The organism is Micromonospora noduli (assembly GCF_003264365.1).
Classification (GTDB): Bacteria; Actinomycetota; Actinomycetes; order Mycobacteriales; family Micromonosporaceae; genus Micromonospora; species Micromonospora noduli.
This window is the reverse complement of the sequence record NZ_PYAK01000004.1, coordinates 1-56,600: the sequence shown is the minus strand read 5'-3', so window position 1 is coordinate 56,600 and position 56,600 is coordinate 1. Positions and strand designations below refer to the sequence as shown.

Here is a 56,600-nt window from a genome sequence, read left to right as displayed (position 1 = left end):
GACGTCCGCGTGCGCCGCGTCCGCCGCCGTCCGCAGGCCGCCGGCGAGCGCCCGGCGGGCGTGGCTGAGGCGGCTGCGGACGGTGCCGACCGGCACGCCACACACGGCCGCGATCTGCTCGTACGAGGACGCGTCGCTGAAGTACCGCAGCAGGGTGACGAGCCGGTCAGGTTCGGACAGTTGCCCGAGGGAGTGCCACACCCAGTCGCGCATCGCGGCCCTCTCCAGTGCCTCCTCCGGGGTGGGTGTGTCGGTGGGGCGGGTGAACCACTCGGGTTCGGCGACCGGGACGGCTCTGGGCCCGCGCAACGCCATCCGGCTGTTGTTGCGGACGATGGCCCGCAACCAGGGGCCAACGGCGTTCGGGTCGCGGACCTCGCCGATGCGACGCAGGGCGACGACCATCGTGTCCTGCACCGCGTCCTCGGCGTCCGGTCCGTAACCGAGCACGCTCAGCGCGACGGCCCGCATCCCGGCCTCGTGCCGGGCCAGCAGCGCCCCCAGCGCTGCCGCGTCTCCCGCCTGCGCGAGCACGACCAGCTCTCCGTCGCTCTGCGTCACGCCCAGTTCCTCCCCGAAACGCCTGTTCTGAACGCTTGTGCTCCATCAAGCGTACGGCGGGCCGGCGTGCCAATGCCCCAGGCCGTCGGCCGTCCTACGCTGCGGACGGGCTGGCGGCGCGGGTTGCCCGGGTGCCGATCTGGCGCAGGTGCGCGATCAACTCCGGAGGCTCGTGCACCTCCATGTCGCAACCGAGGGTCAGCAGGCGCCACGCCAGCCACTCCAGAGTGTCGGCGTTGCTGCGCAACCGGCAGGAGGTCGCGTCGATCGGCTCCAGATCGACGCCGGCACCACCGAGCGGGCCCGCCATCCGCTCGATCGGCGCGTGCAGCGTCACCACCGCCCGGTAGACGGGCGTCAACTCAAGCAGCTTCTCCGTCATGAAGGAGGCGGCGTCGGGCGCCGGTAGTTGCCGGGCGGCGACCCGGGTCCGGGTGGGCCGCAGGTCGGTGATCCGGTCGACCCGGAAGATCCGCCAGTCGTCGCGGTCGTTGTCGTAGCCCACCAGATACCAGCGCCGACCCGCCGACACCAGCTTGTACGGCTCGACGAGCCGTTCGGTGTCCACGCCGTCGCGACGGCGGTAGGTGAACCGCAGCTGCTCTCGATTGTTGACGGCGGCGGCCAGCGCGCTCAGGTGCTCCGGGTCGACCGTCGGTCGGTCCCAGGTGAGCAGCGGTTCGGTGGCCGCCCCCAGCGCGCTGACGCGGTGCCGCAGCCGGGACGGCAGCACCTGTTCGAGCTTCGCCAGCGCCCGTACCGAGGCCTCCTCGATGCCTGCCACCGCGTGACCGGCGGCGGTGCGCAGACCGACAGCGATCGCCACCGCCTCGTCGTCGTCGAGCAGCAGCGGCGGCATCGCCTTGCCGGCGACCAGGCGGTATCCACCGATCGCGCCCATCGTCGCCTGCACCGGGTAACCGAGGTCGCGCAATCGCTCCACGTCGCGGCGGATGGTGCGCAGGCTGACGCCGAGCCGGGTGGCCAACTCGCTGCCGGGCCACTCACGGGGCGTCTGCAACAGCGACAGCAGGCCCAGCAGTCGGGCGGGGGTGTCGGACATGGTCCCAGAATGCCAGCGATGTGTGCCAGAAGCTGTCCTATATGGGCCGTAGCGTTCCCGGCATGACGCCATTTCGCATCGACATCCCACAGGCGGACCTCGACGACCTGCGTGACCGGCTCTCCCGAACCCGGTGGCCCCGCTCGTTGCCCGGCACCGGCTGGAGCCGCGGGGTGCCGGTGACGTACCTGCGCGAGCTGACCGAGTACTGGGCGAATGGTTACGACTGGCGGGCCCACGAGGCGCGCATGAACGACTTCCCCCAACTCGTCACCGAGATCGACGGCTTGGATGTGCATGTGCTGCACGTCCGCTCGCCGGAGCCGGACGCGCTGCCGTTGTTGCTGACACACGGCTGGCCCAACTCAGTGGTCGAGTTCACCGAGCTGATTGGCCCGCTGTCCGACCCACGCGCTCATGGCGGGGATCCCGCGCAGGCGTTTCACGTGGTGGTGCCGTCGGTGCCCGGCTACGGTTTCTCGCAGGCGCCACCGGCCGGGTTCACGATCGACCGGCTCGCCCGGATGTGGGTCGAGCTGATGGCCCGCCTCGGCTACCACCGTTACGGCACCCAGGGCGGCGACCTCGGTGCGTACATCGCGCCACGGGTGGCGGCGGTGGCGCCGGAGCAGGTGGTGGGCGTGCACATCGACGGCGGGTTCGGCTTCCCGACCGCCGCCGACGTGCCGGACATGAGCGCGGCGGAACGCGCCGAGTGGGAGCAGATGCAGCAGTGGATGAGCGGTGGCGTCGACCATCACGCGCTGCTGCGGGCAGCGCCGCAAACCTTGTCGTACGCCTGGAACGACTCGCCGGTCGGGCTGCTGGCCTGGATGATGCAGAAGTTCAAGGAGTTCACCATGACGGTGCCGACGCCGGAGCAGGCCATCGACCGGGACCACCTGCTCACCAACGTGAGCCTCTACTGGTTCACCGGCACGTCGGGAACGTCGTCGTGGCCCATGTACGAGCGACTCACCGTCGCCGACGATGGCGGTTTCGCCTGGCCCACGGGCCAGCGGCGGGTGCCGTCCGGTGTGTATGGCGGCGGCTCCGCGCTGATGCGCCGCCTCGCCGAGCGGGACAACACGATCGTCCACTGGCCGCAGGGCAACCCGGGCAGCCACTTCGTGGCGATGGACGAGCCGCTGGCGCACGCGGCGGACATCCGCGCGTTCTTCGAGGGCCTGCGATGATCGAGCTGAGCTGGGCGCAGGTGTCCGCCCGACGGCTTGCGCGGCACCGGCTGCGCCCGCCGGCGGCGGACGCGGCACCGGACGCGGCACGCGTCGCTGACGTGGTGTCGACGATCTGCGGCGCGCACGCCCAGATCGCGTCGGCCGCCGAGCTGTCCATCGGGCTGCGGGTGCCGGGCACGACCCGCGCCCTGGTACGCCGGGCACTGTGGACCGACCGCACCCTGGTCAAGACCCGTGGGCCACGCGGAACCGTACACCTGCTCGCCGCAGCGGACCTGCCGATGTGGGTCGGCGCGCTGACCGCGTTGCCGGCGCCGTCCTGGGAGCGGAGCGTTGTCCTGCTGACGCCCCGGCAGACCGAGCAGGTCCTCGCGGCCATCGCCGACGCGGTCGCCGAGGCCGACCTGACCACCGCCGAGCTGACCGAGGAGATCGTCGCCCGTACCGGCCCATGGGCGGGTGACCTGGTCATGGAGGCGTTCCAGGACATGTGGCCCCGGTGGATCGCCGCGATGACCGCCGCCACCCGGGCCGGAGTGGTCTGCTTCGGCCCGAATCGCGGTCGGGCCAGCACGTACACCAGCCCGACCCGGTGGCTGCCCGACTTCGCGCCGATGCCCGGTCCCGCCGCCCTGGCCGCCCTCGCCCGCAGCTACCTGTACGCGTACGGGCCGGCCACCCCGGCACAGTTCGCCAGGTGGCTGGCGGTGGCGCCGGGGTGGGCGACGTTGCTGTTCGACTCGCTGGACTTGGCCGAGGTGACGGTGGAGGGCACCCGGGCCTGGGTGGCCGCCGACGACACCGAATTTCCCGACGACCGGCCGTCCGGGTTGCGGCTGCTGCCGTACTTCGACGCGTACGCGGTCGGCTGCCACCCCCGCGAACGGCTCTTCCCCGGTGCCGCCGCCGAGCGGGCGCTCGCCGGTGGCCAGGCCGGCAACTATCCGGTGCTGCTGGTCGACGGGGTGGTCGCCGGCGTGTGGCATCAACGCCGTTCCGGCCGCTCGATCCGGGTCACCGTCGAGCCGCTGCGGACGCTCGGTGCCGCCCAGCAGCGGGCGTTGGGGGAGGAGGTCGAGCGGGTCGGCGAGATCCTGGAGGGCAAGGCGTCGCTGACCATCGGCACTGTCAGTGTCGGTCCGCACGCCTGAGGCCACGCCGGCCCACCGCCTGGGCGACGATGGGAGCGTGCATCCCGAACCGGTCGACCACGCACCCCGGCAGGCGTTCCCCTGGGCGCTCCTGCGCCAGCGCTGGGAGGACCTCACCTTCCTGCACTGGGCCGTCGCTCCGGAGGTGGTCGCGCCGTTGCTGCCCGCCGGCACTCGTCCGGACACGCTGCAGGGGGTCAGCTACGTGGGCCTGATCGGTTTCCGGATGGTCGGGCTGGGCTTCGGCCGCGGCCCGGGGGTGCCGTACTTCGGCACCTTCTGGGAGACCAACGTACGGCTCTACTCCGTCGACGACGCCGGCCGGCGAGCGGTCGTGTTCCGGTCGCTCGACGCGTCCCGCCTGCTGCCGGTGCTGGTGGCGCGGGCGACGCTGCGCCTGCCGTACCTCTGGTCGTCGATGCGGTTGGATCGCGACGGTGACCGTCGCACCTACCGCTGCCGGCGGCGCTGGCCGGGGCCGGCGGGCGCGACGAGCCGGATGGTGGTGCGGGTGGGGGAGCGGATCGTCGAGCCGTCCCCGCTCGAACACTTCGTCACCGCCCGCTGGGGGCTGCACACCCGGGCGTACGGGCGCACGCTGCACCTGCCGAACTGGCATCCGAGTTGGCCGCTGCACCGGGCCGAGGTGCTGCACCTGGATGACGAGTTGGTCGCCGCCGCCGGGCTGCCGGCACCGGTCGGGCCACCGGTGAGCGTGCTCTACTCGCCAGGTGTCGGGGTCAGGTTCGGCCCGCCGGTGGCGGCCCGGCCACACGGTGCCGGGCCGCCGGAGCCTCAGTAGCGGCCACCCTCGGGCGCGGGCAGCGCGTCCAGGTCGGCCAGGTCCTCGGCGCTGAGCCGCACATCAGCGGCCGAGCAGTTGTCCACCAGGTACTTCGGGGTCTTGGTACCGGGGATCGGGATGACCTGGTCACCCTGGGCGACGACCCACGCGAGGGCGACCTGTGCGGGGCTGAAGCCGGCCCGTTCGGCGATCTCCCGGACCCGGGCGACGATGGCGAGGTTGGCGCGCAGCGCGTCCTGCTGGAAGCGCGGCAGGCCACGCCGGAAGTCGTCGGCGGGCAGGTCGTCGAACGAGGTGAACCGGCCGGCGAGGAAACCGCGACCCAGCGGGGAGAACGGCAGGAAGGCGATGCCCTGCTCGGCGCAGTACGGCAACACCTCGGCCAACGGGTCGCGCGTCCACAGTGACAACTCGGACTGCACCGACGCCACCGGGTGCACCGCCTGGGCCCGCGCGATCTGCGCGACCGTCACCTCGGACAACCCGAGCTGCCGGGCCTTGCCCGCCGCCACGACCTCGGCCATCGCGCCCCAGGACTCCTCGATGGGCACCTCCGGGTCGACCCGGTGCAGCTGGTAGAGGTCGACGTGGTCGGTGCCGAGCCGGCGCAGGCTCTCGTCGATCGCCGTACGGATGTGCTCCGGGCGGCCGTTGTTGCCGATCTTCGGTGAGTTGCCGGGACCACCGGTGGGGGAGGTGGCCACCAGGCCGACCTTCGTGGCCAGTACGGCCCGCTCCCGGTGCCCGCCGGCCAGCGCCCGCCCGACCAGCTCCTCGTTGGTGTACGGCCCGTACACGTCCGACGTGTCGATCAGCGTCGCGCCCAGGTCCAGTGCCTGTCGGACAACGGAGATCGACGTGTCGTCGTCGCGGGGGCCGGTGATGTCGTAGCCGTGGCTCATGCCCATGCAGCCGAGGCCGATGACGCCGACCTCGGGTCCGGTGCTGCCCAGCGTGGTGGTTCGCATGCGCCCACGCTACGACCGGACCGACCGACCCGCACCCGCCGTGGCGGGCCCAGCCGCCCAGCGGGTACGTGACGACTCTCACCGGAAGTGGACTCGGGAGTCCGGTACGGTGGGCGCTAAGCGGACCTGCGAGTCCGGATGTGCTCGACAGTGACTTACGAGGAGCCCCATGAACCCGGTACGGATCAGCGACGCCCTGCGCGCGGTGGTCTTCGAGCCGACGCGCGACCTGACCGACGCGCTCGATGAGTTCTACGCCCCCGACTACACCCACCGCAGCGACGGCGAGACCCTCGACCGGGCCGCGTTCGTCGAGATGGTGACCCGGGTGCGTGGTCAGATCGTCGGTGGCACCGTGCGAGTCCTCGACGAGCTGCGCGATGGCCTCCACTACGCCGAACGACACGTCTTTGAGATCACCATGGCCGACGGGTCGACCGCCAAGCGGGAGATCGCCATCTTCGGGTCGTACGCCGAGGACGGTCGCTTCCGCCACCTCAGCGAGACGGGCTTCGACCTGCCCGCCTGACCTCACCTCGACGACCAGAAACAGGAGAGAGCCATGCCCCGCCTTACCGACCCCGACCCGAACGCGATTCCCACCGACGTCCGCGACTTCCTGTCCGCCCTGCCGCCCGACCCGATGGTCAAGATGCTGACCCACTCGGTCGGCACTGTGAACCTCTTCATCCAGCTCGCGAGGGCGCAGTTCACCGCGCTGGAGCTGCCCGCCCGCTCGCGGGAACTGGTCATCCTCACCGTGGCGGAGTACACCGGGTGCGAGTTCGTGGCGGCCCAGCACGCTCCGATGTCCGCGGCGGCCGGCGTCGACGAGCGCACCCGCGAGATCATCAGCAGCCGGGACATCGACAACCCGTACCTCTCCGCGTACGACCGCACGCTCATCCGGTTCGCCGCCGAGGTGGTGCGGTCGCCGCGCGTTCCCGACGACCTCTTCGACCAGGTGCGGCACATCCTCAGTGAGCGCGAGATCGTCGAGGCGCTCCACGTAATCGGCTACTACTGGTCGTTCGGCCGGGTGGCCACGGTGCTCGACGTCGAACTCACCACCGTGTACGGCGACGAGCCGCTGCTGACCGACGAGACCGAGCGGGCAGACTGAGGCCATGGCCCCACCGACGCCGAGCGACAGGGATGCTCCCCATCGCCGTCTCGACGCCCGTCGCAACCAGGAGCGGGTCATCGCCGCCGCCCGGGAGCTCTTCAGTGAGCAGGGTCTGCAGGTGACGGTGCCGCAGGTGGCGGAGCGGGCCGGGGTGGGCCGCGCGACGGTGTACCGCAGCTACCCCAGCAAGGAAGACCTGATCGTCGCGGTCGTCCAGCGGCAGTTCCAGGAGCTGGAGCAGCGCACCCGCGCGGCGCTCGACGGCGCGGACGCGTACCGGGAGTGGTGTTCCTACGTGCCCGACCTGTTCGGACGCCTCGCCCGCGACCGGGTCCTCGCCGACGCGTTCTTCGAGGGCAGGCTGGTGCCCGCCGCGCGCATCCTGGGCCTGATCGGGCAGCTGGTCGCGGCGGCCCGAGCGTCCGGCAAGATCCGCCCGGACGCCGGGGAGCTGGACATCCGGGTGATCCTCTGCGGGGCGGTCCGGCAGCTCATCGTGCTCGACGAGCGCGACCCGGCGGTGTGGCGCCGGTACGCCGACCTCGTGCTCAACGCGCTGCGCTCCTGACGGCCACGGCTGACACTGGGAGAAAGTTCGGCGGACGTGTCGAGGACGGTCGGCCGGCTTCGACCATTGGTTGAGGGCCGGAGACAGCCGGCCTCGCCGACGAGCCGACACGGCACGGACCGAGGAGTGGATCGATGACGAAGGTGACGACCGGGGCGACGATGTCGTTGGACGGCTACATCGCGGACGCGTCCCACGGCGGCTTCGAGTACCTCTTCCAGTGGTACGAGAACGGTGACGTCGAGACGCCGACGGCCGACCCCGAGCTGACCTTTCGCACGTCCGCCACGAGCGCCCGGCATCTGCGGGCTCTCACCGAGCGGACCGGCGCGCTCGTCGTCGGCCGGAGGCTCTTCGACATCACCAGCGGGTGGGGTGGCCGGCATCCGTTGGACGTGCCCGTCGTGGTGGTCACTCACAGCGTGCCGGAGGGCTGGGCACCCGAGAACGACTCCTTCGTCTTCGTCACCGACGGCATCGAGAGCGCCATCGCCCGGGCGAAGGCGATCGCCGGCGACAAGGAGGTCGGTGTCAACGGCGGCACCATCGCCGCCCAGGTCATCGAGGCCGGCCTGCTCGACGAGGTGCACGTCGACCTTGTCCCCGTCCTGCTCGGCGCCGGCATCCCGCTCTTCGCCGACCTGAAGATCGCGCCACTTCAGCTGGACGGCCCGTTCAGCGTAGTCGAGGGCGACGGCGTCACGCACCTGGCCTACCGGGTACGCCCAGCGGCCTGAGCGCCTTGCCCCCATAGGCATGGATCGATATTGTGCGCGCAGGCGCCGCCCCGCCTCAGACCACCACCGTCGATCCGAAGCGGGTTCCGCATGCGCACACTGAGACTTGTCACGACCCTGGCCGTCGCCGGCCTGCTCGCCGGTGGGGTGGCAGTGGTCGCCGCCACACCGGCCAGCGCGGCCACCGCCGTGTTCTCCGTGACGAACAACTGGGGCAACGGCTACCAGGGGCAGGTGACCGTCACCAACGACACCTCCGCACCGATCACCAGCTGGCGGGTGGAGTTCGACCTGCCGTCCTCCTCGACCGTCAGCCAGTCGTGGAACGCGCAACAGACGACCTCGGGCAGCCACTACACCTTCGCCAACGTGTCCTGGAACGGCACCCTCGCCGCCGGTGCCTCCACCTCGTTCGGCTTCCTCGTCAACGGCACCGGCACCCCGGTGAACTGCACAGTGAACGGCGCGTCCTGTGCCGGCGGTCCGCCCCCGACCACGCCGCCGCCCACGACGCCGCCGCCGACGACCCCGCCGCCGACCACCGGCACGCCGGTCGAGCGGCACGGGCAACTGCGGGTCTGCGGCACCACGATGTGCGACAAGTCCGGCGCGCGGGTGCAGCTGCGCGGCATCAGCAGCATGTGGCTCAACTGGGAGACGGCCCCGTACGCCGAGAACCTCTCCGCGCTGACCTGGATGCGCGACAACTGGAACCTCCAGGTGATCCGCGCGGCCATGGGCGTGGAACCGGCGGGGGCGTACCTCAGTGACCCGGCCAAGGCGCGCGCGCAGGTGGAGACCATCATCAACAACGCGGTCACCGCCGGGGTGTACGTGATCGTCGACTGGCACGCGCACGAGGCGCAGAACAACCAGTCCCAGGCGGTGGCGTTCTTCGGCGACCTGGCCCGCCGGTACGGTCACCTGCCCAACGTCATCTGGGAGCCCTACAACGAGCCGCTCCAGGTCAGCTGGACCAACGTCATCAAGCCGTACCACCAGGCGGTGGTGTCCGCGATCCGCGCCGTTGACCCGGACAACATCGTCGTGCTCGGCACCCCGACCTGGTCACAGGACGTGGACGTCGCGTCGGCCAGCCCGGTCACCGGCACCAACCTGATGTACACCCTGCACTTCTACTCCTGTACCCACGGGGCGTCGCTGCGCGCCAAGGGCGACGCGGCGATCCGCGCGGGTCTGGCGCTGTTCGTCACGGAGTGGGGCGCCAGCAACGCCGATGGCGGCCTCGACGGCCGGGCCTGCCTGCCGGAGGCGCAGTCCTGGATCGACTGGATGAAGGCGAACGGCATCTCCTGGACGGCCTGGAAGCTCGACGTCGGCACCGACACCACCAACCTGCTCAGCCCGGGGGCGCCGGTGACCGGTGGGTGGACCAACTACCTGCACGGCCACGCGCCGTTCGTGGTGGCGAACATGAGGTGATCCCGGCCGCTCCTTGACCGCGATTGATCGAATCGAGACTGCTGATGTCGGGGTGTCCAGGCCGGCGGGACACCCCGACATCGCCGACCGCCACCACGACCGCGCCACGGCCACCGTCGCGGGAGTCACTGTGTGAAGGCCCGGCGGTACGCGGTAGGGGTGGTGGCGAAGGCCCGCTGGAAATGCGCACGGAGGTTGGTCGCCGTACCCAGGCCGGCGCGCCGTGCGACCTCGTCGACTGTTGTCCCGCCGTTCTCGAGCAGGGTGCAGGCGGCGCGCAGCCGTTGCTGGATCAACCACGCTCGTGGGCTCATCCGGAACCGGCTCTGGAAAGTGCGGTGCAGCGTACGGCTGGACATCACACCCTGCCGGGCGAGGTCCGCGACAGTGATCGGGCGGTGCAGGTTGCTGCTCGCCCAGGTGATGACCCCGGCCAACTCGTCGTCCTCATCCGGAACGCCGACCGGGATGAACTGGGCCTGACCGCCGGCGCGGTGCAGCGGTGTGACCATGTGGCGGGCCCGTTGGATGGCGGCAGCCTGCCCGTGGTCGCGGCCGACGAGGTAGAGGCACATGTCCAGACCGGCGGCGAGTCCGGCGCTGGTGATCACCTCGCCTTCGTCGACGTACAGCGCATTCGCGTCCACGAGCACCAGTGGGTGCTCGTCGGCGAGCGCGTCGGCGTGCGCCCAGTGGGTCGTCGCGCGGCGACCGTCGAGCAGGCCGGCCTGGGCCAGCGCGAAGGCGCCGGTGCAGATCGACGCGATGCGGGCGCCACGACTGTGTGCCTGCCGCAGCGCATCGAGAGCACGCGGCGGCGCCGGGCCCCGGCGGAATCCGGGCACGATCACCGTGTCGGCATCGTCGAGCGCGTCAAGCGTCGCGGCGACGCTCAGCTCCAGACCGTCCGTGGTGGTGGTGACCGAACCACCGTCCAGTGTGCACACCGTCATCGCGTACCGGCCGTGACCCTCGTGGCCGAACACCTGCGTCGCGATGGTCAGATCGAAGGCGACGACAGTGGGTAGGGCGAGGACGGCGACCCGATGCGTGGCGGGTTTCTTACGCATGGTGGCAAGGATGCCACTCGCCGCCGCCCGGTCGGCAGGAGATCCTGGGCCGTATGCGGATCGAGATGGTGGTGTTCGACGGCTTCGACGAACTGGACGTCTTCGGGCCATTCGAAGTCTTGTCGATGGCCGGCTTCGACGTGGCGCTGGTCGCCGTCGAACGGCCGGGGCTGGTCACCAGCATGCGTGGTGTCCAACTTCAGGTTCCCGAGGTGCTGCATCAGGCCGACGGCGTGGTTGTCCCGGGTGGCGGATGGCTGAACCGGGCCGCCGAGGGTTCCTGGGCGCAGGCGCAACGTGGTGTGCTGCCGGCGAAGCTGGCCGCACTGGCGCCATCGGCACGATGGATGGCTTCGGTGTGCACCGGTGCGCTGGTGCTCGCCGCCGCCGGCCTGCTGACGGGTCGGCGGGCGACCACCAACCGCAACGCGTACGACGAGTTGCGCGCCCTCGACGTCACAGTCCTCGACGAGCGGGTGGTCGACGACGGTGACCGAGTCACCGCTGGCGCGCTCTCAGCGGGGCTCGATCTGGGGCTGTGGCTCACGGAACGGGAACTCGGCGCCGCCACCGCCGACCGGGTCGCCGCGACCATCGAGTACCGGGCTGCGCAGCGCTGAGCAGCGCGGACAGAACGGGGGCGTCACCTTAACGCGCCGGAAACACCCCCGGTACCAACCCTGGGAACGCTCGTCGGACAGCCAGACCACCGACACGCGAACCGGGGTGACCATGGCCGACAACACCACGAACGCGCCGACGTACGACGGGCCGGTGGGCCGGTCCGGCAACGGCCGGATGCTGCCCACCCCCCGTACGAATCCGGTCCTGTCACTGGACGACGGCGACCCGGCGGACCTGGCCACGATCGGGGTGGAGGAGGAGTTCCACGTCATCGACCTGCACACCCGGGAGTTGGTGCCCCGCGCCGGGGAGTTGCTCGACCGGTTGCCGGCGGCCTCGTTCACCGCCGAGCTGCACCGCAGCGTGGTGGAGACCAACACCGCGGTCTGCCGCACCCTGGACGAGATCCGCGCCGAGCTGACCCGACTGCGTCAGGCGGCCGTCCAGGTCGCCGACCGGGCCGGTCTGGGCATCGTGGCGGCCGGTACGGTGCCGCTGCGCGCCGACGGCGACCCCAGCGTCACCCCCACATCCCGCTACCGGCGGATGCTCGACGAGTATCAGCTGCTCGCCCGGGAGCAGTTGATCTGCGGCGCGCAGGTGCACGTCGGCGTCTCCGACCGGGACCTGGCGGTGGCGGTCACCCGCCGGGTCCAGCCGTGGCTGCCGGCGCTGCTCGCCCTCTCCACGAGTTCGCCGTACTGGATGGGCCAGGACAGCGGCTACGCCAGCGTCCGGTCCCTGGTCTGGCAGCGCTGGCCCACCGCCGGCGACCCGGGCGAGGTGACCAGCGCCGCGGACCACGAGGCGCTGGTCGCCGAGCTGATCTCCTCCGAGACCATCACCGACCCCGCCATGATCTATTTCGACGTCCGGCCGTCGGCGCACGTGCCCACAGTGGAGCTGCGGATCACCGACGCCAACGCCGACGTGGAGACCATCGTCCTGCTCACCGGCCTGTTCCGGGCGCTCGTCCGACGGGAGGTCGCCGCCCTGCGCGCCGGGGTGGAGCGCACTGCCGTACGACCACCGGTGCTGCGCGCCGCCGTGTGGCGGGCCGCCCGCTCCGGGTTGGAGGGTGACCTGCTCGACCTGCCCCGGTCGGCCCGACCGGTGCCGGCCGCCCAGGCGGTCCGCCGCCTGGTGACCGACCTGCGCCCACAGTTGGAGGCGACCGGGGACTGGGAGCAGGTCAGCGAGCTGACCCGGTACGCGCTGGAACGTGGCAGCTCCGCCGCCCGGCAGCGGCGGGCGTACGAGCGACGGGGCCGGTTGGCCGACGTGGTCGACCTGCTGCTCGACGAGACCCGGGGCCGGGTCCGCGGGCCGCTGCCGGGTGCGCCGACACCGCCGGCGCTGCCCACGTACGCCGACGCCGGCGACGAGGTCTTCGGACCGGACGGACCGCAACCGGCGTACGCCCCGATGCTCGCGGCCCTGCGCCAACTCGGCGCCGGGGTCCTGCGTCAACGCGAACACGACCGGGACGAGGAGCAGCGGGCCCGGGGCGTGACGTTCAGCGTGGCCGGCGAGGCGAGCACCCGGCTCTTCCCGGTCGACCTGATGCCCCGGGTGGTGCCCGCCGCCGACTGGCGGACCCTGCGTACCGGCCTGGTGCAGCGCGCCCGCGCCCTCGACGCGTTCCTGCGCGACGTCTACGCCGACCGGGCCGTGGTGGCCGACGGCGTGGTGCCGGCGTGGGTGGTGGAGTCCTCACCGGGGCTGCGCCCGACCGGGGCGCTGATGGGCCGACGGAGCACCCGCGCCCAGGTGTCCGGCACCGACCTCGTCCGGGACCCGGACGGCGGCTGGTACGTGCTGGAGGACAACCTGCGGGTGCCCTCCGGGATCGGCTATGCGGTGCAGAACCGGCGGCTGACCCGGGCGGTGCTGCCGGAGCTGCCGGTGCCAGAGGATCTGCTGCCCGCCGACGAGACGCCGGCGATGCTGTACCGGGCGCTGGTCGCCGCCGCGCCCGCCGCAGCCGACGACCCCGCCGTGGTGGTGCTCAGCAGCGGCCCCGGTGATCCGGCCTGGTTCGAGCATCGGCTGCTCGCCGACGAGATGGGTGTGCCGCTGACCGAGACCAGCGACCTGCTGGTGGAGGAGGGCCGGGTCCGCCTGGTCCGCGAGGGCTGCCGCCGCGAGGTCGACGTGATCTACCTGCGGATGGACGAGGAGGCGCTGCTGCACGCGCCCGGCGCGGACGGGGTGCCGCTGGGGTGGCCGCTGCTCGCCGCCGTGCACGCCGGGCGGCTCACGCTGGCCAACGCGCTGGGCAACGGTGTCGGTGACGACAAGGCGCTGTACGCGTACGTGCCCCGACTGATCGAGTACTACCTGGGCGAGAAGCCGCTGCTCGGGGACGTGCCGACGTACCTGTGTGGACTGCCCGAGCAGCGGGCCGAGGTGCTGGGCCGGCTCGACGAGTTGGTGCTCAAGCCGGTCGACGGGTACGGCGGTGACCGGGTGGTTATCGGCCCCCGCGCCGAGGCGGAGGAGTTGGACGCCGTCCGGGAGCAGATCCTCGCGGCCCCGCACCGGTGGATCGCCCAGGAGATGATCGCGCTGACCACCCACCCGGTCTTCGACGGCGCGGCGCTGGCTCCCCGCCACGTCGACCTGCGGGCGTTCGTGTTCCTCGGTGACACCGCCGAGGTCGCGCCGGTGGCGCTGACCAGGGTGGCTCCGGCCGGCAGCATGATCGTCAACTCGTCGCGCGGCGGCGGGTCGAAGGACACCTGGCTGCTCGGTGGAGCCGACGAACCGTCGGCGTAACCGACGCTTGACCCACCCGTCATCGGGACGCAACCCGGTCCGCCAAGCCTGGACCGGTCAGCGGCCCCAGCGGATCCAGCCGACGAAAGGTGTGTGCCATGTGCGGTATCGGAGGCGAGTTCCGCCTCGACGGGGCGCCACCGGACCTGGCCGCCGTCGAGCGGATGCTCCCCGCCCTGGCCTCCCGGGGCCCGGACGGCGAGGGTCGGTGGCAGCAGGGGCCGGTGGCCCTGGTGCACCGCCGGCTGCGCATCATCGACCTGTCCGACGCGGGCGCCCAGCCGATGGTCGACACCGAGCTGGGTCTGGCCGTGGTCTTCAACGGCTGCATCTACAACTACCGGGAGCTGCGCGACGAGCTGACCGCCGCCGGCTACTCCTTCCGCTCCACCTCGGACACGGAGGTGATCCTCAAGGCGTACCACCGGTGGGGGACGGCCTGCGTCGAGCGGTTCTACGGGATGTTCGCGTTCGCCCTGGTCGAGCTGGCCACGCACACCCTGGTGCTGGCCCGGGACCGGCTCGGCATCAAACCGCTCTACCTGGCCGAGGGGCCGGGCCGGGTGCGTTTCGCCTCGACCCTGCCGGCGTTGCTCGCCGCCGGTGACGTGGACACCGACCTCGACCCGGTGGCGCTGCACCACTACATGAGTTTCCACTCGGTGGTGCCGCCGCCGCGCACGATCCTCGCCGGGGTCCGCAAGTTGCCGCCGGCCACCGTGCGGGTGATCACCGCGGACGGCCGGAGCACCGACACCACCTACTGGCGGCCGGGGTTCAACCGGGCCGCCGCCCCCGCCATGTCCGCCGACGAGTGGCAGGAACGGCTCATGGCGGCGTTGCGCAGCGCCGTACGACGGCGGATGGTCGCCGACGTGCCGGTCGGCGTGCTGCTCTCCGGCGGTCTCGACTCCAGCCTGATCGTCGCCCTGCTGGCCGAGCAGGGCCAGACCGGCCTGGCCACCTTCAGCATCGGCTTCGAGGCGGCGGCGGGGGAGAGCGGCGACGAGTTCCACTACTCCGACCTGATCGCCCGCCACTTCGACACCGACCACCAGCAGATCCGCATCGGCGCGAAGCGGTTCGTGCCCGCCGTGCACCAGGCCATCGCGGCGATGAGCGAGCCGATGGTCAGCCACGACTGCGTCGCGTTCCACCTGCTCTCCGAGGAGGTCTCGCAGCGGATCACCGTGGTGCAGTCCGGGCAGGGCGCCGACGAGATTCTCGCCGGCTACGACTGGTACCCGCCGATGGCCAACGTGGCCCGCACGGACGCCGTCGAGGCGTACGCCCGGGTGTTCTTCGATCGTCGCCACGACGCGCTCGGCGGGCACCTGGCGCCCGAGTGGATGCTCGACCACGACGCCAGCCTGGAGTTCGTCGCCGCGCACTTCGGCGCGCCCGGCGCGGACACCGCGCTGGACGCGGCGCTACGCCTGGACAGCCTGGTGATGCTTGTCGACGACCCGGTCAAGCGGGTCGACAACATGACGATGGCCTGGGGGCTGGAGGCCCGCGTGCCGTTCCTCGACCACGAGGTCGTCGAGCTGGCCGCCGCCTGCCCACCGGCCATGAAGCTGGCGCAGGGCGGCAAGGGTGTGCTGAAGGCGGCGAGCCGGGGCATCGTCCCGGACGAGGTGATCGACCGGCCGAAGGGCTACTTCCCGGTGCCCGCCATCCGGCACCTCTCCGGCCCACTGCTCGACGACGTGCGGGACGCGCTGACCGCCCGACCGGCGCGCGAGCGGGGCCTGTTCCGCAAGGACTACCTGGAGGAGTTGCTGGACGCGCCCAACGCCCGGCGGACCACGCTGGGCTCCAACGCGCTCTGGCAGCTCGGGCTGCTGGAGCTCTGGTTGCAGCGGATCGGGGTTTAGATGAGCGTACGGATTGAGCCGCCCCGCACCACCCGGCGGCCCCGACCCGCGAGCCACCGGCCGGTGTCACCGCCGGTGCCGATCAGCGAGGACTTCGCCCCCGCGCCGTCCCCCGACGGCCGCCGGGTGGCGTTCCTCTCCGACCGGGCCGGCACGCCCGGCGTCTGGGTCTGCGAGGTCGACGCGGGTGCGCCCGTCGCGCTGCCCGTCGGTGACGAGCCGGTCCTGGCGCTGAGCTGGTCCCCGGACGGCCAGTGGCTGGCCTGTGTCGTCGCCCCCGGTGGCGCGCCCCGCACCGAGCTGTGGGTGCTGCGCCCGGACGGCACGCGACGCCACCAGGTCGCCGGGTTCGGTCGCCGCAGCGCCGCGCTGGCCGGCTGGCTGCCGCACGGCGCGGTGCTGGCGGTCACCGAGACCGACGTGCACGGGCAGGCAGTGCTGGTCGATGCGGCCACCGGCCACCGGCGGGTGCTCGCCCAGGGCGACCTGCTCACCCTCCTGGACGTGACCCCGGACGCCGGCACCGCTCTGCTGCGCCGCGGTCCCCGTAACGCCCGCTGGCTGGAGGTGCTCGACGTGGCCACAGGCGTTCGGCGGCGGCTGTTCCCGGACACCGGGCGGGGCAGCACCGACCAGGGTTGGTTCGGTCCGGACGGCACGAGCGTGCTGGCCCGCACCGACGCGTACTCCGAACTCGCCGCGCTGGTGCGGGTCGACCTGACTCGACCGGAGCAGCCGCCGACCCGGCTCGCCGGGCGACCGGACGCCGAGCTGGAACACGTCACGGCCAGCGCGGACGGGCAGCGCGGCGCGTTGCTGTGGAACACCTACGGCGGGCGCAGCGAGCTGAGCATGCTCGACTTCGCCAGCGGTGTGCAGCGTGCCGTCACCGCCCCCGGCGAGGTGCTCGGCGACGCCGTCTTCGCCGCCGACGGCGACCTGCTCTGCCTCACCGCCCAGGGGCCGGTGCAACCACGGGAGGTCTGGCTGGTCGACCCGTCGACCGGGGCGCCGCGCCCGCTGCGGCCGGACACGGGCGTCCCGCGTACGGACGATGCCGGTGTCGCGCCGCAACTGGTCGACCTGCGGGCTCGCGACGGGCTGCCGCTCTCCGGCTGGCTCTACCGCCCGGCCGGGCCGGGCCCCTGGCCGACCGCGATCAGCCTGCACGGTGGCCCGGAGGCGCAGGAGCGTCCCGGCTACAACCCGCTGTTCCAGGCCCTGGTGGCGCAGGGCATCGCGGTCTTCGCGCCCAACGTGCGTGGGTCGTCCGGGTTCGGCCGTTCGTTCGTCGCCGCCGACAACCTCGCCGGCCGCTACGGTGCGATCGCCGACGTGGCGGCCTGCGCCGACTTCCTCGTCGACGCCGGCGTCGCCCGACCCGGCCAGCTCGGCGTTCTGGGCCGCTCCTACGGCGGTTACCTGGTCCTCGCGGTGCTGGTGAACTTCCCCGGTCTGTTCGCCGCCGGGGTCGCCGAGTGCGGCATCTCCGACTTCCGGACCTTCTTCGCCGGCACCGAGCCGTGGATCGCCGCCGCCGCCGTCAGCAAGTACGGCGACCCGCACCGGGACGCCGAGCTGCTGCGTGACCTCTCCCCGCTGACCCACATCGACCGGCTGGACGTGCCGGTGCTGCTGATCCACGGCGCCAACGACACAAACGTGCCGGCGGGCGAGTCGGCGCAGGTCGCCCAGGCCCTCGCCGACCGCGGTGTGCCGCACGGGCACCTGGTGCTCGCCGGGGAGGGGCACGACTTCCTGGCGCGGACAAACGTCGAGGCGGCCCGTACGGCCACCACCGGCTGGCTGACCCGGCACCTCGCCGCGAGGACGACCGTCGTCGGCTGAGGCGTTATCCTGCGCCGGTGGAGGTCGCGGCGCAGGACGAGCGGTTGGCCGCGGACCTCGGTCGCTGGCTGGCCGAGGTGACCTTCGTCGACCTGGACACCGACGAGGTCACCGCGCGGGTGATCGACTCGGTGGTGCGGTGGGCCGAGGCCCAGGGCTGGCGGGTCTACCGGCGCGCGCCCAGCGTGCTGCCGTTGCCACCGCCGCTGGAGCAGCGGCACTCGGTGCTCGACGTGGCGTGTGCCCGTCCGGACGGCCCGCCCGTCGTGGTGGAGGTCGACCACACCGACCGGGCCCGTACGGTGCAGAAGCTGCGCGCGGAGGCGGACGCCGGGCGGATCCCGATCTGGGTGCGGTGGGGCGTCGGGCGTTTCACCGCGCCGCCACCGCCGGTGCGGATGGTGACCGTCGAGGTGACCCGGCGGGCCGGTCCGGCCGGGCGCGGACGGCTGCACAGCCGCGGCGGTGACCGCCCCGCGCCAGCCCACTCGACCGGCGGCGGCACTGTGACCCCGCAGGCGCTGCCGATCCCGTTGACCGACCCGGCGCAGGGCCCGGTCGACGACGCGGGTAAGAGCACCTGAAGCGAATCGTAAGCGGGCTCCGGCAGAGTTCTGGGTGTCACCGGAGAGCACGACAAACATCCAGGAGATCCCGATGCGCAAGCTCATCAACTCGACCTACATCACCCTCGACGGCGTCATCGACAACCCGATGTGGACCATGCCGTACTTCGACGAGGAGGCCGCCAGCCTGGCCGGTGCGCAGACCGAGGCGGCCGACGCGATGCTGATGGGCCGGGCCACCTACGACGGCTTTTCCTCCGTCTGGCCGAACATGGATGAGAGCGACCCGACCACCGGCGCCGCGTACTTCAACAACGTCAAGAAGTACGTCGCCTCGACCACCCTGACCAACCCCACCTGGAACAACACCGAGGTGCTCCAGGGCGATCTGGTCGAGGCGGTCACCGCGCTCAAGGCCCAGCCGGGCAAGAACATCATCCAGTACGGCTTCGGCTCGGTCACCGCCCAGCTGATCCGGGCGGGCCTGGTGGACGAGGTCCGGTTCTGGATCCACCCGGTGCTGGAGGGCGGCCCCAGCCTCACCGCGCCGCTGACCGACGTCAAGGGGTCGTTCGACCTGGTCGACACCCGGGTGCACAAGAGCGGCGTGATCGTCGCCTCGTACGCGCCGAAGGTGACCCCCTGAGCACCGGTCAGAGCTGGGCCCGGGCCTCGCCCGGGCTCAGCTTCGCGCCCTCGGCGAGCAGCGCCTCGAAGCGTTCCGGCCCGAGTTCGGCCCGCAGTCGCGCTGTCGTCCGGTCGGTGTCGTCGCGTTCGGCCGGCGCGGCGGGCGACTGCGTGGCGAGCCGGGCGGCGGCCGCGGCGCCCAGCAGCCGGGCGGCGACCTCGGGGGAGCGGACCGCCGCCGCCATTCCCTCCAGTGGGTTGATCGCGTCCCGCATCGTCGCCATCGCCTCGGCGACCTCGAACGCCTCGACGTGCAGGGCCAACGCGGCGTCCGGGTCGCCGCCCTGTTCGACCGCGTAGCCCAGCTCCACCAGCACCATCGGCAGGTAGAGCGCGGGTTGGTTCTCTCCCCGACCCAGGTCGACCAGGTGGCTGAGGTGGGTGACGGCCAGGTCGAGCTTGCCGTCGCGGCGGGCGGCCAGCCCGAGGCTCATTTCCGCGAAGATCAGCGCGCCGGGCGAGCCCTGCTCCACCGCCAGGTCATAGGCGCGTTCGGCCAGTTCCCGACCCTGGGCGTAGTCGCGGGTCTGCACGGCGAGCCAGGCCAGCCAGGACAGCTCGGCGCAGACCTGCGGCCACAGCGCCAACTCCTCGGCCCAGCGCAGCCCCTCCCGGTGCAGCGCGGCGGCGCGCTCGTGCTCGCCGCGCATGTCGGCCAGCCCACCCACCCACTCGGTCGCCCGGAGCCGACCCCACCGGTCGCCGAGGTCGGCGAAGAGCGCGGCGCTGCGGGTCGCGGTGCGCTCCAGGGTGGCCTGGTCGCCGTTGGCGTGGGCGATGTGGGCCAGGGAGGTGAGCACCGCGGCCTCGGTCCACGGGTCGGTGGCGGTGGTGGGGAGCAGCTCCGACACCAGGGTCAGGTCGCCGTGTTCGATCACCGCGTTGGCCGCGAACCACGCGGCGTGGCTGTCCGGGTCGGCGGCCACTGCGGCGCGCACGTCGTCCGGTGCGATCACCTCACCCTGTGACAGGGCGAAGCCGACCCGCCAGGGTGCCGCGCGGGCCTCCTGCTCCGGGTTGCCGGGCACCGCCAGCGCCCGCCGTGCCTCGGTGAGCCGGCCGCGCAGGAACCAGTACCAGCTCAGCGCGACCGCCAGGCGCAGCCCGCCACCGTGCGCCAGCGCCGAGCGCAGGTTCGCCAGTTCGGTGTCGAGCAGGGCCAGCCACCGCTGCTGGTCGGCCCCGCGCAGCCCGGGGTCGGCGCGTTCGGCCAGCTCGGTGTAGTAGCTGGCGTGCCGCCCGCGTACCTCGTCGGCGTCGGTGAGGCGTTCCAGGCAGAACGCGGCCACCGATTCGAGCAGCCGGTAGCGGGGGGCCGCGCCGGAGTCGTCGAGCACCACCAGCGACCGGTCCACCAGTCGGGCGAGGGCGTCCAGGTCGGTTCGGCAGACCTGTTCGGCGGCCTCCGGGGTGCAGCCGTCCGGGAACACCGCCAGTTGGGCGAGCACCACCCGGTCGGGTTCGTCCAGGAGGTCCCAGCTCCAGCCGATCACCGCGGTGAGTGTCCGCTGCCGGGGTGGCACGTCCCGCTGCGCGGTGGTGAGCAGCCGGAACCGGTCGTCGAGCCGGTCCACCACCCCGCGTACGCCCAGCGCGCGGACCCGGGTCGCGGCCAGCTCCAACGCCAGCGGCAGACCGTCGAGGCGGCGGCAGAGCTGGGCCACCGCCGTCGCGGTCTGCCGGTCGAGGCGGAAACCGCGTTGCTGCGCGGCGGCGCGGGCGACGAACAACCGGGCCGCCGCCGAGCGCCGGACCTCGTCCAGGTCACCGTCGTCGGGCACCGGCAGAGGGGGTACCTCCCAGAGCAGCTCACCGGTCAGCCCGAGTGGCTCTCTGCTGGTGGCCAGCACGCTCACCCCGGACACGTCGCGCAGCAGCCGGGCGACCAGCTCGGCGACCGGTTCGATGACGTGCTCGCAGTTGTCCAGCACGAGCAGCAACTGCCGGTGCCGCAGGGCCGTGACCACCCGGTCGGCGGGGGACTGGGTCGTTCCGGCGGCCTCGTGGGCGCCCAGAGCGCCGAGCACCTGTTCGGCGACGCGGGCGTCTCCGGCCGGAAGTGGGGCCAGCTCGACCAGTCGGACACCGTCCGGGTAGGACGACGCGCGGGCTGTTTCGGTGGCCAGCCGGGTCTTGCCGACGCCGCCCGGCCCGACCAGCGTGACCAGCCGCTGGCGGGGCAGCAACGCCCGCAGCTCGGCCAGCGCCTCGTCCCGGCCGATCAACTCGTCGAGCGGGGCCGGCAGGTTGTTCCGGATGATCGCCGCCTTCGGCGGGGCGTTCAGGCCGGCATCCTGTTCGAGGATCCTGCGGTGCAGAGCGACCAACTCCGGGCCGGGGTCGAGGCCCAACTCCTCGGCGAGCCGGGCCCGCAGCTCGGCGTAGCTCTCCAACGCCTCGGACTGGCGGCCGGCCGCGTACAACGCGCGTAGCTGCACCGCCCGCAGGCCTTCGCGCAGCGGATGTCTGGCGACCAGCTCGGCCAGGTCCGCGGCCACCAGGTCATGCTCACCCCGGGCCAGCCGGGCCTGCGCCAACCGCTCCTGAACGACGAGGCGCTGCTCGGCGAGGCGGGCCGCCTCGGCCCGCACGAACTCGGCGTCGGCCACGTCGGCGTACGCCTCGCCGCGCCACAACGTGAGGGCCTCGGTCAACCGTTCGACGTCGGCGCAGCGGGCCAGCTCGTCGAAACGGTCGACGTCGACCGCGTCGACCCGCAGCAGGTAGCCGGGTGGCCGGGACTCGACCAGCTCACGGGCGCCGGGCTCGGCATCGTTGAGCGCCTTGCGCAGCTGCGACACCCGCACCTGGAGCGCGCCGGCCGGATTGGCGGGGGCGTCGTCACCCCACAGGTCGTCGATGAGGCGGTCCGCCGAGACCACCTGGTTGCGGTTGGCCAACAGGTCGGCCAGCAACGCCCGTACCTTGGTGCCGGGCACCACCACCGGCTCGCCGGCGTCCGTGGTCACGGCGAGCGGCCCGAGCACCCCGAACTGCACGGCGGTCATCCTAACCGCGCGCAGGCGACCCAGGCCGACCACGAGCGCGTCCACCGCGCACCGGCGCCGCGAGCGACCCACCCGTCAACATTCGCGGTGCGGCGCTCGTGGCGTGCGGCCGCATTAACGGGTAGAAACATCTCAACCCCTTCCGGCCCGGTCCAACCTCCGGCGGCAAGGGTCAGAGAGCGCTCTCACCGCCCCCAGCTGCGCCGGAAGTACGCCCGGCCAGCGGAGAGGACGAACCACATGACAACCCCGTCCCCAGAAGTGCGCCGGAGATCCGGTCGTACCCTGCTGCTCGCCCTGGTGTTGACCACCGCCACCACGATGGCCAGCACGGCGGCCGTCGCCGGCCGCCCGACGCACGGCGCACCCGACTTCGGCCCGAACGTGACCATCTTCGACCCGTCCATGCCGGTCGCCGAGATCCAGCAGACCCTCGACGCGGCGCACGCCCGGCAGGTCGACAACGAGATGGGCACCGAGCGGCACGCCTACCTGTTCAAGCCCGGCACGTACGGCACGGCGGCGCAGCCGTTGCAGGCCAAGGTCGGCTACTACACCGAGGTGTCCGGCCTGGGCGCCTCGCCCACCGACGTCACCGTCAACGGCAAGCTGGAGGTCTACAACCGCTGCCTGGCCGACGGCGGCACCGGCAACTGCCTCGCGCTGGTCAACTTCTGGCGCACCCTGTCCAACCTCTCGCTCACCATCAACGCGGCCGGCCAGGACGACTGCCGGTCGTCGGCGAACTTCTGGGCGGTCTCCCAGGCGGTGTCGATGCGCCGACTGAACATCGGCGGCGGCGGTCTGTCGCTGATGGACTACTGCACCGCCGGCCCGCAGTACGCCAGCGGCGGGTTCATCGCCGACTCACGGCTGCCGGCCACGACGAACGGTTCGCAGCAACAGTGGCTGACCCGCAACAGCGAGGTCGGTAGCTGGTCCAACGCGGTGTGGAACCAGGTGTTCGCGGGGGTCGAGGGCGCGCCGGACGACGCCACGTTCCCCGACCCGCCGTACACCACACTGGAGACCACCCCGCTCAGCCGGGAGAAGCCCTACCTCTTCGTCGACGGCAAGGGGCGCTACCAGGTGCGGGTGCCCGCCGCGCAGCGCGACAGCCGGGGCGTCTCCTGGGCTGACGGCATCACGCCGGGGCGCACCATCGGGATCGGCGACTTCTTCATCGCCAAGCCGTCGGACTCGGTGCGCGTGATCAACAGCCAGTTGGCGCGCGGCAAGCACCTGCTGCTCACGCCCGGCACGTACGACATCGCGCGCAGCATCGAGGTCCGGCGTCCGAACACAGTGGTGCTGGGGATCGGGCACGCCACCCTGACCGCCGTGAACGGCGCGATCCCGCTGGACGTGGCCGGTGTTCCCGGGGTGATCGTCGCCGGTGTCACGATCGACGCCGGCCTCGTCGAGTCGCCGGTCCTGCTGCGGGTCGGACGTGAGCACGGCCGCAACGCGAGCAGCCCGCACAACCCGACCACGCTCTCCGACGTGTACTTCCGGGTCGGCGGCCCGCACATCGGGCGGACGAACACCGCGCTGGAGGTCAACAGCGACAACGTGCTCATCGACCACACCTGGGTGTGGCGCGGTGATCACGGCGTCGAGGGCTTCACCGAGGGCGTCAACGGTGACACCGACCGCTGGCGTACCAACACCGGTCGCTACGGGGCCGTCATCAACGGCGACCACGTGACAGCGACGGGGCTGTTCGTCGAGCACTTCCAGCGCTACAACACGGTCTGGAACGGCGAGCACGGCACCACGATCCTCTACCAGAACGAGCTGCCGTACGACCCGCCGACGCAGGCCGACTGGATGAACGGCGCGGTCGAGGGTTGGGCCGGGTACAAGGTGGGTGACCGGGTGCGTCACCACACCCTGTACGGGGGCGGGGTGTACGTGTTCAACCAGAACAACCCGTCGATCCACACCGAGAACGGCTTCGAGGTCCCGAACCGGCCCGGGGTGCGGCTGCACCACATCATGACCGTCAACCTCAGCGCCGGCACGATCGACCACGTGGTCAACGGCGTCGGGGACGCGGCCGACATGACCAAGGTCGGCGCTCCGGTGTACCTGACCCAGTACCCGACCCCGTAGCGGGGATCGGGCGTACCGACGGGGCCGGAGCCGGCGATGGCTCCGGCCCCTCTGGGCTGGTTTGTCGGGGCCCTGACTGACCCGCTGCGGGTGGTCGCCTAGCTCGGCTGTGACCCGGCGGCCGGTCCGAAGTCCGGCAGTGGCAGGAGCCTGGGCTGTAGGCGTCGTTCCACTCCCGCCATGGCTCCCAGCAATGGGAGTCGGGCAACCGTGTTCCGAGCCCAGATGCCTGCGGTGCTCTTCGGCGCGATCATGCCGATGAAGAGGTTCGACTGACTCCGCTCGACCATCTTTCGGTGGCCCTGTTCGTACCGGCGAAAGGCGATCCGATGATCCCCGCCAGCAGCGGCCAGTTCTCCCGCGAGTCGGTAGGCGCCGATGAGGGACAGCGTCGCCCCGGCACCCGCAGCCGGTGACGCACAGTGCGCAGCGTCCCCAGCGAGCGCCACCCGTCCCGATGACCACGACGCCATCCGTACCTGGCTCAACGCGTCAAAGTAGAAGTCAGGACCGGTGAGCGCACCGGCCAGCAGTTCCGGGACGTGCCACGGCATGTCGGCGAACGCCTGCCTCAGCAGACGCTTCTGCTGCTCGACGTTCCGGTGGTCGTACATCAGGGGCTTGCTGCGGAACAGAAAGTTCACCTTCGCGCCGGCGTGGTTGCCCGAGCGATAGATCCCCGCGGCCCGGCCTGGTCGGTTGTAGAGCGTCACCCACCGCTGCTCACCCAAGCCAGGGTCCGCGTTGGCGGACGCGAAGTAGTGCCCCAGGTGCCGGAGGAACTGCGACTCCGGGCCGAAGGCCAGATTCCGCACCGCGGAGTGTGTGCCGTCGGCGCCGACGACGAGGTCGAACCGGCGGGTCGGGCCGTGCTCAAAGGTGACCGTCACACCATCGTCGTCCTGGTCCATGGTGCGGATCGAATCATCGAAGACGTACTCGACGTCGTCCTTTGTCGTCTCGTGAAGGATCGCCGCCAGGTCGCCGCGCATGATCTCGACCTCGGAGCTGGCGGCCCTGCCCTGGATCGCCCGCATGTCGATGCGGGCCACACTTCGGTCATTTCTGTCCACGAAGGACATGCCAATGACGTCGGCCGCCGCCGCGCGGGTCCGCGACATGATCCCCATCCGCTCGACGACGTCAACGGCCTGCCCGCGTACGTCAACACCGTTGCCGCCCTCGCGGAGGCGGGGCGCACGCTCGACCACGGTGGGCGCAAAACCGTACCTGGCCAGCCAGAACGCCAGGGCCGGCCCCGCGATGCTGGCCCCGGAGATGAGAATCCGCTGGTTCATTGACTCCTCCTTGCCGTGCAGCGAGGAGCACGCCGGTGGCACCTGGGCCGCTTGCGTGGTCGGGTGAGGTTTCGTAAGCTAACTGAAATGCACGTTCCACTTACGATATGGAATGGACGTTTCAGATGTCAACCCCTGCGGCCAGCGGTGTGACCCGACGCAGGGCGGACGCCGTCCGCAATCGCCAACGCGTGCTGGCGGCGACGAAGGACCTCTTCGTCGAGGGGGGCGTCTCTATCACCGTCGACGCCATCTCGCAGAGGGCGGGCGTGGGAGCGGCCACTGTCGTGCGCACCTTCGGCAGCAAGGAGGCCCTCATCGACGCGGCCGTGGCCGAGCTGCTCGAACCGCTCATTCAGCGGGGCCGGCATGCGCTGCTTGAGCCGAATGCCGAACAGGCTCTTCGAGGCTTCCTCGTCGAGGTGATCGCGTTCCAGTCGGCGCACTGGATCATGGGAGAGCGGCTCGGCGGAATGCAGCTGCCGGACACGACGGCGCAACGAGCAGCTCTGAACAAGGTCGGGCTCGACCTGATCGCCAGGGCCCGCGACAGCGGTGCAATCCGTACCGACATTGACGCCGCCGTCGTCACCGTATTGATCAGCGAGGTGACCTACGCGATCGCGAGGTCGGAGTCGGCATCACGAGCACTCTCCGAGGCCTACGTGTCGGTCATCATGGATGGGCTCCGACCGCAGCAGGGCAGGCCTGACCCCGCCCATTCAGGGAAAACCACTGACGCGGCTTGAGCCGCAGGACCGCCCCCGCCGGTCGTCAACGGTTGGTTGGCAATCTCGCTCACGGTCTTGAATTCCTACTGGGTTAGTAGGAAAATGGGCCAATGCCGGATGGTCCGTTCCTCACCTCGCGTCGGGCCGTTGACCTGATGCGGGTCGCCTCTGAGCTCTGTCCGGGTCGCTGACCACCGACTGAGCGCTGGCACCACCGCATCGTTCGTCTGGCCCCGCTGCCGAATCACGCGCCGTCCGATGGCCCAACCGGCCCGGCGGCCTCCGCGCGGTCACCGAGGCCGCCCGTCTCACTTGCTCGCCCCTCAACCGATCCCGCCACGGCCGGATCGGGCCATTCCTGGAGGTACGTCATGACCACCGATCCGTCACCGCCCAACCCGGAGACCGCCGGAGATTCCCGGCTCGCCTTCAACGAGGACTGGCTGGCGACCATCCTCGGCCTGGCCCTGCTCGCCCTGGTCCTGCTGGGCGCCATCCCCGCCGGGCTGGTGCCCTGATGACCGCCGACGCGACCCGGACGGGCACTCAGCCCGGCACCGCCTCCGCTGACGACCCGCCCACCGAGGACGTGGTCGAACGCGACGCGTCGTCGAGCACCGCCGAGCCGACCAGCGCGGCGTTCTGGGCGTGGACGGCGCTCGGCCTGCTGATCGTGGTCGGTCTCGCCGCGCTCACCCGCTACCTGGAGCAGAACATCCCGGCCTGGGCCGAGGGCACCGCCGTCGAGGACATCGGAGCGGCGGTCGAGTACCCGGTCTACGCGATCCTGCTCGGCCTGCTCGGCAACGTCGCCGTCACAGTGCTCGGGTGGCGGGACCGGATCGCCGCCGCGTTCCGGACCGAGTTCTTCATCAAGACCGGTCTGGTGCTGCTCGGGGCGTCGATCAACCTGGCCGTCATCGCCAGCGCCGCCGGCCCGGCGATCGCCCAGGCGATTCTGCTGATCAGCGGGGTGTTCCTGTTCACCTGGTGGTTGGCCGGCAGGTTCGGCCTCGACGACAAGCTGCGGGCGCTGCTCGCGTCGGCGGTGTCGATCTGCGGGGTCAGCGCGGCGATCGCCGCCGCCGGCGCCGTGCGGGCGCGCCGCGAGCAGTTGGCCTACACGGCGAGCCTGGTCATCGTCTTCGCGTTGCCGTCGATCTTCGTCCTGCCCTGGTTGGCCGACGTGTTCGGGCTCTCCGACGCGGTGGCCGGCGCCTGGATCGGTGGCAACATCGACACCACAGCAGCGGTCACCGCGGCGGGAGCGCTCGCCGGTGAGGAGGCGCTCCAGATCGCCAGCATCGTCAAGGTCACCCAGAACGCCCTGATGGGCGTGGTGGCGGTCGCGCTCACCGCGTACTTCACACTGCGGGTGGAACGACGGCCCGGCGCGGCCCGACCGGGCCTCGGTGAGCTGTGGACGCGGTTCCCTAAGTTCGTCCTCGGTTTCATCGCGGCCTCGGTCACCGCCACCTGGTACCTCGACGCGGCTGGCGCAGACGGCAAGGCCACCATCGCCATCGTCAACGATCTGCGGGTGTGGTTCCTGATCCTGGCCTTCGTCAGCATCGGCCTGGAGGTCCGGGTCGCGTCGCTGCGGGAGGCGGGTTGGCGACCGGTGGCGGTTTTCGCCAGTGCCACAGTGTTCAACCTGGCGTTGGCGCTCGGCCTGGCGTCCCTGCTGTTCCGCAACTTCTCGGCCTGAGGCGGCCGGTCGTCCGCACCCGCACGGACGTTCGGGGCCGGAGCCAGGCTGGCTCCGGCCCCATCACGATCAGCGGGGTGGTGGCGTCGAGGTGGCCGGCGCGCGGTGCTACCGAACCGGTCGCCCGTCGGCAAGCACGCTTAGGAACGCTCCGGCACACAGCACGCCGATGGCGGCAGCCAGGCCGACCGGCCCGGGTGCCAGGGTGACCACGGTCAGCACCGCGCCCAGCCCGGCGCCGGCGAGCAGCACACCGGGCTTGTCTCAGCCACGGCCCGACCGCTCCATCGGCCGTGGCGCTCCGTCGGGCAGCAACTCGTCCTCGCCGAGGCGGCCGAGCACCGGCCGGGCGCGCTCGTCGTCGAGTCGCAGCAGGCGAGCGCCGGCGTGCCGGTCCAGCCAGTCACGCAGCGCACCGGCCGCGATCCGCCGGTTGATCCAGTTGACCAGCGGCACCGAGTCACCCAGCGGCAGCGCGGTCGGTGCGACGGCGTGCCAGGCCGCCGAGCCGATCGGGCTCACCTCGCACCGCCAGCGCGGCCGGCGTCCCGGTGGGTCGACGAAGAGCAACCGTTGCCCGGGCGCCAGTTGCCCCAGCACCGTCGGATGCCCGTCGGCAGACCAGCGGGTTCGGCTGAACAGCACCACCCAGTCGCGGGTGTCACCGTCGGGCAGCGGGCCGACGTCGCCGCGCAGCGCGGCTAACAGGTCGCCCAGGCCCAGCGGTACGGACCGACCGAAAAGTCGCTTGACCAGGTGATCGGCGAGCAGCACGGCCCGGAACACCGGCAAGCGGTGCCGGGGCTGGGTCATCCGCAGATACCCGACCAGGCTGCCCAGCAGGTGTCGAAAGCGGATGGTCGGCCCGAGCAGCCGACAGGACGCGCCACGGCTGTGCGTCACCATCGCGTCCGGAAGCATCCACAGCTCGTGCCCGGCCTGGTCGAGCTGCCGCGCGAGGATCGCGTCGTTCCAGTAGACGGGGAACGTCTCGTCGAAGATGGTCTGCTGCCCGAGCACCGCGCGGCGCAGCAGCACGCAGCTGCCCGAGGCGAGTTGCCGGGGACGGCTGAAGTCCTCGCCCCGCATCTGGAACCGGTGCAGCGCCTGGCGGAACCCGGGCAGTCGGCGCAGTGCGGTCACCAGCGCGATGGTGGCGGCGAAGCTGGGCTGTTGAACGTAGTGCTGCTGGAAGGTGCCGTCCGGGTTGAGGTACAGCGGGCTGACCCCTGCGACGTCCGGCCGCTCCCGTAGATGGTCGACCATTCGGGACAGCGCGCCCGGGTGCAACCGGATGTCGCTGGTGAGCAGCAGGATCAGCTGCCCATTCGCCCGTCGGTACGCCTGGTTCACGGCGGCGGCGAAACCGTTGTTGTGCTTGTTGCGGATCAGTCGGACCCGGGGTTGGCCGGCGAGCAGGTCGGCTGAGCCGTCGGACGATCCGTTGTCGACGGCCACCACCTCGTAGTCCAGATCGGGATCGGCGGTCGACGCCAGCGACTCCAGGCACTGTCGGGTCTGCTCGCGGGTGTTCCAGCTGACCAGCAGTACCGACAGCAGGGGAGCGCTCGTCACGTCACCGCCCGGTTGTCGCGGTGGCGGGCCCACAGTCTCTCTCAACACGCCGTCCTCCCTCTCCGTCCGGTGCTCCCAGGGCATGCCGGCGGACACCCCCGGGGGAGAAAGTACTAGCGGTAAGGGGTGAATAGTGATGAATAGGTAAAAGAAGCTTTACCCACTAGAACTTGCATATCTTCGGACTGATCGTCCGTTTGGTGGCCTTTGGTGGGTTACGGTCGTGTCCGGCCGTCCGGTTGCCGCAGCGGGCCGACCGTTCCGTCGTTCCGAGGAGTCCGACATGGACCTGCCCGTTACCGCCGCCGGTGTCGACCCGCCGACGGACCTGATTCCCGGGCGCGTGCTGGTGACCGGGGGCGCCGGCTTCATCGGCAGCCACGTGGTCGCCCGGCTGATGCTGATGGGTAGCCAGGTCCGGGTGCTCGACAACTTCTCCACAGGGCGGATCGAGAACCTGACCGACGCCGCGTACGGCGGACTGACCGAGGCGGACGTCGTCTCGGGTGACATCCGTACGCCGGAGGGTGTTGAGATCATCCACCAGTGGCAGCCGGACGTGGTGGTGCACCTCGCCGCACAGTCGAGCGTTCCCGCGGCCCATCGTTCACCCCTGTACGACGCCGACGTGAACGTCTTCGGCACCGTCAACGTGCTGGACGCCTGCGCCCGCAGCGGCGTACGGCTGGTGATCAACGCGACCAGCAGCGCCATCTTCGGTAGCGTCGCCGCCCACGACCTGCCGGTCCGGGAGGACCATCCGATCGCCCCGGTGAGCCCGTACGGCGTCAGCAACGCCGCCGGCGTGCACTACCTCGACTGGTACGGGCGTCAGCACGGCCTGTCGTACACCTCGATGGTGTTCGGGAATGTCTACGGGCCGCGGCAGGAGGGCAGCGACTGCGGCGTGGTGTCCCTCATGGTCGATGCGCTGCTCGGCGGTCGGCAGGCGGTGATCTACGACGACGGCACGCAGACCCGGGATTTCATTCACGTCAGCGATGTCGCCGAGGCGATCGCCGTCGCCTGTCACCACAACGGTGTGGGAATGGTCAACATCGCCTCGGGTCGGCAGACGAGCGTCAACGAGGTGTACGACACGGTCCGGGAGGCGTCCGGCGTCGACAGCGCGGCCCGCTACGAGCCGCTGCCCTGGCCGGGCGAGGTGCGCAACATGGCGCTGGACACCAGGAAGGCGCGAGATTTGCTCGGGTGGCACCCGAAGATCGGCTTCACCGAGGGTGTGCGGACAACGGTGCGCGACGCCCGCCGCCGCCAGGCCCCAAGCCAGATCCTGTCCCCGCTGTGGGCGCGGGAGCGGGCCGTCAGCCACTGACGAGCCAGCGCGTAATTCCCGTCATCTGATCGGGATTTTCATCGATCAGTCTAACTCTTGCGGGTCGGCATCCACTGCTGCCACGATGGCCGTCAATGCCTTCCGTCCCGAAGGAGTGGTCCTCATGGCGGTCTCCCGCCGCAGGTTCGTCACATCGGTGCTGGCCGGGTCCGCCCTCGCCACCGCCTCCACCACCGAGCTGCTCACCACCCTGTCCAGCCCCGCGCACGCCGCCAGTCCCCCCGGGGACGTGGTCGGCAAAGTGACGGTCGGCTACCAGGGCTGGTTCAGCGCCCCCGGCGACGGGGCGCCGATCGGCGGATGGTGGCACTGGGGCCGCGACCGGTTCCAGCCGCCCTCACCCGCCAACACCACAATCGTGTCCTGGCCGGACATGCGCGAGTACACGCGCACCTATCCCACCGCGTACCCCAACCTGGGCAACGGCCAGCCGGCCACCCTCTTCTCCTCGTACGACCAGCAGACGGTGGACACCCACTTCCGCTGGATGCAGGAGAACGGCTGCGACACCGCCGCGCTGCAACGGTTCAACCCGATGGGCGACGAGGGCCCCACCCGCGACGCGATGACGCAGAAGGTCCGCTCCGCGGCCGAGCGGTACAACCGCAAGTTCTACATCATGTACGACGTCACCGACTGGCTGACCTTCCAATCGGAGATCAAGACCGACTGGACGACGAAGATGGCCGCGCACACCGCGTCGTCCGCGTACGCCCGGCAGAACCGCAAACCGGTCGTCTGCATCTGGGGATTCGGCTTCAGCGAGCCCAGCCGACCCTTCACCCCTGGGCCCTGCCTGGAGGTCATCAACTGGTTCAAGGCGCAGGGCTGCTACGTCATCGGTGGCGTGCCCACCTGGTGGCGGCAGGGCATCGAGGACTCCCGCCCCGGCTTCCTCGACGTCTACCACGCGTTCCACGCGATCTCGCCGTGGATGGTCTACCGGGCCAGGACCGTGGAAGAGCTGGACTCGTACTACAACAACGTCAACGTCGGCGACATGGCCGACTGCGCGGCGCGCGGCATCGACTACCTGCCCTGCGTGATGCCCGGCGACCTCGCCGGGGGGCACCGCAAGCACGGCGACTTCTACTGGCGGCACATCTACAACATGGTCCGACTCGGCTCCCAGGGCCTCTACGTGTCCATGTTCGACGAGTACAACGAGGGCAACCAGATCGCCAAGACGTCCGAGACCCAGGCCACCACCCCGGCCGGCGCGAACATCCGGGCCCTCGACGAGGACGGCGTGGCCTGTTCCTCCGACTACTACCTGCGGATCACGGCCGACGGCGGCCGGATGCTCAAGGGGCAACTCGCGCTCACCGCCGTACGCCCCACCCCGCCGATGGTCGGCACCCCGCCACCGGCCACCGGCAACCTGGCCGCCGGCCGGCCCACCTCAGCCAGCAGCCAGGGCGGCGGGTTCCCAGCGTCGAACGCTGTGGACTCGAACGCCGGCAGCTACTGGGAGAGCGGCGGCGGCGCCTTCCCGCACTGGTGGCAGGTCGACCTCGGCGCCAGCCACCAGGTCAACAAACTTGTGGTGCGGTTGCCCGCCGGCTGGGGCGCGCGCACCCAGACCATCACCGTGCAGGGCAGCGTCGACGGCAACTCCTTCGCCACCATCGCCGGGTCCTCCGCGTTCGCCTTCGACCCGGCCACCGGAAACACCGTCACCCGCACGCTGACGACCACCACGGCCCGCTACGTCCGCCTCAGCATCAGCGGCAACACCGGCTGGCCGGCCGCGCAACTCGCCCAGGTCGAGGTGTACGCCGGCAGCACCGTCCCGGACAACCCGCCGACCGCCCCGAGCGGCCTTACGGTAAGCGGTAAGACGTCGACGAGCGTGTCACTGGCGTGGACGGCCTCCACCGACGACACCGGGGTGACCGGCTACCAGGTACGCCAGGGCGGCAACGTCGTCGCCACAGTCACGGGCACCACGGCGACAGTTAGCGGGCTCAGCCCGTCGACCGCGTACACCTTCACCGTTGTGGCCCGCGACGCCGCCGGCAACACCTCGGGCGCGTCCTCGGCGGTCACCGTCACCACGGACGCCGCGGCCAACGCGGACCTGGCCCGGGGTCGATCCACGTCGGAGAGCAGCCACGTCCAGAGTTACGGGTCGGGCAACGTGGTGGACGGGGACGCGAACAGTTACTGGGAGAGCGCCAACAGCGCGTTCCCGCAGTGGGTCCAGGTTGATCTGGGGTCGTCGCGCACGGTTGGGCGGGTGGTCTTGAAGCTGCCGCCGTCGTCGGCGTGGGGCAGCCGGACGCAGACCCTCTCGGTGCAGGGCAGCACCGATGGGGGGAGCTTCGGGACGCTCGTTGGGTCGGCGGGACGGACCTTCAACCCGGCCACCGGTAACCAGGTGACCCTGACGTTCACCGCTGCCCAGGCGCGTTACGTGCGGATCACCGTCACTGGCAACACCGGCTGGCCGGCCGGGCAACTGTCGACGCTGGAGGTCTACGCCAGCTGACCGGGCATGGGCGGCCGCCGGACGCCGACCGGCGGCCGCCCATCTCATCGTCCGTGCGTCTACTCCACCCTACGCGCCGACTTCGCTAGCCCTCACCGCTTGGACCTGCCTGGGAGTCATAGGGATGGCAGGGGAGCCGGCTGGCAGGTTGATTGGCGTGGAGTTGCCTGTGTGGCAGCCTGGCTGAGTGACCAATGGTGACAGCGAGACCACGGGTTGGGATTTCTTCGTCTCGTACACGCAGGCCGATCGGTCGTGGGCGGAGTGGATCGCGTGGCTGTTGGAGGAAGACGGCCACCAAGTGTTGGTTCAAGCCTGGGATTTCGTGCCGGGTACTCACTGGATCCAGGGCATGCAGGATGGGACACAGCACGCTGAGCGAACGATTGCGGTGTTGTCGCCGGAGTATCTGAAGTCTGTGTATGGCGGTGCAGAGTGGCAGGCTGCTTGGGCGGCCGATCCCGCCGGTCGTCTCCGCAAGCTGCTCACTGTGCGGGTGAATGACTGCGAGCGACCGGGTCTGTTGGCCAACGTGGTGGGTGTCGACATATTTGGCGTGCCTGAGGCGAAGGCGAAGGCCCGGGTCCGGTCGATGGTGGCACGAGCGCTTATGGGGCGGGCCAAACCATCCAGTCCGCCTCCCTTCCCGGAGGGCCGGGCGATGCCGCGAGAGACGAGGTTTCCTGGGGCTCTGCCGACGGTATGGAACGTGCCCGCCCGCAACCCGCACTTCACGGGACGGGATCGGGACCTGAAGGCGTTGGCAGAGGGGTTGACGGCGGGCTTGCCGCTCACCGTGCATTCGATACGTGGGCTCGGAGGAGTCGGTAAGACGCAGCTCGCGGTCGAGTATGCGAACCGGCACATGAGTGCCTACGACCTGGTGTGGTGGGTGGCGGCCGAGAAACCCACGTTGATTCCGGACCAGTTCGCGCGGCTGGCACAGCGATTGGGTGTGGAGGCGGACGTCGATCCAGAAACGCTGCGGGTGACGGTGCATGAGGCGTTGCGGGAGGTACCCGGATGGCTGCTCGTGTTTGACAATGCCGACGCTGTCGACCAGGTGCGCCCGTGGTTGCCAGCGGTTCCGCTCCCGCCGGGGATCCCCGGCCATGTCCTCGTGACTACCCGCCGGGGCGGGTTCTCGGCCATAGGGCGGGTGCATGACCTGGACGTGGTGGAATCTGGCGAGGCGGTGGACTTGATGCGAGCACGGGTGCCTGCTCTCCCTGAGGCCGTGGCAGTGCAGATCGCCGAACAGTTGGGTCGGTTGCCGTTGGCGTTGGAGCAGGCCGCCGCCTATCTCGATCGCACCCAAATGCCGCCCACCGAGTATCTGCATTTGCTGCGTACGAGGGGCCAGGAGTTATACAGCCGCGGCCAGTCCGCGTATCGGCAGGAAACGATAGCCACAGTGTGGGAACTGAGTCTCGAACGTCTGATGGCGGACAGCCCGTCCTCTGTTCAGTTGCTTGATGTCTGTGCTTACTTGGCACCTGAGCCGATACCGTTGGACTTGTTCACTACTCACCACGATTGGCTGCCGGAGCCGTTGGCGGTAACCGCACGGGATCCCCTGGGTTTCAGCGACGCCGTGGCTGCGGTGGTGGACTATTCGTTGGCAAGGCGCACGGAATCAGGGTTGCAGCTGCATCGCCTAGTGCAGGCCGCGTTAAGGCACCGGCACGGTAAAATCGTCTCCGGCACGGTAAAATCGTCTCCGGCACCTCCTGAATGACCAGCTGAGGGGAAGCCGGTGATGGATTCGTTGGCTGTGGCGTTGGGTTTGTTGCGGGCCGCCGCGCCCGGTGATGATGTGCTGCGGTCTCCTGAGGGATGGCCTAGGTGGTCGGTTCTGTTGCCGCATGTTCTGACGGCCACTGGTCATGTGCCTGATGATGGCGGCGAAAATTCTGCGGTGGCTCAGGATTGCAGTTATCTGCTGGATCGCGCTGGGACGTTCCTTCAGGCACACGGGCGATACGTCGAGGCCACGCCGCTGCTTGAGCGGGCGTTGGCCATCAAGGAGGCGGTGCACGGGCCGGACCACCCTGACGTCGCGACCGGGCTGAACAATCTCGCCATGGTCCTGCAGGATGTGGGGGATGCGGCGGCGGCTCGGCCGTTGCTTGAGCGGGCGTTGGTCATCGCTGAGGCGGTGTACGGGCCGGATCACCCTGACGTCGCGACCGGGCTGAGCAATCTTGCGACGGTCCTGCGCGACTTGGGGGATGCGGCGGCGGCTCGGTCGTTGCTTGAGCGAGCGTTGGTCATCGCTGAGGCGGTGCACGGACGAGACCACCCTGACGTCGCGATCCGGCTGAGCAATCTCGCCATGGTCCTGCGGGCTTCGGGGGACGCGGCGGCAGCTCGGCCGCTGGTTGAGCGGGCGTTGGCCATCGCTGAGGCGATGCACGGGCCGGACCATCCTGTCGTTGCGACCCGGCTGAACAATCTTGCGACGGTCCTGCGCGACTTGGGGGATGCGGCGGCGGCTCGGTCGTTGCTTGAGCGGGCGTTGGTCATTGCTGAGGCGGTGTACGGGCCGGATCACCCTGTCGTTGCGATCCGGCTGAGCAATCTTGCGACGGTCCTGCGCGACTTGGGGGATGCGGCGGCGGCTCGGTCGTTGCTTGAGCGGGCGTTGGTCATTGCTGAGGCGGTGTACGGGCCGGATCACCCTGACGTCGCGACCGGGCTGAACAATCTCGCTATGGTCCTGCAGGATGTGGGGGATGCGGCGGCGGCTCGGCCGTTGCTTGAGCGGGCGTTGGTCAGTGCTGAGGCGGCGTGCGGGCCGGATCACCCCGTCGTTGCGACTGTGCTGAACAATCTTGCGACGGTCCTGCGCTACTTAGGGGATACGGCGGCGGCTCGGCCGTTGCTTGAGCGGGCGTTGGTCATCGCTGAGGCGGTGCAGGGACGAGACCACCCTGACGTCGCAACCGGGCTGAACAATCTCGCCACGGTTCTGCAGGATGTGGGGGATACGGCGGCGGCTCGGCCGTTGCTTGAGCGGGCAGCGGCCATTGCTGAGGTGGTGCACGGGCCGGATCACCCTGTCGTTGCGACCGTGCTGAACAATCTCGCCGTGCTCCTGCGGGAGGTGGGGGATACAGCGGCGGCTCGGCCATTGCTTGAGCGGGTGGTGGTGATCGACGAGGCGGCGTCGGGCCTCGCGCAATCGTATTCAGAGGAGACCGTTACATGAGCCAGGCCGATGCTGCCACCCTTGCTTACTGGGGTGAACACCGCGAGCAGTTACGGCAATCGGAGAACCAGCGTGCGGTCCTCACCAACTACCTGCTTGCCATCACGGCTGCGCTGAGCGGCCTCATCGCGCAACAGAAGTTCGCCGCCACAACTTTGCCGCTGTCGATTCTGATCACGCTGTCGGGAGTGTTCGGCGCCCTAGCGGCAGCGAAATACCACGAGCGTGCCGAATATCATCTCCAGCAAGCTCGGGCCTTGACCCAAGCACTGAAAGAGGACGGCTCGTTGGCGCGCGGCGACGATCTTATACGGCAATTCCGGGAAGCTCACTACGAAAAGCACCCTCGCCTACATCGAGTGCGCTTACACCACCTGTGGACCGGACTTCATTGCGGAATAGCAGCCTACGGAGTTGCATTGATCATTGCAACACTCCTGTGAGCGTCGGATTCATGCCTTGGCAGCCAGGTGGCGGACGGGTGGGTTGATCAAGGATGCTGGTGATGGATCCCTTGGCAGTGGCCTTGGGTTTGTTGCGGGCCGCCGCGCCCGGTGATGATGTGCTGCAGTCCCCTGAGGGATGGCCTAGGTGGTCGGTTCTGTTGCCGCATGTTCTGACGGCCACTGGTCATGTGCCTGATGATGGCGGCGAAAATTCTGCGGTGGCTCAGGATTGCAGTTATCTACTGGATCGCGCTGGGACGTTCCTTCAGGCACACGGGCGATACGCCGAGGCCACGCCGCTGCTTGAGCGGGCGTTGGTCATCCATGAGGTGGTGCACGGGCCGGACCACCCTGACGTCGCGACCGGGCTGAACAATCTCGCCCTGGTTCTGCGAAACTTGGGGGATGCGGCTGGGGCTCGCCTGCTGCTTGAGCGGGCCTTGGCCATCGACGAGATGGTGTACGGACGGGACCACCCTGCCGTCGCTATCGGGCTGAGCAATCTCGCCCTGGTCCTGCAGGATTTGGGGGACACGGCAACGGCTCGACAGCTGGCTGAGCGGGCCTTGGCCATTAGTGAGGCGGCGTACGGGCCGGACCACCCAGCCGTCGCGATCCGGCTAAACAACCTCGCCCTGATACTCCAGGACTTGGGGGACCCGGCGGCCGCTCGACCGCTGCTTGAGCGGGCCTTGGCCATCGACGAGACGGTGCGCGGGCCGGACCATCCTGCCGTCGCGACCGGGCTGAACAATCTCGCCCTGGTCCTGCGAAACTTGGGGGATGCGGCTGAAGCTCGCCTGCTGCTTGAGCGGGCCTTGGCCATCGACGAGACGGTGTACGGGCCGGACCATCCTGCCGTCGCGACCGAGCTGAACAATCTCGCCACGGTCCTGCACGCGTTGGGGGACATGACGGCGGCTCGACCGTTGGCTGAGCGAGCCTTGGCCATTAGTGAGGCGGCGTACCGGCCGGATCACCCTGATGTCGCGATCCGGCTGAGAAATCTCGCCCTGATCCTGCGGGATTTGGGGGACGCAGCGGCGGCTCGACCGCTGCTTGAGCGGGCCTTGGCCATCGACGAGGCGGTGCACGGACCGAACTCAGAAGGGAGCAGTTTGCCAGATCCGCATTCGTAAGCCGTAACAGGCGTCTGGGCCCGGTGAGCGACCGACGAGTTGACCGGTGCGCCTGAATTTGTTCACGCAGTCTGCGACCGAGGCTCTGCTTAGTGTTCTGCTCCATCAACGGATGGCGGTGGGAGGACCGAGCCGCCAGCAAGGTACAGCGGAGCGTGTAGGTCACGGACGCTCATCGCTGACTGAACTCGTGGGGCGACGTTCTCGGGAAGACGCTGCTCGGCCTCTCGGGGCGAGAAGAAGGCGACGTCCTCCAACTCCTGTCTCGGGAGATCGAGACCATCGAGGTTGGCGATGGACCCGCAGTCGAACGTGAAGCTGACAATCGCGCGTGGCCGCTGCCCGGCGGGCGGTGCCCAGTCCACTACGAGAAGGTCACCTACCACCACAGAGATCCCCAACTCCTCTCGGATCTCCCGGGCGCAGGCGGCGTGTGGATATTCGCCCTCGTCGACGTAACCGCCCGGGAAGGCCCAGTGGTCGCGGTACGTGGGCTTGACGAGCAGCACGTTGCCGGCCGGGTCGGTGATGAAGGCCGCGGCGGCGGCGTAGAAGGAAGCCAGGTTGGCGTACCACGTGGCGGGCTCCGTCCAGGTCACCTCGGTGACGCTAGCGGACGGGTCCAGGTGGGGCTCTCGCGCTACGCGGCTGTCGGCAGGGTCGCGAGGCCGTGCAGGACCTCGTTGACCGGGGGCGACGCCTGCTGAGGGCTGAGCGTTGCCGTCAGTTCACGGACGCGCTGTTGAACACGCGCCGAATGGATGCCTGAAGCGTGCTGTGCCAACTTCCAACCCCATTCGCAGGCCGCGTCGGTGTCCCCAGCGCGTGCATGAGTCACGGCGACGAGAGCGGTGTGCAGGGCGCGTGTCCTGGTGTTCTCGCTGGCGAGGTTGAGAGCGTCGGTCGCGTGGTCAAGGGCCTGCGAATACAGATGTAGGTCGCCGAGGCACCTTAATGCGGCTCCAGCGAGGTGGGCTGGGCTGAAGTAGGTGACCCAGCGTGGGCCGGGAACTGCGCCTGTGCGATCGAGAGCACGCTCGGCTCTGGCGAGCGCGAGCTGGCAGGCACGTCGCTCGCCTGACTGCCCGTGCGCGGTGGCGGCGGTGGCGTGCAGCCGAGCGAGCACGGCGGCGGGCGCACGCCCTGCCCCGTCGATGGCCGCTTCGGCGAGCCGGGCCGCGTCCCTGGAGTGGCCCAGGTGCACGGCCTGGGTAGCGAGGTTGGCCAGCAGGTGAGCACCGTACAGGCGGTCATCGGCGGCCTTGGCGAGCCGCAAGGCGACGGTCACGTGTTGTTGGGCGGCGGCATGGTCGCCCGCGTCATACGACATGAAGGCGAGTTGCCCGCACAGTGTCGCTGCTGCGCGCATGAGGTCGCGTCCCACGGCTTCGGTGTAGGTGCCGTGCAGCATGGGTGTGACCTGGCGTATGAGGAAGTCGGCCATGACGGAACGGGTGCGCGGAGAACCGCTGCCGTGGCGTCGGTCGAGGTCGGTGAAGTGGTCCGCCAGCGCGTACAGCGACTGAATGTCGGTGGGGGTGATTTGCTGCCGGCCGCTCCTGCTGACGGTCACGTCGCTCGGGTCATACCGCCAACCGAGTGCCGCCTGTAGGGCTTTGCCGCTGTCGAACGGCCCGCTGACCTGTGAGTTGAGGTGCTTGGCGAGCCTCGTCCAGATCTGCTCGGCGGTATCGATCGCGCCGTCGATGGACGCGGGATAGGCGCACGTTCCGACGCTGTCGGGTGCGCCGAAGCCCAGCTCCGTGACGGCGACGGAGCGACCGAGCTTGCGGGCTAGGGTCTCGGCCATGGCGGCCTGGACGTGCTCGCCTGGCCGGCGGCCGCGTAACCACCAGTAGACGCTGGCGGCGTCGTATCGCCAGGCGCCCTGGTCGCGGCCGGCGTGATTGAGCTGGCGAGCGAAGGCCGCGTGAGCGTTGCCGTAGCCGGCGGCAAGCAGCAGCCCTTCGAACGCTGCGTTCGTCACCGGTCGCGCCATGGTTCCGCCTCCAGGTATCAGCCAACTACAACTAGTGACGAGCCTATGGGTTGATGCGGTCCTATGGGGACCTGCGCAACCCCGCGCAACCCACGTCCTGACCAGCGCAATCGCACGCATTGCTTGCCATCTGGTCCGTCGATCGGCAACCGGCTTCGGTGATTGCAGGAGTCCTGGGTGCCGGCGATGTCCTAGCGTCGCGCGCCGACTGACGGAGGTGGGGGAATGCAAGGCGACGAGCCGACGAGCAGGGCCGAGCAGTGCGAGGCGGCCGAGCGAGAGGCTGCCAAGCAGCGCCTCCTAGCGCAGGCGGAGGCGGAGCGCGTACCTGTGGAGGACACGGCCCGTGCGGTCCCGGACCGGCGGTGGCGGCGTGACCAACGATGACCTCCCGATCGGCCGCCGGGTGGCCCGCTGGCGGGTGCGGCGGTCGATGACGCAGCAGATGCTCGCCGACCGGCTGCGCAGGTCGAAGAGTTGGGTGGACAAGGTGGAGCGGGGCGTGCGCGCCCTGGACCGGTACTCGGTGATCCAGGAGTTGGCCCATGTCCTGCGGGTCGACCCGGAGGTGCTGCTCGGCCAGCAGCCCAGCACCCCGGCGGGCACGCCGGACGGGGTGGACGACATCCGGGCCGCTCTCGCCCGCTACGACACCTCTCAAGCCCGGCAGGAGACGGACGAGCTGAGAAGGCAGGTCGGGTACGCCTGGCTGAGCTACCAGCACGCGCACTACGGGCAGTTGGTGCGAGTCCTGCCGGGTCTGCTCGACACTGCCCAGGGCGCGCGGTCGGCGGAGCTGCTGGTGCAGGCGTACCGGATCACCTCATCGCTGCTGGTGAAGCTCGGCGAGGCCGACCTCGGCTGGCTGGCCGCCGACCGGGCGATGTCCGCCGCCGGCGACGACCCGATCCTGGCGGCATCGGCAGCCATCTCGGTAGGCCAAGCGCTCCGCGCGCAAGACCGAGACCATTTGGCCCTGTCCGCGCTGCTCCCCGCCGCCAACCGCGTCCTTCCACCCTCATCCGATGCCGGTGATCAAGAGGTTAGCGGGACTCTTGGAGATCAAACTGCCCCCAAACCTCTTGATCACCGAGGCCAAGGCGGTCGCGAAAGCCAGGGCGACCGCCGGGAGTGGGCGGTTGGTGGGACGCTGCTGCTTCAGGCCGCTCTCGCCGCCGCCGGCTGCGGCGAGCACCGCCAAGCCGACGAGCTGACCGAACGGGCCGCGGGGATCGCCGCCAGCCTCCGGGGGTACGACGATCCGCACCGCATCAGTTTCGGCGCAACCGTTGTCGAGGTAACCCGGGTGCTCGTGGCGGCGCAACGGGGTGATGCCGACGAGGCGCTACGACGGCATTCGACCGTCATGCGGCGGGAGGGGTGGCGGCGATTGCCGGCCGAGTATCGGGGTGCGTACCTGGTGGACGTCGCTCGGGCGTACCTCCAGGTGGGTGACCTGCGCGGGGCTGCTCGCGCGCTGGTCGACGCGGACAGCGTCGCGCCGGCTGAGGTTCGGTGCCGGCCGTTGGCGCGTACCGTGATCGCCGACGTTGCCCGCGCGCAGCCGGCGCAGGCTGGCGTAGCGCGACTGGCCACGGTGGTCGGCCTCACCCACTGACGGACGAGCGACGCGCTCCAACCAGAAACCCGCAACGAGGTGCCAGCGACTGATCCCGGCAGGGTCAGTGCTCCCAGAGGTCCTCGGTGCGGAAGTACCTGGCGGTGAACGCCTCTTCCAGGGAGCCGGTGTCCGTCTCGTCTGTCCACCAACCCGGCCAGACGTCGACACCGGAGGGCGCGCTGATGGCCGTCAGGAGGGTGGAGCACCGGTGGCAGCGCCGAGGCGCCGAGTCCCGGAACCGCCCGCCGCAGTCGCACCGCCGTAGCCGCGCCTCAATTGCCGCCATCAGCGTGGGGTAACTCTTGTCCCGGGAAGGGAGCGCGTCCGCGATGGTCCTGAAGGTGCTGTCGTAGTAACTGATGTCCACGCGCATCGGGCAGCTGTCGCAGTAGAGGAAATAGCAGTCCAGCAGCGGCGAGTGGTCGAGGCGGTAGAGGCATTCGTGGCACTCCGGACAGGTAACTTCCTCGCCGTTCAGCCAGTTGTCGTCGACTTCGTCCGGTTCACCCACCGGTTGATCATTTCATGGGTGTGACGCCGAGGAGCGGCGGCGATTCGCGTTTCGGCCCGGGTGGCATCGGCCCGCTGTGAGACTGGGCGAGTGCCGGCACGTAGTTGCATCGGAGCTGGCCGACTCGACTTGGCGAGGTGGGGGAAGATGTCCAACGACAGCGAGATTCGTCCCTTCCGGCTCGACACACCGGAGGACGTGATCGCCGACCTGCGTCGCCGGATCGCGGCTACCCGCTGGCCCACCCGCGAGTTGGTCACCGATCGCTCGCAGGGGGTGCAGCTGGCGACGATCCAGGAGTTGGCCCGCTACTGGATGAGCGATTACGACTGGCGTGCGTGCGAGACGACGCTGAATTCGCTGCCGCAGTACACGACGAACATCGACGGCGTCGAGATTCACTTCATCCACGTGCGGTCGCAGCATGAGGGCGCCCTGCCGCTGATCATGACGCACGGCTGGCCGGGCTCGGTCGTCGAGCTGCTCGGGGCCGTTGGCCCGCTGACCGACCCGACGGCGCACGGCGGCACGCCCGAGGACGCGTTCCACCTGGTGCTGCCGTCCTTGCCCGGCTACGGCTTCTCCGGCGAGCCGACCGAGCCTGGCTGGAATTCGGCGCGGATGGCGCAGGCGTGGGCGAAACTCATGGACCGCCTCGGGTATTCGCGCTACGTCGCACAGGGCGGGGACGTCGGCGCGGCCGTCACGGACGCCATGGGGCGTCAAGCACCCGAGGGGCTGCTCGGCATCCACGTCAACCTGCTCGCCGGGGCGGTCGGCATCAAGGACAAGTTGCCGGCAAACTCCGAGCAGGAACGCGCCGCGCTCGAAGCGCTCAAGCTGTTCTCGATGGACGGTTTCGGCTACTTCCTGGAGCAGTCCACCCGGCCGCAGACGATCGGCTATTCGCTGCTGGACTCGCCTGTCGGGATGGCGGCCTGGATGCTCGACCACGACACGGACAGCTACTACAAGATCTCCCGCGCTTTCCTCGACGGTGATCCGGCCGGCGGTCTCACCCGGGACAGCATCCTCGACAACATCACGCTGTACTGGTTGACGGGCACCGGTGCTTCGTCCGCCCGGTGGTACTGGGAGCAGGGGCGGTTTCAGGCAGCGGCCCAGGCGGCCGGTCAGGCACCGCCGCCGGTCACGGTGCCGGTCGGCTTCACCACGTTCCCTGGCGAGCTTTGGCCCGCTCCGCGTAGCTGGGCCGAGGCGGTCTACCCCGGCATCGCGTACTTCAACGAGGCCGACCGCGGTGGGCACTTCGCGGCGTGGGAGGAGCCGGAACTCTTCTCCGCCGAGGTGCGGGCCGCGTTCCGGCCGCTGCGCAGCACCTGACGGCCTCACCCGCTGACGGACGAGCGCCGGCGCACGTCGTCTGCCGGGTGGATGGTGCGCACCGGGTCGGGCACCGGCCCTCGGGGCTGCCACTCGCGGGGGTAGCCGAGGGAGACCTCCTCGAAACGCACCCCGTCGTGGAACGTGGTGCGGGGGATGTGCAGGTGTCCGTAGACCACTGTGGCCGCGTCGAAGCGCAGGTGCCAGTCGCTGGTGCGGACGGTGCCGCACCACTGGGCGAAGAGCGGGTACCGCAGGACGTCGGTGGGTTCCCGCACCAGCGGGTAGTGGTTGACCAGCACCGTCGGCAGGGCCCTGTCGCGTTCGGCCAGCCGGCGTTCGGTCTCGATGATCCGCGCGTCGCACCACGCCTCCCGACTCGGGTACGGGTCGGGGTGCAGCAGCGCCTCGTCAGTGCACACCACACCGGCCGCGTACGCCAGGGCCAGCGACTCCTCCTGGGTGCGTGCCTCGGGTACCCGGAACGTGTAGTCGTAGAGCACGAAGAGTGGGGCGATGGTGGCCGGGCCGCCGTCGCCGTCCCAGACCGGGTACGGATCCTCCGGGGTGAGCACCCCCAGCCGCCGGCACATCCGCACCAGCTCTTGGTAGCGCTCCTCGCCGCGCAACGTGACCGGGTCGCGCGGCGGCGTCCACAGCTCGTGGTTGCCGGGCGCCCAGATGACCCGCGCGAACCGACTGCTCAGTAACCCGAGCGCCCACTCGACGTCGGCGAACCGGTCGGCGACGTCGCCGGCGACGAGCAGCCAGTCGCCGTCGTTGTCCGGGCGCAGTTCCTGCACGAACGCGCGGTTCTGCGGGTGCCCGACGTGCAGGTCGCTGACGGCCCGCAGCCGGGGCGGAAGTTTCACCCCCCGAGGTTAGGACGGCACGGGCGCGTCACGGAACCTCTGCGGCCTGCCGTTCGGGCCGATCTGACGGTCGCATATCCGGCGACCCGACGGGAAAGCGCGGGGCGTCCGACAGCCCGAAACCGGAGCAGGAGACAAACATGCCTTTCATTACCGTGGGAACGGAAAACTCCGCGCCCATCGACCTGTACTACGAGGATCACGGTTCCGGTAAGCCGGTGGTGCTGATCCACGGCTTCCCGTTCAACGGCGCGACCTGGGAGAAGGAGACACGGGCGCTACAGAACGCCGGATACCGGACGATCACCTACGATCGCCGCGGTAACGGTAACTCCGCCCAGCCGGCCTTCGGGTACGACTACAACACGTTCGCGGCGGACCTGGACGTGTTGATGACCGAGCTGGACCTGAACGAGGTGACCCTGATCGGTCACTCGATGGGCACAGGCGAGGTGGTCCGCTACCTGGGCAACTACGGCTCGCAACGGGTCAGCAGGGCCGTGCTGCTCAGCCCGCTGCAACCCATGCTGGCCAAGGCGAGCGACAACCCGGAGGGCGTCGACCGGAGCCTGTTCAAGGGCTTCCAGGACGCCATCATCAAGGACCGGTTCGCCTACCTGACGTCCTTCTGCGACGCGTTCTTCAACCCGGACCAGAACATGGGCAAGCGGGTCAGCGAAGAGGCGTACCGCGCGCACTGGCAGATCGGCGCGATGGCCTCCGGTAAGGCCACCCACGACAGTGTGGACGCCTGGCAGGAAGACTTCCGTCCGGACCTGCCGAAGATCGACATCCCGGTGTTGATCGTGCAGGGTGACCAGGACCGGGTGCTGCCCTATCCGGTGACCGGTCAGCGGCTCGGGCCGATGATGCCGACCGGCACGCTCATCACGCTCAAGGGCGCGCCGCACGGTATCCCGTGGACCCACGCCGACGAGGTCAACAAGGCGGTCCTGGACTTCATGAAGCAGCCGGCCAAGGCTCGCGCCTGACCCGTACCGGTAGCCGATCGGACGCCCGCGCCGTAAGGCGCCGCGACACCCGGCCCACGGTTCGCACCGGGGCCGGGTGTCGTCGTCGGTCAGGGCCTGCGGGCCACCACCGCGCCGTTGGCACCCGGCGCGTCGAACGGCACGATACGCACGTCCACGAAGCCGGCGTCGGTGAGCCACGCCGCGTACTCGGCGCCCGAGTAGTTCCGGCCACCCTCGGTCTCGACCAGCATGTTCATCCCCATCAGGGCCGCCTCCGGCGGTCCGGTGCGTTCGTCGTTGAGCAGCAGTTCGCAGACGACGATCGCCCCGCCGGGTGGCAACGCCGCGTGGCACCGGGCCAGCAATGCACGGTTCGTCGGCTCGTCCCAGTCGTGCAGGATCATGCTGAGCAGGATGACGTCGTGCCCGTCCGGCAGCGCCGGGTCGGCGAGGAAGTCACCGCCCACCGCGTCGATCCGCCCGGTCAGGCCGGCCTCCGCGATCCGCTCCCGCGCCCGCACGCAGACGTGCGGCAGGTCCAGGACCGTCGCCCGCAGCTCGGGCAGGCGTCGGCAGAACTCGATCGGGAACGCGCCCGCCCCGCCGCCCACGTCGAGCAGCCGGCGGTGCGCGGAGAAGTCGTACGCGTCGGCCAACGCGCTGGCGGTGAAGCTGGACGTGGAGAACATCGCGTCCCAGAACTGCGCCAGCATCTGCGGGTCGGCGGTGTCGAACATCGACTGTTGGGCCTCCGGGTCCCAGGTCAACGGCCGATCCGTGCGTAGAGCCTCGCCGATGCGGTGCCAGGGCAGGTAGGTGCGCAGGTCCGAGTAGCGGACCTGCGCCCCGAAGTAGTACGGGCGGCCCTCGACCAGGAACTGCTCGGCCAACTCGGAGTTGCGGTAACCGTCGCCGGCCTTCTCCAGCAGGCCGAGCGACGCACTGGCGGCCAGCAACAGGTCCGCAGGCCGGTCGGGCAGCCCGAACTCGGCGGCGGCCTGCTCGACGGTCATCGTCCGCCCGCCGGCGAGCCGGGTGAACAGACCAAGTTCGACGCCGGCCGCGAGGGTCTTGAACCCCCACACACCGGCCACCAGACGCATGAGGGGAGTCGGGGTGATCACCACGACATGAGACCACACATCACACGTTTCCACGATGGATGGTCACGCCCGGATCAGCGTCACCAACCCTGCGGCCACCAGCACCCCGGCCCAGAGTCGATCCACGTTGAACCAGGCCCGACGCAGCACACCGACCCCGAACACCTGGTAGACCAGCAGCGCCACCGCCAGGGCGACGCCGAGCATGGCCACTGTGTGCACTCCGGCCGCCGCGAGGCCGGACAGCGCACCGACCGGCGCGGCGGCCAGGTGCCCGGGGTGACCCCCGGGCACCGGCTCGGCCACCAGCACCGGCAACAGCATCAGCCCCGCGCCGTGCGCCGACGACATCAGGAACGACCAGGCGGCGAGCTGCGCCGCGGACAGCCGCATTCCCGCCCAACGGAAGTGCCGCTCGGAAAGCAGCCGCCACAGCCCGAAGGCCACGAGCACCACACCGCCGACCACGGCGAGGGCACTGCTCGCCGTCACCGACCGGGTCGCGGCGACCAACGCGGCGACGATGGCCACCGAGGCGAGATGCCCGGCGGCGATCGGCGGCAGGGCGCGCAGCAACGCCAGCCGGCTGCGCTCCTGGAGGCCCCGGGCCACCGCGAACAACCAACCCATCGCCGGGTTCAGACCATGGAACGCGCCGAGCGCGGCGAGCGTCGCCACTGTGGTGACGGTCACGGATAGCAGTACGAGTCGGAGGAGGCGTCCCCGCCCTGCAACCGGGTCTGGTGCACCCGCAGGCCCCGGAACTCCTCCCCGTGCGGGAAGAACCGCTCATCCGGGGTGAGCCCGCCGGCGTCCACGTCGACGTCGAGCTTGGCCAGCCAGGCGCCCACCCCGTCGGGGTAGAACTGGTCGTCCCACGCGCCGTAGAGCGAATTGCTGACGTAGACCCGTCGGCCGTCCCGGCTGACCTCCACCATCTGCGGGCCACCGGCCAACGCCTCGTCCGGCGCGGACGGGTGCGCGGTCCGGCGGACGATCCCGCCGAGGTGCACCGAACCCGTCTGCACCGGGTGCAGCGGATCGCTGACGTCGTACTGGCGCAGCTCCCCAGTGCCCCAGCAGGAGACGTAGAGGAACCTGTCGTCGACCGACAGGTCGATGTCGGTCACCAGCGGCGGCACCGCCCCGAACGGCTTGAGCAGGTCGGGCAGGTTCGCCGGGTCGGCCGGCTCGGCCGGGATGTCGATGACCTTGGTGACCGCCCAGGCGTCCCCGTCGCGGTGCCAGAGCCAGATCGACGCGGACAGGTCCTCGACGCTGATCACCACCCCGACGAACCCGTACGACTTCGTCGGGTCGTGCGCCGGGCGCAGCTCCAGCGGCATCTGGTACTGGTCGCCGAGATCGACCCGTTGAACGTGCCGGCGTTTCGCCAGGTCCCAGAAGTGGATGGCGTGCCCGTAGCGTCGGCCCAGCAGCAACTCACCGATGATGCCGTCCTCGATCATCGACGGGGTGCCCCACTCGCTGGTGACCAGCACGTCCTGGGTCAGGTGCCACCACACGTCGTACGCCAGGAACTGCGGCCCCCGGTCGGCCTCCCACGCCCCGCGGACCTCGAACGTGGTGTGGTCGAGGATGGCGATGCCACCCGGGCCCTCCGCACCGTCCGCGCCGCCGAGAGCCGAGAGGTAGATGCCGTCCGGACCACAGTGCACCGTGTGCGGCCGCGAGTAACCGGCCCGCTTCGCCAGCTCCTCCGCCCCGATCACCTTGACGATCTGCGGCTGGCGCGGATCGGGCTGGGTGTCGAGCACGTGGATGCGCGACGACCGCAGGCCGGGCACGATCAGGTAGCGGCGCTCGACATGCGGGTGCGGGGCGGTCGGGCAGAGCGCGCTGCTGCACGCGTTCCAGCCAAAGTGGTGCAGCTCGTCACCGACGTACGGCAGGTCGGTCCAGCCGACGACCCGGCCGTAGTCGGAGGAGTCGGGGTCGGTGTCCAGCACCACGATGGCGTCCGGACGGGTGGCCGTGCGGTCGAAGGCTGCCACGTAGGCGAGCTTCTCCGCCGGTGCGGTCACCGCCTCGCGGGGCGAGGGGTAGAACGTGGGGTCGGGGGTCCAGCGGGTCATCACAGCTCCGCTCGTCAGGTGGTGGGAACGCCGAGTCGGTCGAGCAGGTGGCGGCGCAGCGCGCCGAAGGCCGGGTCGTCCGGCGTACGGGTGGGGCCGAGGTCGACGGGCAGCTCCGCGGCGATGCGGCAGTCGTCGAGGAGCAGGATCCGGTCGGCGAGCAGCAGCGCCTCCTCCACGTCGTGGGTGACCAGCAGGGCGGCGAAGCCGTGCTCGGCGCGCAGCCGGCGCAGCAGGATCTGCATCCGCAGTCGGGTCAGCGCGTCCAGGGCCCCGAACGGCTCGTCGAGCAGCAGCAGGTCCGGTTCGCGGACCAGGGCCCGCGCCACTGCCACCCGCTGCGCCTGCCCACCGGACAGCTCGGCCGGCCAGGCGCGATCCCGCTCGGCGAGACCGACCTCGGCCAGCGCCCGCCGGATCCGTCCCGGGCCATCGGCGCCGGACAGCCCGAGCCCCACGTTCTCCGCCACGCGTTTCCATGGCAGCAACCGGTGCTCCTGGAAGACCACCGCAGCGGTGCCGCGCACGACGCTCGTCCCGCTGGCCTCGCCGTCCAACCCGGCGAGAATCCGCAGCAGCGTGCTCTTGCCGGAACCGCTGCCGCCCAGCAGGGCCACCACCTCACCGCGGGCGATGGTCAGGTCGACCCCGGCCAGCACGACCGTCGGCCCGAACGCCCGGCGCACCGCGTGGGCGGTGAGCACCGGCTCGGCGCCGTTCAGGTGGCCCGCAGTCCGCGACGCCATGTCAACATCCTCCTCTCCAGGACGCGCAGCGCACTGTCGGAAATCAGCCCGAGCAGGGCGTAGACGAGCAGGCCGAGCACCACCACGTCGGTCTGGCTGAACTCCCGCGCCTCCATCATCAGAAAGCCGATCCCGGTCTGGGCGTTGACCTGTTCCCCGACGACCAGGCTGAGCCAGGCCGCCCCGATCGCCAGCCGCAGGCCGAGGAAGAGTGACGGCAGCGCGCCGGGCAGCACCACGTGCCGCAGTCGGGCGGCCTGACCCAGACCACAGGTACGGGCCGCCTCCACCAGCCGCTCGTCGATGTCCCGAATGCCGGCGTAGGTGTTGAAGTAGATGGGGAAGAACGCGCCCAGAGCCACCAGACTGATCTTGAGCGATTCACCAATGCCGACCCAGATGATCAGCAACGGGACCAGCCCGAGGTGCGGCAGCATCCGGGCCATCTGCACCGGCGGGTCGACCAGGTCGTCACCGAGCCGCAACAGCCCGGCCACGGTGCCCAGCACCAGGGCCAGGAGACCGCCGATCAGCAGGCCCGCCCCGGCCCGGGTGAGGGAGTCCAGCAGGTGGATGCCGAGTGTCCCGTCCCGGCTCAGCCGCGCGCCGGTGGCCAGGACGTCGCTGGGCGCGGGCAGCTTCTCTGCCGCCAGCAGCCCGGTCCGTGCGGCCAGCTCCCACCCCAGGACCAGCGCCACCGGGCTCACCACCCGCCGCCAGCGCCGGGCCGGCCGCTGACGAAGGGGTACGACCGGCACCGCCGCTGTGACCTCGTCGGGCGCCTCGACGAGCGTCGTACGACTCACTTGAACACCTCGTTGAACCGGCCGTCGATCCGGGATCGCAGGTCGACCGGCCCCGGGATGAGTTCCAGTGCGATGAAGCTGTCGGTGATCGCCTGAAGTTCGTCGCCGATGGCCGGGGTGACCGGGGCGAGGGGCTTGGCGCTGCGGGCCAGGGCGCGGCTGGTGACGTCCTGCGGGATCTTCAGCTCCGGCGCGAGGGTGCTGGCTCGCTCCTCGGGATGGGCGATGCCCCAGTCGGTCACCTCGCGGTAGCGCTGGAGGAACGCCCGGATCTCGTCCGACCGCTTGTCCACCGCCCGGGGCGTGGCCAGGACGTACTCGCGGTTGCTGGCCAGGCCGGTCGCGTCGGCGAGCACCTGGACCCCCGGTTGCTCGGCCAGGGCGAAGTACGGGTCCCAGATCACCCACGCGTCGATCTGGCCGCCGTCGAACGCGGGTCGCCCCTCGGCGGGCCTGAGGTACTTGACCTGGATGTCCTTCAACGTCATGTTGTTGGCCTCCAGCAGCCGCACCAGCAGCCAGTGCACGTTGGACCCCTTGTTGAGGGCCACCGTCTTGCCCTTGAGGTCGGCGAAGCTGCGGTAGCCCCGGTCGGCCTTGACCAGCACGGCCTCACCCTGCGGAATCGGCGCCGAGGTGCCGATGACGGAGAACCGGATCTTCCCGGCGGCGGCGAAGACGGGCGGCGCCTCGCCGACCTGTCCGATGTCGATGGAGCCGGCCTTGAGCGCCTCGGTGAGCGCGGGGCCACTCTCGAACAGCGACCACTCCACATCCGGTGCGGCGCCGCGCGCCTTGACCAGGCTCAACCCGCCGAAGCGCTGGTAGCCGATCCGGAGCTTGTCCTTGGTGCCGACCGCATCGGCGGACCCGCCGCACGCGCTCACCGCGACCGTGGCGAGCAGCGCCACGGTGGTGAGCACGGCCGTCAGGAGGCGGCGTTGCGGGGGACGGCTCGTCGACGGGGTGGGCATGGCGGCTCCTCGGGTCGGGGCAGGCGGACAGCAGCGCATCGACAGGTGTCGGCGTCGGCGGTAGCCTACTAACCCGATAGGTTTTATGGGTAGGCTGTCGGCGGGATCGTCCCACCCCTCAGGAGGTGCCCGCCTCGCCGCGTGCGCCGACCGCCCCCGCTGGAGGAAAGAGCCCCGATGACCCTCACCTTCCACTGGTTCCTGCCCACCAACGGCGACAGCCGGGACATCGTCGGCGGCGGCCACGGCGTACCGACAGGCGCCGCCGGAGGCGCCCGCCCGGCCAGCGTCGCGTACCTCGGGCAGATCGCCCGCAGCGCCGAGCAACTCGGCTTCGTCGGCGCGCTCACCCCGACCGGCGCCTGGTGCGAGGACGCCTGGCTCAGCACCGCGATGCTCGCCGAGGTGACCGAGCGACTCAAGTTCCTGGTCGCCTTCCGGCCCGGGCTGCTGGCCCCCACACTCGCCGCCCAGATGGCCTCGACCTTCCAGCGGCTGTCCCGGGGCCGGCTTCTGCTCAACGTGGTCACCGGCGGTGAGTCGCAGGAGCAGCGGGCCTACGGCGACTTCCTGGACAAGGACGCCCGATACGCGCGGGCCGACGAGTTCCTGCACGTGGTGCGTGCGCTGTGGCGCGGCGAGACCGTCGACCACGACGGCACCCACGTCCGCGTCGAACAGGCACGGCTGCACCGACTGCCCGACCCGGTGCCGCCGGTCTACTTCGGTGGCTCCTCCGCCGCCGCCCTCCCGGTGGCGGTACGGCACAGCGACGTCTACCTCACCTGGGGCGAGCCGCCGGCCCTGGTCGCCGACAAACTGGAGCGGGTCCGGGCGCTGGCCGCCCGCGCCGGACGGCAGCTGCGCTTCGGCATCCGGCTGCACGTCATCGTGCGCGACACCGCCGAGCAGGCCTGGGCGCAGGCCCAGCGTCTGCTCGACGGAGTCTCCGAGGCCGACATCCGGGCCGTGCAGGAGGGGCTACGCCGCAGCGAGTCCGAAGGGCAGCGCCGCATGCTCGACCTCAACGGTGGCTCCCGCGACGGCCTGGAGGTCGCCCCCAACCTGTGGGCGGGGGTCGGGCTGGTCCGTGGTGGGGCCGGCACCGCGCTGGTGGGCAGCCACGCCGAGGTCGCCGACCGGATCGCGGAATACCACGCGCTCGGCATCGACGAGTTCATCCTCTCCGGCTATCCGCACCTGGAGGAGGCGTACTGGTTCGGTGAGGGCGTGCTGCCGATCCTGCGCGACCGAGGGCTGTGGCGGCACCCCGACGGCCAGCCGGGGACCGCGAACCACGTCGACGTCCCGTTCGCCGGCGTGCCAGCGCCGCAGCCCGCCGGAGTCGGCTGACCGGTCGACCCGCGGCAACCGGCGCCACGGCCGCCTACAGGTCCATCGCGTAGACCCGGACCTGGCGGCCCGTGTCCGGCTGCACGGTCTCGCGCTCCAGTGACATGCCCAGCTTGACCATCACCCGCGCGGACGCCTCGTTGCCGACGACGTGGATGCTGACCAGCCGCCGCAGGTCGAGCTCGGCACGAGTGTGGGCGACAACGGCCCGGGCCGCCTCGGTGGCCAGGCCCCGACCCCAGTACGCGCGGCCGAGCCGCCAGCCGATCTCCACGGCCGGCATGATCTCGGGCAGGAAGGTCGGCACCGCCAGTCCGGTGAAACCGGCCAGCTCGCCGGTCTCTCTGATCTCCACCGCGTACAGGCCGAAGCCGTGCTCGTCCCAGTGCCGCTGATAGGTGGCCAGACGCTCCGCGGTCGCGGCCCGGTCCAGGGTGCGGCCGTCATGGATGTAGCGCATCACCTCGGGCTGCGCGTTGACCGCGGCGAACCCGTCCAGATCATCGCTTCGCCAGCGGCGCAACAGCAGGCGCTCAGTCGTGAGGGACGTGGCATCAAAGGGGCTTGTCAGGTCAGGCACGTCCCCTTCGTAGCATTTCGGCGTCCACGGGGCGATGCGTTATCTCTACGTGGGTCGGCCGGCGAATCGCTGGCCGACCCGCCGCGCCGCGAGGCTCACCACAGTGCTGCCGGCCGCCATCCCGAGCAGCACCAGAATCCCCCCGACCACCCACAGCCCGCTGTCGTCGGTCGACGCCGCCCGCCACGACCAGGCCGCCGTGAACGCCACGGTCATCACCGGCGCCACCAGCCACGGGCTGAGCCGCGTTGCGGCGAGCGCGGCCAGCACCACGAGCGTCAGCACACAACCGATCACCTGCCACGGCTCGTACGGGCCGCTGCTCGCGCCCGTCTGCGCGTCGACCGTGTACTCGGTGTCCCAGCCCAACCAGAGGATCCACACCCCGACCGTGGCCGCCGCCAGGAACAGAACACCGAGCAGTGCGCGGGTACCCCTCGTCGCCGTCATCCGGCGATCATCCCCTGCCTGCCGCTCAACGGGAACACGGGCCGGCACCCGGCCGCCGACCGGCGTGATCCCCAATGGACTGTTGCCTCGGTCGGTGGCGATCCTCTACGGTCTGCTCAGCGGTGGGCGGTGCGGTCCGCATCCGACCCGACACCGCCGGTTGCCCGTCGTGCGGGCCGGGATGGTGGAGTCTCGGGTCGCCCCGTCGGCGGTGACCCGGCGGTCGTGTGACTCCCAGCTCGTCCCCTCGGGTCCTGGTGCCCGGGTGGCTCCGCGTGGAGCCGACGGCGAGCCGGGGCACGCCGACCCACCGGGAGAGCCCCGTGTTCCTCAGCCCCCACGAGCAGGACCGCCTACTCGTCCACGTCGCGGCCGATGTCGCCCGCGCCCGCCGCGAACGCGGCCTGCGCCTCAACTACCCCGAAGCCGTCGCGGTGCTCACCGCGTTCCTCCTCGAAGGAGCCCGCGACGGCCGGTCGGTGGTCGACCTGATGTCCGCCGGCCGGACGGTGCTCGGTCGTGACGACGTCCAGGACGGCATCCCCGAGCTGCTGAGGGAGGTGCAGGTGGAGGCAACGTTCCCGGACGGCACCAAGCTCGTGACGGTGCACCACCCGATCCCGTGATCCCCGGGGAGATCCTGCCGGCAGCCGACCCGGTCGAGATAAACGTGGGCCGTCCGGTGACCACAGTGCTCGTGGTCAACACCGCCGACCGCCCGGTCCAGGTCGGCTCGCACTACCACTTCGCCGAAGCCAACCCGGCGCTGTCGTTCGACCGGGGCGCGGCCTGGGGGCAACGACTCGCCGTTCCGGCCGGCACCTCCGTCCGGTTCGAGCCAGGCATCAACCGCAGCGTCGACCTCGTACCACTTGGCGGCGCACGCGTCGTGCCGGGCCTGCGCGGAGAGTGCGCGGGACCGTTGGACCCGCCGCCGCACGCGGTCACTGCCGACGGGGCGCCGCGGTGAGCGCCGTGCGGCGGGACCGCTACATCGACCTGTACGGGCCGACGACCGGTGACCGGATCCGACTGGCCGACACCAACCTGCTGATCGAGGTGGAGACCGACCACTGCGTGGGCGGCGACGAGGCGGTCTTCGGCGGCGGGAAGGTGATCCGCGAGTCGATGGGGCAGTCCCGTGCTACCCGCGCCGAGGGGGCACTGGACACCGTCATCACCGGCGCGGTGGTGCTCGACCACTGGGGCGTGGTCAAGGCCGACGTGGGGCTGCGCGACGGGCGCATCGTGGCGCTCGGCCGGGCCGGCAACCCGGACACCATGCCCGGTGTCCACCCCGACCTGGTCATCGGCCCGTCGACCGAGGTGATCGCCGGCAACGGGCGGATCCTCACCGCCGGCGCGGTCGACACCCACGTGCACTTCATCTGCCCGCAGATCGTCACCGAGGCACTGGCCAGTGGCATCACCACAATGGTCGGCGGTGGCACCGGCCCGGCTGAGGGGACCCGCGCGACCACTGTCACCCCGAATGCCTGGCACCTGGCCCGGATGCACGAGGCGCTGGACACCATGCCGGTCAACGTGCTGCTGCTCGGCAAGGGCAACACCGTGTCCAGCGAGGCGCTGTGGGAACAGCTCCGGGCCGGTGCGGGCGGCTTCAAGCTGCACGAGGACTGGGGCACCACACCGGCGGCGATCGACGCCTGCCTGCGGGTGGCGGACGCGTCCGGTGTCCAGGTGTCGATCCACACGGACACCCTCAACGAGGCCGGGTTCGTCGCCGACACCCTGCGGGCGATCGGTGGACGGGCGATCCACTCGTACCACACCGAGGGAGCCGGTGGCGGGCACGCACCGGACATCATCACCGTCGCCAGCGAACCGAACGTGCTGCCGTCGTCGACCAACCCGACCCGGCCGTACACCGCCAACACCCTGGCCGAACACCTGGACATGTTGATGGTCTGCCACCACCTCAACCCGTCCGTGCCGGAGGACCTGGCCTTCGCCGAGAGCCGGATCCGACCGTCCACGATGGCCGCCGAGGACCTGCTGCACGACCTCGGCGCGATTTCGATCATCGGCTCCGACGCGCAGGCGATGGGCCGGGTCGGCGAGGTGATCATGCGGACCTGGCAGAGCGCCCACGTGATGAAGGACCGGGTCGGCGCGCTGCCCGGCGACGGGCCCGCCGACAACCACCGGGCCCGACGGTACGTGGCGAAATACACCATCTGCGCGGCGATGGCCAACGGGCTGGAACGGGAGATCGGCTCGGTCGAGCCGGGCAAACTCGCCGACCTGGTGCTCTGGGACCCGGCGTTCTTCGGCGTCCGGCCGCACCTGGTCCTCAAGGGCGGCATGATCGCGTACGCCCAGATGGGCGACGCCAACGCCTCGATCCCGACACCGCAGCCGATGCTGCCGAGGCCGATGTTCGGGGCGTACGGCGCGGCGGCGGCCGCCACCAGCCTGGCTTTCGTGGCCCCGGCGGCCCTCGACGCCGGGCTCCGACTGGACGTGCGTCGCCGGGTGGTGCCGGTGAGCGACGTACGGTCGCGGGGCAAGGCCGATCTGCCGGAGAACAACGCGATGCCGCGTATCGAGGTGGACCCGGACACCTTCACGGTGCGGATCGACGGGCAGGTGGTGGAGCCGGACCCGGTGACCCGGCTGCCGATGGCCCAGCGGTACTTCCTGTTCTGATGGCGACGCCGAGCCTGCTGTTGTTGTTGGCCGACGGACGCTTCCCGGCCGGGGCCCACGCGCACTCCGGTGGTCTGGAGGCGGCCGTCGCCGCCGGCCGGGTCACCGACCTGGCCTCGTTGGAGGCGTTCCTGGCCGGCCGGTTGGCCACCGCCGGGCTGGTCGGCGCGGCGTTCGCGGCGGCCGCACACCGGGTGGCGATGCCCGAGACGGTCGGCTCGGCGCACCCGGCCCGGTCCGCCCGGCCATCGGAGGCGCCGGCCGGGTCTGCCGCTCGGCCGGACGCGCCGGCCGGGTCTGCCGCCCGGTCGGAGGCGCTGGCCCGGCTCGACGCGGAGCTGGACGCGCGTA

The 56,600-nt window shown here is 70.6% G+C and carries 52 protein-coding genes and 1 pseudogene (1 of these 53 running past the window's edge); 33 read left to right on the top strand and 20 right to left on the bottom strand.

Annotation, left to right across the window (positions count from 1 at the left end; translation table 11 throughout):
- Together GUI43_RS04550 and GUI43_RS04545 are read right to left on the bottom strand one after the other, a co-directional pair.
- Positions 1-561, bottom strand: the 5' portion of a protein-coding gene (locus tag GUI43_RS04550; protein ID WP_112605476.1) for an RNA polymerase sigma factor. Its footprint begins 363 nt before the window's first position; only the first 561 of its 924 coding nucleotides appear in the window; it begins with the start codon at positions 559-561; its stop codon lies beyond the left edge, outside the window.
- A gap of 94 nt (positions 562-655) precedes the next feature.
- Entirely contained in the window at positions 656-1,624 is a 969-nt protein-coding gene (locus GUI43_RS04545; protein ID WP_112589530.1) for a helix-turn-helix transcriptional regulator, read from the bottom strand.
- A 62-nt stretch (positions 1,625-1,686) separates the two neighbouring features.
- On the opposite strand from GUI43_RS04545, the gene GUI43_RS04540 reads away from it, so the two are divergent.
- From GUI43_RS04540 to GUI43_RS04530, 3 genes are read left to right on the top strand one after another with little or no spacing between them, the layout of a single operon-like run.
- Positions 1,687-2,820 carry an epoxide hydrolase family protein gene (locus tag GUI43_RS04540; protein WP_112605473.1) on the top strand — a complete coding sequence of 378 codons (1,134 nt, stop codon included), beginning with the start codon at positions 1,687-1,689 and terminating at the stop codon, positions 2,818-2,820.
- Positions 2,817-3,974 (top strand): winged helix DNA-binding domain-containing protein, encoded by a 1,158-nt coding sequence (locus tag GUI43_RS04535; RefSeq protein WP_112605469.1) that lies wholly within the window; start codon positions 2,817-2,819, stop codon positions 3,972-3,974. The genes GUI43_RS04540 and GUI43_RS04535 overlap by 4 nt, the downstream gene beginning before the upstream one ends.
- A gap of 37 nt (positions 3,975-4,011) precedes the next feature.
- The gene (locus GUI43_RS04530; RefSeq protein WP_112605666.1) at positions 4,012-4,776 is read left to right on the top strand and encodes a YqjF family protein; all 765 of its coding nucleotides are present in this window, start codon (positions 4,012-4,014) and stop codon (positions 4,774-4,776) included.
- Here the strand turns inward: GUI43_RS04530 and GUI43_RS04525 are convergent.
- Positions 4,770-5,747, bottom strand: coding sequence for an aldo/keto reductase (locus GUI43_RS04525; RefSeq protein ID WP_112698064.1), 978 nt, complete (start codon positions 5,745-5,747; stop codon positions 4,770-4,772). The two genes, GUI43_RS04530 and GUI43_RS04525, sit on opposite strands and share 7 nt — an antisense overlap.
- Positions 5,748-5,916: 169 nt before the next feature.
- On the opposite strand from GUI43_RS04525, the gene GUI43_RS04520 reads away from it, so the two are divergent.
- From GUI43_RS04520 to GUI43_RS04500, 5 genes are all read left to right on the top strand, one after another.
- Positions 5,917-6,276 (top strand): nuclear transport factor 2 family protein, encoded by a 360-nt coding sequence (locus tag GUI43_RS04520; RefSeq protein ID WP_112698063.1) that lies wholly within the window; start codon positions 5,917-5,919, stop codon positions 6,274-6,276.
- 33 nt (positions 6,277-6,309) lie between these two features.
- The gene (locus GUI43_RS04515; protein ID WP_112589541.1) at positions 6,310-6,870 is read left to right on the top strand and encodes a carboxymuconolactone decarboxylase family protein; all 561 of its coding nucleotides are present in this window, start codon (positions 6,310-6,312) and stop codon (positions 6,868-6,870) included.
- 4 nt (positions 6,871-6,874) lie between these two features.
- Complete coding sequence (locus GUI43_RS04510) at positions 6,875-7,441, top strand: TetR/AcrR family transcriptional regulator (RefSeq protein ID WP_112605460.1); 567 nt, start codon at positions 6,875-6,877, stop codon at positions 7,439-7,441.
- A gap of 134 nt (positions 7,442-7,575) precedes the next feature.
- Entirely contained in the window at positions 7,576-8,178 is a 603-nt protein-coding gene (locus GUI43_RS04505; RefSeq protein ID WP_112589545.1) for a dihydrofolate reductase family protein, read from the top strand.
- 90 nt (positions 8,179-8,268) lie between these two features.
- Positions 8,269-9,621, top strand: a complete 1,353-nt coding sequence (locus tag GUI43_RS04500) for a cellulase family glycosylhydrolase (protein WP_112698062.1) — start codon at positions 8,269-8,271, stop codon at positions 9,619-9,621.
- A 125-nt stretch (positions 9,622-9,746) separates the two neighbouring features.
- Here GUI43_RS04500 and GUI43_RS04495 read toward each other — a convergent pair whose 3' ends face one another.
- Positions 9,747-10,691, bottom strand: coding sequence for a GlxA family transcriptional regulator (locus GUI43_RS04495; protein WP_112698061.1), 945 nt, complete (start codon positions 10,689-10,691; stop codon positions 9,747-9,749).
- Positions 10,692-10,744: 53 nt separating this feature from the next.
- Between GUI43_RS04495 and GUI43_RS04490 the strand changes: the two genes are divergently transcribed.
- From GUI43_RS04490 to GUI43_RS04465, 6 genes are all read left to right on the top strand, one after another.
- Positions 10,745-11,311 carry a DJ-1/PfpI family protein gene (locus tag GUI43_RS04490; protein ID WP_112589551.1) on the top strand — a complete coding sequence of 189 codons (567 nt, stop codon included), beginning with the start codon at positions 10,745-10,747 and terminating at the stop codon, positions 11,309-11,311.
- 112 nt (positions 11,312-11,423) lie between these two features.
- Entirely contained in the window at positions 11,424-14,093 is a 2,670-nt protein-coding gene (locus GUI43_RS04485) for a carboxylate--amine ligase/circularly permuted type 2 ATP-grasp protein (protein ID WP_211326640.1), read from the top strand.
- 98 nt (positions 14,094-14,191) lie between these two features.
- Positions 14,192-15,970, top strand: a complete 1,779-nt coding sequence (locus GUI43_RS04480; RefSeq protein ID WP_112698060.1) for an N-acetylglutaminylglutamine amidotransferase — start codon at positions 14,192-14,194, stop codon at positions 15,968-15,970.
- Positions 15,971-17,818 carry a S9 family peptidase gene (locus GUI43_RS04475; protein WP_112698059.1) on the top strand — a complete coding sequence of 616 codons (1,848 nt, stop codon included), beginning with the start codon at positions 15,971-15,973 and terminating at the stop codon, positions 17,816-17,818.
- A gap of 17 nt (positions 17,819-17,835) precedes the next feature.
- Positions 17,836-18,402, top strand: coding sequence for a hypothetical protein (locus GUI43_RS04470; RefSeq protein WP_249037648.1), 567 nt, complete (start codon positions 17,836-17,838; stop codon positions 18,400-18,402).
- A 73-nt stretch (positions 18,403-18,475) separates the two neighbouring features.
- Positions 18,476-19,030 (top strand): dihydrofolate reductase family protein, encoded by a 555-nt coding sequence (locus GUI43_RS04465; RefSeq protein ID WP_112698177.1) that lies wholly within the window; start codon positions 18,476-18,478, stop codon positions 19,028-19,030.
- 7 nt (positions 19,031-19,037) lie between these two features.
- Here the strand turns inward: GUI43_RS04465 and GUI43_RS04460 are convergent, their stop codons facing one another.
- Complete coding sequence (locus GUI43_RS04460) at positions 19,038-22,079, bottom strand: AfsR/SARP family transcriptional regulator (RefSeq protein WP_249037656.1); 3,042 nt, start codon at positions 22,077-22,079, stop codon at positions 19,038-19,040.
- A gap of 240 nt (positions 22,080-22,319) precedes the next feature.
- Between GUI43_RS04460 and GUI43_RS04455 the strand changes: the two genes are divergently transcribed.
- Positions 22,320-24,194, top strand: coding sequence for a pectate lyase-like domain-containing protein (locus GUI43_RS04455; RefSeq protein ID WP_112698058.1), 1,875 nt, complete (start codon positions 22,320-22,322; stop codon positions 24,192-24,194).
- Positions 24,195-24,292: 98 nt separating this feature from the next.
- Here GUI43_RS04455 and GUI43_RS04450 read toward each other — a convergent pair whose 3' ends face one another.
- Positions 24,293-25,492, bottom strand: coding sequence for an FAD-dependent monooxygenase (locus GUI43_RS04450; protein ID WP_112698057.1), 1,200 nt, complete (start codon positions 25,490-25,492; stop codon positions 24,293-24,295).
- Positions 25,493-25,617: 125 nt separating this feature from the next.
- Here GUI43_RS04450 and GUI43_RS04445 point away from each other — a divergent pair, with 125 nt between their 5' ends.
- The 4 genes from GUI43_RS04445 (at position 25,618) to GUI43_RS04440 (ending at position 27,931) form a co-directional block, all read left to right on the top strand.
- Positions 25,618-26,241 carry a TetR/AcrR family transcriptional regulator gene (locus tag GUI43_RS04445; protein WP_170158674.1) on the top strand — a complete coding sequence of 208 codons (624 nt, stop codon included), beginning with the start codon at positions 25,618-25,620 and terminating at the stop codon, positions 26,239-26,241.
- Positions 26,242-26,333: 92 nt separating this feature from the next.
- The gene (locus tag GUI43_RS35070) at positions 26,334-26,414 is read left to right on the top strand and encodes a putative leader peptide (protein ID WP_355006783.1); all 81 of its coding nucleotides are present in this window, start codon (positions 26,334-26,336) and stop codon (positions 26,412-26,414) included.
- Between the two features lie 180 nt (positions 26,415-26,594).
- Positions 26,595-26,741 (top strand): hypothetical protein, encoded by a 147-nt coding sequence (locus tag GUI43_RS33730; RefSeq protein WP_170158673.1) that lies wholly within the window; start codon positions 26,595-26,597, stop codon positions 26,739-26,741.
- Positions 26,741-27,931, top strand: coding sequence for a YeiH family protein (locus GUI43_RS04440; RefSeq protein WP_112698055.1), 1,191 nt, complete (start codon positions 26,741-26,743; stop codon positions 27,929-27,931). Before GUI43_RS33730 ends, GUI43_RS04440 begins: the two co-directional genes overlap by 1 nt.
- A gap of 108 nt (positions 27,932-28,039) precedes the next feature.
- Here GUI43_RS04440 and GUI43_RS33725 read toward each other — a convergent pair whose 3' ends face one another.
- The gene (locus GUI43_RS33725; RefSeq protein WP_170158672.1) at positions 28,040-28,183 is read right to left on the bottom strand and encodes a hypothetical protein; all 144 of its coding nucleotides are present in this window, start codon (positions 28,181-28,183) and stop codon (positions 28,040-28,042) included.
- 12 nt (positions 28,184-28,195) lie between these two features.
- Positions 28,196-29,506, bottom strand: a complete 1,311-nt coding sequence (locus tag GUI43_RS04435; RefSeq protein WP_170158671.1) for a glycosyltransferase family 2 protein — start codon at positions 29,504-29,506, stop codon at positions 28,196-28,198.
- A 283-nt stretch (positions 29,507-29,789) separates the two neighbouring features.
- Here GUI43_RS04435 and GUI43_RS04430 point away from each other — a divergent pair, with 283 nt between their 5' ends.
- From GUI43_RS04430 to GUI43_RS04405, 6 genes are all read left to right on the top strand, one after another.
- A complete protein-coding gene (locus GUI43_RS04430; RefSeq protein WP_112698053.1) occupies positions 29,790-30,842 on the top strand; it encodes a GDP-mannose 4,6-dehydratase in 1,053 nt (350 codons plus the stop codon).
- Between the two features lie 124 nt (positions 30,843-30,966).
- Entirely contained in the window at positions 30,967-33,354 is a 2,388-nt protein-coding gene (locus GUI43_RS04425) for a glycoside hydrolase family 99 protein (RefSeq protein WP_112698175.1), read from the top strand.
- Between the two features lie 187 nt (positions 33,355-33,541).
- A complete protein-coding gene (fxsT, locus tag GUI43_RS04420) occupies positions 33,542-35,092 on the top strand; it encodes an FxSxx-COOH system tetratricopeptide repeat protein (RefSeq protein ID WP_112698052.1) in 1,551 nt (516 codons plus the stop codon).
- A 21-nt stretch (positions 35,093-35,113) separates the two neighbouring features.
- A complete protein-coding gene (locus GUI43_RS04415) occupies positions 35,114-36,565 on the top strand; it encodes a tetratricopeptide repeat protein (RefSeq protein ID WP_249037655.1) in 1,452 nt (483 codons plus the stop codon).
- A complete protein-coding gene (locus GUI43_RS04410) occupies positions 36,562-37,008 on the top strand; it encodes a hypothetical protein (RefSeq protein WP_112698050.1) in 447 nt (148 codons plus the stop codon). The genes GUI43_RS04415 and GUI43_RS04410 overlap by 4 nt, the downstream gene beginning before the upstream one ends.
- Positions 37,009-37,061: 53 nt before the next feature.
- Positions 37,062-38,150, top strand: a complete 1,089-nt coding sequence (locus GUI43_RS04405) for a tetratricopeptide repeat protein (RefSeq protein ID WP_112698049.1) — start codon at positions 37,062-37,064, stop codon at positions 38,148-38,150.
- Positions 38,151-38,239: 89 nt separating this feature from the next.
- Here GUI43_RS04405 and GUI43_RS04400 read toward each other — a convergent pair whose 3' ends face one another.
- Both GUI43_RS04400 and GUI43_RS04395 read right to left on the bottom strand, forming a co-directional pair.
- Positions 38,240-38,749: an NUDIX domain-containing protein gene (locus GUI43_RS04400; RefSeq protein WP_170158670.1), complete on the bottom strand. Its 510-nt coding sequence runs from the start codon at positions 38,747-38,749 to the stop codon at positions 38,240-38,242.
- 41 nt (positions 38,750-38,790) lie between these two features.
- Positions 38,791-40,149: an NsdA family TPR-like regulatory protein gene (locus GUI43_RS04395; RefSeq protein ID WP_146765858.1), complete on the bottom strand. Its 1,359-nt coding sequence runs from the start codon at positions 40,147-40,149 to the stop codon at positions 38,791-38,793.
- A 373-nt stretch (positions 40,150-40,522) separates the two neighbouring features.
- Here GUI43_RS04395 and GUI43_RS04390 point away from each other — a divergent pair, with 373 nt between their 5' ends.
- A complete protein-coding gene (locus GUI43_RS04390; RefSeq protein ID WP_112698046.1) occupies positions 40,523-41,767 on the top strand; it encodes a helix-turn-helix domain-containing protein in 1,245 nt (414 codons plus the stop codon).
- A 64-nt stretch (positions 41,768-41,831) separates the two neighbouring features.
- On the opposite strand, the gene GUI43_RS04385 is transcribed toward GUI43_RS04390, so the two are convergent.
- Positions 41,832-42,281, bottom strand: a complete 450-nt coding sequence (locus tag GUI43_RS04385; protein WP_112698045.1) for a hypothetical protein — start codon at positions 42,279-42,281, stop codon at positions 41,832-41,834.
- A 147-nt stretch (positions 42,282-42,428) separates the two neighbouring features.
- Here GUI43_RS04385 and GUI43_RS04380 point away from each other — a divergent pair, with 147 nt between their 5' ends.
- A complete protein-coding gene (locus GUI43_RS04380; RefSeq protein ID WP_112698044.1) occupies positions 42,429-43,625 on the top strand; it encodes an epoxide hydrolase family protein in 1,197 nt (398 codons plus the stop codon).
- A gap of 5 nt (positions 43,626-43,630) precedes the next feature.
- On the opposite strand, the gene GUI43_RS04375 is transcribed toward GUI43_RS04380, so the two are convergent.
- Complete coding sequence (locus tag GUI43_RS04375; protein ID WP_112605815.1) at positions 43,631-44,497, bottom strand: metallophosphoesterase family protein; 867 nt, start codon at positions 44,495-44,497, stop codon at positions 43,631-43,633.
- 140 nt (positions 44,498-44,637) lie between these two features.
- On the opposite strand from GUI43_RS04375, the gene GUI43_RS04370 reads away from it, so the two are divergent.
- Positions 44,638-45,489 (top strand): alpha/beta fold hydrolase, encoded by an 852-nt coding sequence (locus GUI43_RS04370; protein ID WP_112589582.1) that lies wholly within the window; start codon positions 44,638-44,640, stop codon positions 45,487-45,489.
- 89 nt (positions 45,490-45,578) lie between these two features.
- On the opposite strand, the gene GUI43_RS04365 is transcribed toward GUI43_RS04370, so the two are convergent.
- From GUI43_RS04365 to GUI43_RS04340, 6 genes are read right to left on the bottom strand one after another with little or no spacing between them, the layout of a single operon-like run.
- Positions 45,579-46,595: a methyltransferase gene (locus GUI43_RS04365; protein WP_112698174.1), complete on the bottom strand. Its 1,017-nt coding sequence runs from the start codon at positions 46,593-46,595 to the stop codon at positions 45,579-45,581.
- Between the two features lie 42 nt (positions 46,596-46,637).
- On the bottom strand, positions 46,638-47,267 hold the full coding sequence (locus GUI43_RS04360; protein ID WP_112605818.1) for a hypothetical protein: 630 nt from the start codon (positions 47,265-47,267) through the stop codon (positions 46,638-46,640).
- Positions 47,264-48,670, bottom strand: a complete 1,407-nt coding sequence (locus GUI43_RS04355) for a selenium-binding family protein (RefSeq protein ID WP_112698043.1) — start codon at positions 48,668-48,670, stop codon at positions 47,264-47,266. Before GUI43_RS04355 ends, GUI43_RS04360 begins: the two co-directional genes overlap by 4 nt.
- Positions 48,671-48,684: 14 nt before the next feature.
- Positions 48,685-49,416: an ABC transporter ATP-binding protein gene (locus GUI43_RS04350; RefSeq protein ID WP_112589588.1), complete on the bottom strand. Its 732-nt coding sequence runs from the start codon at positions 49,414-49,416 to the stop codon at positions 48,685-48,687.
- Positions 49,389-50,222 (bottom strand): ABC transporter permease, encoded by an 834-nt coding sequence (locus tag GUI43_RS04345; RefSeq protein ID WP_249037647.1) that lies wholly within the window; start codon positions 50,220-50,222, stop codon positions 49,389-49,391. Before GUI43_RS04345 ends, GUI43_RS04350 begins: the two co-directional genes overlap by 28 nt.
- Positions 50,219-51,196 carry an aliphatic sulfonate ABC transporter substrate-binding protein gene (locus GUI43_RS04340; RefSeq protein ID WP_112605824.1) on the bottom strand — a complete coding sequence of 326 codons (978 nt, stop codon included), beginning with the start codon at positions 51,194-51,196 and terminating at the stop codon, positions 50,219-50,221. The genes GUI43_RS04345 and GUI43_RS04340 overlap by 4 nt, the downstream gene beginning before the upstream one ends.
- A gap of 177 nt (positions 51,197-51,373) precedes the next feature.
- Here GUI43_RS04340 and GUI43_RS04335 point away from each other — a divergent pair, with 177 nt between their 5' ends.
- Complete coding sequence (locus tag GUI43_RS04335; RefSeq protein ID WP_112698042.1) at positions 51,374-52,549, top strand: LLM class flavin-dependent oxidoreductase; 1,176 nt, start codon at positions 51,374-51,376, stop codon at positions 52,547-52,549.
- A 34-nt stretch (positions 52,550-52,583) separates the two neighbouring features.
- On the opposite strand, the gene GUI43_RS04330 is transcribed toward GUI43_RS04335, so the two are convergent.
- Both GUI43_RS04330 and GUI43_RS04325 read right to left on the bottom strand, forming a co-directional pair.
- Entirely contained in the window at positions 52,584-53,129 is a 546-nt protein-coding gene (locus tag GUI43_RS04330) for a GNAT family N-acetyltransferase (protein ID WP_112698041.1), read from the bottom strand.
- A 45-nt stretch (positions 53,130-53,174) separates the two neighbouring features.
- Positions 53,175-53,579, bottom strand: a complete 405-nt coding sequence (locus tag GUI43_RS04325; RefSeq protein WP_112698040.1) for a hypothetical protein — start codon at positions 53,577-53,579, stop codon at positions 53,175-53,177.
- A 323-nt stretch (positions 53,580-53,902) separates the two neighbouring features.
- Here GUI43_RS04325 and GUI43_RS04320 point away from each other — a divergent pair, with 323 nt between their 5' ends.
- From GUI43_RS04320 to GUI43_RS34450, 4 genes and pseudogenes are all read left to right on the top strand, one after another.
- Complete coding sequence (locus GUI43_RS04320; protein ID WP_112589601.1) at positions 53,903-54,205, top strand: urease subunit gamma; 303 nt, start codon at positions 53,903-53,905, stop codon at positions 54,203-54,205.
- Complete coding sequence (locus GUI43_RS04315) at positions 54,202-54,549, top strand: urease subunit beta (RefSeq protein WP_112698039.1); 348 nt, start codon at positions 54,202-54,204, stop codon at positions 54,547-54,549. Before GUI43_RS04320 ends, GUI43_RS04315 begins: the two co-directional genes overlap by 4 nt.
- Positions 54,546-56,249, top strand: a complete 1,704-nt coding sequence (locus GUI43_RS04310) for an urease subunit alpha (protein WP_112589605.1) — start codon at positions 54,546-54,548, stop codon at positions 56,247-56,249. Before GUI43_RS04315 ends, GUI43_RS04310 begins: the two co-directional genes overlap by 4 nt.
- Positions 56,249-56,600: pseudogene (locus tag GUI43_RS34450) on the top strand (hypothetical protein); the annotation flags it as partial. The gene GUI43_RS04310 and the pseudogene GUI43_RS34450, both read left to right, overlap by 1 nt.

Excerpts from the sequence above, each read along its gene's own strand:
- GUI43_RS04380 (WP_112698044.1), top strand. The coding sequence starts at position 42,429 with ATGTCCAACGACAGCGAGATTCGTCCCTTCCGGCTCGACACACCGGAG.
- GUI43_RS04520 (WP_112698063.1), top strand. The coding sequence starts at position 5,917 with ATGAACCCGGTACGGATCAGCGACGCCCTGCGCGCGGTGGTCTTCGAG.
- GUI43_RS04440 (WP_112698055.1), top strand. The coding sequence starts at position 26,741 with ATGACCGCCGACGCGACCCGGACGGGCACTCAGCCCGGCACCGCCTCC.
- GUI43_RS04455 (WP_112698058.1), top strand. The coding sequence starts at position 22,320 with ATGACAACCCCGTCCCCAGAAGTGCGCCGGAGATCCGGTCGTACCCTG.
- GUI43_RS04335 (WP_112698042.1), top strand. The coding sequence starts at position 51,374 with ATGACCCTCACCTTCCACTGGTTCCTGCCCACCAACGGCGACAGCCGG.
- GUI43_RS04540 (WP_112605473.1), top strand. The coding sequence starts at position 1,687 with ATGACGCCATTTCGCATCGACATCCCACAGGCGGACCTCGACGACCTG.
- GUI43_RS04430 (WP_112698053.1), top strand. The coding sequence starts at position 29,790 with ATGGACCTGCCCGTTACCGCCGCCGGTGTCGACCCGCCGACGGACCTG.
- GUI43_RS04480 (WP_112698060.1), top strand. The coding sequence starts at position 14,192 with ATGTGCGGTATCGGAGGCGAGTTCCGCCTCGACGGGGCGCCACCGGAC.
- GUI43_RS04510 (WP_112605460.1), top strand. The coding sequence starts at position 6,875 with ATGGCCCCACCGACGCCGAGCGACAGGGATGCTCCCCATCGCCGTCTC.
- GUI43_RS04415 (WP_249037655.1), top strand. The coding sequence starts at position 35,114 with ATGGATTCGTTGGCTGTGGCGTTGGGTTTGTTGCGGGCCGCCGCGCCC.
- GUI43_RS04545 (WP_112589530.1), bottom strand. The coding sequence starts at position 1,624 with ATGTCCGACACCCCCGCCCGACTGCTGGGCCTGCTGTCGCTGTTGCAG.
- GUI43_RS35070 (WP_355006783.1), top strand. The coding sequence starts at position 26,334 with ATGCCGGATGGTCCGTTCCTCACCTCGCGTCGGGCCGTTGACCTGATG.
- GUI43_RS04475 (WP_112698059.1), top strand. The coding sequence starts at position 15,971 with ATGAGCGTACGGATTGAGCCGCCCCGCACCACCCGGCGGCCCCGACCC.
- GUI43_RS04535 (WP_112605469.1), top strand. The coding sequence starts at position 2,817 with ATGATCGAGCTGAGCTGGGCGCAGGTGTCCGCCCGACGGCTTGCGCGG.
- GUI43_RS04370 (WP_112589582.1), top strand. The coding sequence starts at position 44,638 with ATGCCTTTCATTACCGTGGGAACGGAAAACTCCGCGCCCATCGACCTG.
- GUI43_RS04450 (WP_112698057.1), bottom strand. The coding sequence starts at position 25,492 with ATGAACCAGCGGATTCTCATCTCCGGGGCCAGCATCGCGGGGCCGGCC.
- GUI43_RS04445 (WP_170158674.1), top strand. The coding sequence starts at position 25,618 with ATGTCAACCCCTGCGGCCAGCGGTGTGACCCGACGCAGGGCGGACGCC.
- GUI43_RS04485 (WP_211326640.1), top strand. The coding sequence starts at position 11,424 with ATGGCCGACAACACCACGAACGCGCCGACGTACGACGGGCCGGTGGGC.
- GUI43_RS04465 (WP_112698177.1), top strand. The coding sequence starts at position 18,476 with ATGCGCAAGCTCATCAACTCGACCTACATCACCCTCGACGGCGTCATC.
- GUI43_RS04425 (WP_112698175.1), top strand. The coding sequence starts at position 30,967 with ATGGCGGTCTCCCGCCGCAGGTTCGTCACATCGGTGCTGGCCGGGTCC.
- GUI43_RS33730 (WP_170158673.1), top strand. The coding sequence starts at position 26,595 with ATGACCACCGATCCGTCACCGCCCAACCCGGAGACCGCCGGAGATTCC.
- GUI43_RS04355 (WP_112698043.1), bottom strand. The coding sequence starts at position 48,670 with ATGACCCGCTGGACCCCCGACCCCACGTTCTACCCCTCGCCCCGCGAG.
- GUI43_RS04340 (WP_112605824.1), bottom strand. The coding sequence starts at position 51,196 with ATGCCCACCCCGTCGACGAGCCGTCCCCCGCAACGCCGCCTCCTGACG.
- GUI43_RS04410 (WP_112698050.1), top strand. The coding sequence starts at position 36,562 with ATGAGCCAGGCCGATGCTGCCACCCTTGCTTACTGGGGTGAACACCGC.
- GUI43_RS04350 (WP_112589588.1), bottom strand. The coding sequence starts at position 49,416 with ATGGCGTCGCGGACTGCGGGCCACCTGAACGGCGCCGAGCCGGTGCTC.
- GUI43_RS04395 (WP_146765858.1), bottom strand. The coding sequence starts at position 40,149 with ATGGCGCGACCGGTGACGAACGCAGCGTTCGAAGGGCTGCTGCTTGCC.
- GUI43_RS04525 (WP_112698064.1), bottom strand. The coding sequence starts at position 5,747 with ATGCGAACCACCACGCTGGGCAGCACCGGACCCGAGGTCGGCGTCATC.
- GUI43_RS04500 (WP_112698062.1), top strand. The coding sequence starts at position 8,269 with ATGCGCACACTGAGACTTGTCACGACCCTGGCCGTCGCCGGCCTGCTC.
- GUI43_RS04460 (WP_249037656.1), bottom strand. The coding sequence starts at position 22,079 with ATGACCGCCGTGCAGTTCGGGGTGCTCGGGCCGCTCGCCGTGACCACG.
- GUI43_RS04515 (WP_112589541.1), top strand. The coding sequence starts at position 6,310 with ATGCCCCGCCTTACCGACCCCGACCCGAACGCGATTCCCACCGACGTC.
- GUI43_RS04495 (WP_112698061.1), bottom strand. The coding sequence starts at position 10,691 with ATGCGTAAGAAACCCGCCACGCATCGGGTCGCCGTCCTCGCCCTACCC.
- GUI43_RS04325 (WP_112698040.1), bottom strand. The coding sequence starts at position 53,579 with ATGACGGCGACGAGGGGTACCCGCGCACTGCTCGGTGTTCTGTTCCTG.
- GUI43_RS04405 (WP_112698049.1), top strand. The coding sequence starts at position 37,062 with ATGCTGGTGATGGATCCCTTGGCAGTGGCCTTGGGTTTGTTGCGGGCC.
- GUI43_RS04490 (WP_112589551.1), top strand. The coding sequence starts at position 10,745 with ATGCGGATCGAGATGGTGGTGTTCGACGGCTTCGACGAACTGGACGTC.
- GUI43_RS04505 (WP_112589545.1), top strand. The coding sequence starts at position 7,576 with ATGACGAAGGTGACGACCGGGGCGACGATGTCGTTGGACGGCTACATC.